The 55,750-nt window shown below is 73.3% G+C and carries 49 protein-coding genes and 1 pseudogene (2 of these 50 only partly in view); 20 read left to right on the top strand and 30 right to left on the bottom strand.

The window, feature by feature from the left end:
- On the bottom strand, positions 1–324 hold the beginning of the coding sequence (locus AC07F3_RS19850; RefSeq protein ID WP_479115769.1) for a cytochrome P450. The gene continues 909 nt to the left of window position 1, outside the view; 324 of the gene's 1,233 nt are visible here — the first part of the coding sequence; the start codon lies at positions 322–324; its stop codon lies beyond the left edge, outside the window.
- Positions 325–523: 199 nt separating this feature from the next.
- Here AC07F3_RS19850 and AC07F3_RS19845 point away from each other — a divergent pair, with 199 nt between their 5' ends.
- Positions 524–1,531 carry a cytochrome c oxidase assembly protein gene (locus AC07F3_RS19845; protein WP_479115767.1) on the top strand — a complete coding sequence of 336 codons (1,008 nt, stop codon included), beginning with the start codon at positions 524–526 and terminating at the stop codon, positions 1,529–1,531.
- Positions 1,532–1,535: 4 nt separating this feature from the next.
- On the opposite strand, the gene AC07F3_RS19840 is transcribed toward AC07F3_RS19845, so the two are convergent.
- Positions 1,536–1,931: a hypothetical protein gene (locus AC07F3_RS19840; RefSeq protein ID WP_479115765.1), complete on the bottom strand. Its 396-nt coding sequence runs from the start codon at positions 1,929–1,931 to the stop codon at positions 1,536–1,538.
- Between the two features lie 82 nt (positions 1,932–2,013).
- The gene (locus AC07F3_RS19835) at positions 2,014–2,784 is read right to left on the bottom strand and encodes a DUF2127 domain-containing protein (RefSeq protein WP_479115763.1); all 771 of its coding nucleotides are present in this window, start codon (positions 2,782–2,784) and stop codon (positions 2,014–2,016) included.
- Positions 2,785–2,928: 144 nt separating this feature from the next.
- Between AC07F3_RS19835 and AC07F3_RS19830 the strand changes: the two genes are divergently transcribed.
- On the top strand, positions 2,929–3,558 hold the full coding sequence (locus tag AC07F3_RS19830; RefSeq protein WP_479115761.1) for a DUF1275 family protein: 630 nt from the start codon (positions 2,929–2,931) through the stop codon (positions 3,556–3,558).
- Between the two features lie 239 nt (positions 3,559–3,797).
- Positions 3,798–5,231, top strand: coding sequence for a PP2C family protein-serine/threonine phosphatase (locus AC07F3_RS19825; protein ID WP_479115759.1), 1,434 nt, complete (start codon positions 3,798–3,800; stop codon positions 5,229–5,231).
- Between the two features lie 68 nt (positions 5,232–5,299).
- Here AC07F3_RS19825 and AC07F3_RS19820 read toward each other — a convergent pair whose 3' ends face one another.
- A complete protein-coding gene (locus AC07F3_RS19820; RefSeq protein ID WP_479115757.1) occupies positions 5,300–6,793 on the bottom strand; it encodes a DNA-binding protein NsdB in 1,494 nt (497 codons plus the stop codon).
- Between the two features lie 232 nt (positions 6,794–7,025).
- Here AC07F3_RS19820 and AC07F3_RS19815 point away from each other — a divergent pair, with 232 nt between their 5' ends.
- Entirely contained in the window at positions 7,026–8,156 is a 1,131-nt protein-coding gene (locus AC07F3_RS19815; protein ID WP_479115755.1) for an aminoglycoside phosphotransferase family protein, read from the top strand.
- A gap of 72 nt (positions 8,157–8,228) precedes the next feature.
- Here the strand turns inward: AC07F3_RS19815 and AC07F3_RS19810 are convergent, their stop codons facing one another.
- The 4 genes from AC07F3_RS19810 to AC07F3_RS19795 all read right to left on the bottom strand — a co-directional run bounded on the left by AC07F3_RS19810 (position 8,229) and on the right by AC07F3_RS19795 (position 13,448).
- Positions 8,229–9,557 carry an N-acetylmuramoyl-L-alanine amidase gene (locus AC07F3_RS19810; RefSeq protein WP_479115753.1) on the bottom strand — a complete coding sequence of 443 codons (1,329 nt, stop codon included), beginning with the start codon at positions 9,555–9,557 and terminating at the stop codon, positions 8,229–8,231.
- A 290-nt stretch (positions 9,558–9,847) separates the two neighbouring features.
- Positions 9,848–10,348: a hypothetical protein gene (locus AC07F3_RS19805; protein ID WP_114034819.1), complete on the bottom strand. Its 501-nt coding sequence runs from the start codon at positions 10,346–10,348 to the stop codon at positions 9,848–9,850.
- A gap of 211 nt (positions 10,349–10,559) precedes the next feature.
- The gene (locus tag AC07F3_RS19800; protein ID WP_479115751.1) at positions 10,560–11,762 is read right to left on the bottom strand and encodes a LuxR C-terminal-related transcriptional regulator; all 1,203 of its coding nucleotides are present in this window, start codon (positions 11,760–11,762) and stop codon (positions 10,560–10,562) included.
- 102 nt (positions 11,763–11,864) lie between these two features.
- Complete coding sequence (locus AC07F3_RS19795) at positions 11,865–13,448, bottom strand: ATP-binding protein (RefSeq protein WP_479115749.1); 1,584 nt, start codon at positions 13,446–13,448, stop codon at positions 11,865–11,867.
- A 319-nt stretch (positions 13,449–13,767) separates the two neighbouring features.
- On the opposite strand from AC07F3_RS19795, the gene AC07F3_RS19790 reads away from it, so the two are divergent.
- The gene (locus AC07F3_RS19790; RefSeq protein WP_479115747.1) at positions 13,768–14,829 is read left to right on the top strand and encodes an isoafricanol synthase; all 1,062 of its coding nucleotides are present in this window, start codon (positions 13,768–13,770) and stop codon (positions 14,827–14,829) included.
- 168 nt (positions 14,830–14,997) lie between these two features.
- Here the strand turns inward: AC07F3_RS19790 and AC07F3_RS19785 are convergent, their stop codons facing one another.
- The 5 genes from AC07F3_RS19785 to AC07F3_RS19765 all read right to left on the bottom strand — a co-directional run bounded on the left by AC07F3_RS19785 (position 14,998) and on the right by AC07F3_RS19765 (position 19,654).
- On the bottom strand, positions 14,998–15,261 hold the full coding sequence (locus tag AC07F3_RS19785; RefSeq protein ID WP_479115745.1) for a DUF397 domain-containing protein: 264 nt from the start codon (positions 15,259–15,261) through the stop codon (positions 14,998–15,000).
- A gap of 107 nt (positions 15,262–15,368) precedes the next feature.
- Positions 15,369–16,535, bottom strand: coding sequence for a thiolase domain-containing protein (locus tag AC07F3_RS19780; protein ID WP_479115743.1), 1,167 nt, complete (start codon positions 16,533–16,535; stop codon positions 15,369–15,371).
- Positions 16,532–17,593, bottom strand: coding sequence for a thiolase domain-containing protein (locus AC07F3_RS19775; RefSeq protein WP_479115741.1), 1,062 nt, complete (start codon positions 17,591–17,593; stop codon positions 16,532–16,534). The genes AC07F3_RS19780 and AC07F3_RS19775 overlap by 4 nt, the downstream gene beginning before the upstream one ends.
- A complete protein-coding gene (locus AC07F3_RS19770; RefSeq protein ID WP_479115739.1) occupies positions 17,593–18,552 on the bottom strand; it encodes a Zn-ribbon domain-containing OB-fold protein in 960 nt (319 codons plus the stop codon). Before AC07F3_RS19770 ends, AC07F3_RS19775 begins: the two co-directional genes overlap by 1 nt.
- A gap of 301 nt (positions 18,553–18,853) precedes the next feature.
- Positions 18,854–19,654, bottom strand: coding sequence for a crotonase/enoyl-CoA hydratase family protein (locus AC07F3_RS19765; RefSeq protein ID WP_479115737.1), 801 nt, complete (start codon positions 19,652–19,654; stop codon positions 18,854–18,856).
- Positions 19,655–19,820: 166 nt separating this feature from the next.
- Between AC07F3_RS19765 and AC07F3_RS19760 the strand changes: the two genes are divergently transcribed.
- Entirely contained in the window at positions 19,821–21,443 is a 1,623-nt protein-coding gene (locus tag AC07F3_RS19760; protein ID WP_479115867.1) for an acyl-CoA synthetase, read from the top strand.
- A gap of 17 nt (positions 21,444–21,460) precedes the next feature.
- Here AC07F3_RS19760 and AC07F3_RS19755 read toward each other — a convergent pair whose 3' ends face one another.
- Positions 21,461–22,984 carry an alpha/beta fold hydrolase gene (locus AC07F3_RS19755; protein ID WP_479115735.1) on the bottom strand — a complete coding sequence of 508 codons (1,524 nt, stop codon included), beginning with the start codon at positions 22,982–22,984 and terminating at the stop codon, positions 21,461–21,463.
- A 223-nt stretch (positions 22,985–23,207) separates the two neighbouring features.
- Between AC07F3_RS19755 and paaK the strand changes: the two genes are divergently transcribed.
- The gene (paaK, locus tag AC07F3_RS19750) at positions 23,208–24,497 is read left to right on the top strand and encodes a phenylacetate--CoA ligase PaaK (RefSeq protein ID WP_479115733.1); all 1,290 of its coding nucleotides are present in this window, start codon (positions 23,208–23,210) and stop codon (positions 24,495–24,497) included.
- Positions 24,498–24,542: 45 nt separating this feature from the next.
- Here paaK and AC07F3_RS19745 read toward each other — a convergent pair whose 3' ends face one another.
- The 4 genes from AC07F3_RS19745 to AC07F3_RS19730 all read right to left on the bottom strand — a co-directional run bounded on the left by AC07F3_RS19745 (position 24,543) and on the right by AC07F3_RS19730 (position 29,701).
- Positions 24,543–26,033: an acyl-CoA synthetase gene (locus AC07F3_RS19745; RefSeq protein ID WP_479115731.1), complete on the bottom strand. Its 1,491-nt coding sequence runs from the start codon at positions 26,031–26,033 to the stop codon at positions 24,543–24,545.
- A gap of 68 nt (positions 26,034–26,101) precedes the next feature.
- Positions 26,102–26,971, bottom strand: coding sequence for an RNA polymerase sigma-70 factor (locus AC07F3_RS19740; protein ID WP_479115729.1), 870 nt, complete (start codon positions 26,969–26,971; stop codon positions 26,102–26,104).
- A gap of 73 nt (positions 26,972–27,044) precedes the next feature.
- Positions 27,045–28,595 (bottom strand): acyl-CoA synthetase, encoded by a 1,551-nt coding sequence (locus AC07F3_RS19735; RefSeq protein ID WP_479115727.1) that lies wholly within the window; start codon positions 28,593–28,595, stop codon positions 27,045–27,047.
- Positions 28,592–29,701 (bottom strand): nitronate monooxygenase, encoded by a 1,110-nt coding sequence (locus tag AC07F3_RS19730; RefSeq protein ID WP_479115725.1) that lies wholly within the window; start codon positions 29,699–29,701, stop codon positions 28,592–28,594. Before AC07F3_RS19730 ends, AC07F3_RS19735 begins: the two co-directional genes overlap by 4 nt.
- Before the next feature lie 197 nt (positions 29,702–29,898).
- Here AC07F3_RS19730 and AC07F3_RS19725 point away from each other — a divergent pair, with 197 nt between their 5' ends.
- Positions 29,899–31,662 (top strand): serine hydrolase domain-containing protein, encoded by a 1,764-nt coding sequence (locus tag AC07F3_RS19725; RefSeq protein ID WP_479115723.1) that lies wholly within the window; start codon positions 29,899–29,901, stop codon positions 31,660–31,662.
- Between the two features lie 22 nt (positions 31,663–31,684).
- Here the strand turns inward: AC07F3_RS19725 and AC07F3_RS19720 are convergent, their stop codons facing one another.
- The 4 genes from AC07F3_RS19720 to AC07F3_RS19705 all read right to left on the bottom strand — a co-directional run bounded on the left by AC07F3_RS19720 (position 31,685) and on the right by AC07F3_RS19705 (position 37,723).
- On the bottom strand, positions 31,685–33,250 hold the full coding sequence (locus AC07F3_RS19720; protein WP_479115721.1) for a phytoene desaturase family protein: 1,566 nt from the start codon (positions 33,248–33,250) through the stop codon (positions 31,685–31,687).
- A gap of 45 nt (positions 33,251–33,295) precedes the next feature.
- Positions 33,296–35,539: a serine/threonine-protein kinase gene (locus AC07F3_RS19715; protein WP_479115719.1), complete on the bottom strand. Its 2,244-nt coding sequence runs from the start codon at positions 35,537–35,539 to the stop codon at positions 33,296–33,298.
- 18 nt (positions 35,540–35,557) lie between these two features.
- Positions 35,558–36,448 (bottom strand): oxygenase MpaB family protein, encoded by an 891-nt coding sequence (locus AC07F3_RS19710; RefSeq protein ID WP_479115717.1) that lies wholly within the window; start codon positions 36,446–36,448, stop codon positions 35,558–35,560.
- Between the two features lie 84 nt (positions 36,449–36,532).
- Entirely contained in the window at positions 36,533–37,723 is a 1,191-nt protein-coding gene (locus tag AC07F3_RS19705) for an acyl-CoA dehydrogenase family protein (protein ID WP_479115715.1), read from the bottom strand.
- Between the two features lie 313 nt (positions 37,724–38,036).
- On the opposite strand from AC07F3_RS19705, the gene AC07F3_RS19700 reads away from it, so the two are divergent.
- Complete coding sequence (locus AC07F3_RS19700) at positions 38,037–38,456, top strand: CBS domain-containing protein (RefSeq protein WP_479115713.1); 420 nt, start codon at positions 38,037–38,039, stop codon at positions 38,454–38,456.
- 123 nt (positions 38,457–38,579) lie between these two features.
- The gene (locus AC07F3_RS19695; RefSeq protein WP_479115711.1) at positions 38,580–38,780 is read left to right on the top strand and encodes a hypothetical protein; all 201 of its coding nucleotides are present in this window, start codon (positions 38,580–38,582) and stop codon (positions 38,778–38,780) included.
- An 84-nt stretch (positions 38,781–38,864) separates the two neighbouring features.
- Here the strand turns inward: AC07F3_RS19695 and rho are convergent, their stop codons facing one another.
- Both rho and AC07F3_RS19685 read right to left on the bottom strand, forming a co-directional pair.
- Positions 38,865–40,031 (bottom strand): transcription termination factor Rho, encoded by a 1,167-nt coding sequence (gene rho / locus AC07F3_RS19690; RefSeq protein WP_479115866.1) that lies wholly within the window; start codon positions 40,029–40,031, stop codon positions 38,865–38,867.
- Between the two features lie 372 nt (positions 40,032–40,403).
- Entirely contained in the window at positions 40,404–41,777 is a 1,374-nt protein-coding gene (locus AC07F3_RS19685) for a DUF2252 domain-containing protein (protein WP_479115709.1), read from the bottom strand.
- A gap of 319 nt (positions 41,778–42,096) precedes the next feature.
- On the opposite strand from AC07F3_RS19685, the gene AC07F3_RS19680 reads away from it, so the two are divergent.
- Positions 42,097–43,056 carry a D-2-hydroxyacid dehydrogenase family protein gene (locus tag AC07F3_RS19680; protein WP_479115707.1) on the top strand — a complete coding sequence of 320 codons (960 nt, stop codon included), beginning with the start codon at positions 42,097–42,099 and terminating at the stop codon, positions 43,054–43,056.
- 10 nt (positions 43,057–43,066) lie between these two features.
- Here AC07F3_RS19680 and AC07F3_RS19675 read toward each other — a convergent pair whose 3' ends face one another.
- The 5 genes and pseudogenes from AC07F3_RS19675 to AC07F3_RS19655 all read right to left on the bottom strand — a co-directional run bounded on the left by AC07F3_RS19675 (position 43,067) and on the right by AC07F3_RS19655 (position 47,341).
- Positions 43,067–43,918 carry a carboxymuconolactone decarboxylase family protein gene (locus AC07F3_RS19675; protein ID WP_479115705.1) on the bottom strand — a complete coding sequence of 284 codons (852 nt, stop codon included), beginning with the start codon at positions 43,916–43,918 and terminating at the stop codon, positions 43,067–43,069.
- A 29-nt stretch (positions 43,919–43,947) separates the two neighbouring features.
- Positions 43,948–44,085, bottom strand: a pseudogene (locus AC07F3_RS19670) (helix-turn-helix domain-containing protein); the annotation flags it as partial.
- A gap of 15 nt (positions 44,086–44,100) precedes the next feature.
- Positions 44,101–45,660, bottom strand: coding sequence for a phosphatase PAP2 family protein (locus tag AC07F3_RS19665; RefSeq protein WP_479115865.1), 1,560 nt, complete (start codon positions 45,658–45,660; stop codon positions 44,101–44,103).
- A 51-nt stretch (positions 45,661–45,711) separates the two neighbouring features.
- Positions 45,712–46,089: a DUF488 domain-containing protein gene (locus AC07F3_RS19660; RefSeq protein ID WP_479115704.1), complete on the bottom strand. Its 378-nt coding sequence runs from the start codon at positions 46,087–46,089 to the stop codon at positions 45,712–45,714.
- 127 nt (positions 46,090–46,216) lie between these two features.
- A complete protein-coding gene (locus tag AC07F3_RS19655; protein ID WP_479115702.1) occupies positions 46,217–47,341 on the bottom strand; it encodes an ABC-2 transporter permease in 1,125 nt (374 codons plus the stop codon).
- A gap of 479 nt (positions 47,342–47,820) precedes the next feature.
- Between AC07F3_RS19655 and AC07F3_RS19650 the strand changes: the two genes are divergently transcribed.
- The 7 genes from AC07F3_RS19650 (at position 47,821) to AC07F3_RS19620 (ending at position 52,329) form a co-directional block, all read left to right on the top strand.
- On the top strand, positions 47,821–48,336 hold the full coding sequence (locus tag AC07F3_RS19650) for a DUF5709 domain-containing protein (RefSeq protein WP_479115700.1): 516 nt from the start codon (positions 47,821–47,823) through the stop codon (positions 48,334–48,336).
- A gap of 19 nt (positions 48,337–48,355) precedes the next feature.
- The gene (locus tag AC07F3_RS19645) at positions 48,356–48,604 is read left to right on the top strand and encodes a type B 50S ribosomal protein L31 (RefSeq protein ID WP_261711650.1); all 249 of its coding nucleotides are present in this window, start codon (positions 48,356–48,358) and stop codon (positions 48,602–48,604) included.
- Entirely contained in the window at positions 48,601–48,975 is a 375-nt protein-coding gene (locus tag AC07F3_RS19640) for a hypothetical protein (RefSeq protein WP_479115698.1), read from the top strand. Before AC07F3_RS19645 ends, AC07F3_RS19640 begins: the two co-directional genes overlap by 4 nt.
- Before the next feature lie 359 nt (positions 48,976–49,334).
- A complete protein-coding gene (locus AC07F3_RS19635; protein ID WP_479115697.1) occupies positions 49,335–50,225 on the top strand; it encodes a glycerophosphodiester phosphodiesterase in 891 nt (296 codons plus the stop codon).
- Between the two features lie 82 nt (positions 50,226–50,307).
- Positions 50,308–51,300, top strand: a complete 993-nt coding sequence (dhaK, locus tag AC07F3_RS19630) for a dihydroxyacetone kinase subunit DhaK (RefSeq protein WP_479115864.1) — start codon at positions 50,308–50,310, stop codon at positions 51,298–51,300.
- A gap of 22 nt (positions 51,301–51,322) precedes the next feature.
- Positions 51,323–51,919: a dihydroxyacetone kinase subunit DhaL gene (dhaL, locus tag AC07F3_RS19625; RefSeq protein ID WP_479115863.1), complete on the top strand. Its 597-nt coding sequence runs from the start codon at positions 51,323–51,325 to the stop codon at positions 51,917–51,919.
- Positions 51,916–52,329 (top strand): PTS-dependent dihydroxyacetone kinase phosphotransferase subunit DhaM, encoded by a 414-nt coding sequence (locus AC07F3_RS19620; protein WP_479115695.1) that lies wholly within the window; start codon positions 51,916–51,918, stop codon positions 52,327–52,329. The genes dhaL and AC07F3_RS19620 overlap by 4 nt, the downstream gene beginning before the upstream one ends.
- 8 nt (positions 52,330–52,337) lie before the next feature.
- On the opposite strand, the gene AC07F3_RS19615 is transcribed toward AC07F3_RS19620, so the two are convergent.
- A complete protein-coding gene (locus AC07F3_RS19615) occupies positions 52,338–54,527 on the bottom strand; it encodes a DEAD/DEAH box helicase (RefSeq protein ID WP_479115693.1) in 2,190 nt (729 codons plus the stop codon).
- A gap of 136 nt (positions 54,528–54,663) precedes the next feature.
- On the opposite strand from AC07F3_RS19615, the gene AC07F3_RS19610 reads away from it, so the two are divergent.
- Together AC07F3_RS19610 and AC07F3_RS19605 are read left to right on the top strand one after the other, a co-directional pair.
- Positions 54,664–55,455 carry a PIG-L deacetylase family protein gene (locus AC07F3_RS19610; protein ID WP_479115691.1) on the top strand — a complete coding sequence of 264 codons (792 nt, stop codon included), beginning with the start codon at positions 54,664–54,666 and terminating at the stop codon, positions 55,453–55,455.
- 100 nt (positions 55,456–55,555) lie between these two features.
- Positions 55,556–55,750 carry the 5' end (the start) of an NADPH-dependent 2,4-dienoyl-CoA reductase gene (locus AC07F3_RS19605; RefSeq protein ID WP_479115689.1) on the top strand. 1,827 nt of this gene lie beyond the right edge of the window, so the window shows 195 of its 2,022 coding nt (coding positions 1–195); it begins with the start codon at positions 55,556–55,558; the stop codon falls past the right edge of the window.

Below are 55,750 nucleotides of genomic sequence, written 5' to 3'. Positions count from 1 at the left end.
GTGCTCCGGATCGTCGGTGCCGAGCAGCGCCGCGCGGCGCCGGGTGATCCCGGCGAAGCGGGCCGTCGGTGAGGGGAACGCCTCGTTCAGACGGTCGCTGGAGAGGCGCGGGTCGGCGAGCAGGGCGCGTGCCTCGGCGAGCCCGGTGACCATCCATACGATCCGGCCGTCGTAGAGCCGGACGCGGGCGAGCGGGCGCTCGTCGCGCAGCGGCTGATATGCGGTGGGCGGCTGGTAGGGGCAGCTGCGGTCCTGCGGGAAGGAGACGCTGCCGGTGTCGGTGGCGGTGTGGTCCGTGTTGACGCTGGTGTTCGTGCCTGTCATGTAGACCTCGCAAGCGAAGGGTTCCGTCTTGCCGATCTCCACTACATGCCTCGGGCACCTATGACGTCTACGCGTTCTTCGGCCGATTCCCCACGTTCGGCCCAGCCGCCCGGGGGCCCGGTGCGAGCCTGCGGGCGCGGCGGGGCTAGCGTGTGGGCGGCCCGTCGTACGTCACGGGCCGGTGAGGAGAGCGACCCCGATGTCCACCATGACGCTGAGCGAGGCCGCGGCGGCGAACCTGCCGGAGCTGACCACGGGGCGGCTGCTGTCGGTGTGGGAGCCGGACGCGGCCGCGCTGCTCCTGATCGTCGCCCTGGGCGGCCTGTACGGCTGGGGGGTGCTGCGGCTGCGCCGCCGCGGCGAGTCCTGGCCGCTGCCGCGCGTCGCCGCCTTCGCCGTCCTCGGGCTCGGCAGCCTGGCCGTCGCCACGATGTCCGCGCTCGCCGTGTACGACACCGCGCTGTTCTGGCCTGCCGCCGTGCAGAACGTCCTGCTCGACCTCATCGCCCCGCTCGGCCTCGCGCTCGGCGATCCCCTGCGCCTCGGGGTGCTCGCGCTGCCCGAGCGCGGAGCCCGGCGGCTGAAGAGCGCGATGAGCGGGCGCCTGGTCCGCTTCCTCACCTTCCCGCTGGTCAGCACCGGCCTGGTGCTGGCGTCGGAGCTGTGCATCTACTTCACGCCGTACTTCGAGTCGGCGCTGCGCCACGGCGCGCTGCACGAGCTGATGTACCTCCAGCTGCTGCTCGCCGGGAGCCTGTTCGTGCTGCCGGTGCTCACCCGCGAGGAGGCGCTGCCCGCCTGGTGCACCCACCCGGTGCGGGCCGCGCTCGTCTTCCTGGACGGTCTGATCGACGCGGTGCCCGGCATCGTCGTGATGACCCACAGCACCCTGATCGCGGGCGCCTGGTACCTCCACCACGCGCCCGCGTGGGCGCCCGACGTCCACCGCGACCAGCAGCTCGGCGGCGGCGCGATGATCACCATCGCCGAGCTGGTGTCGCTGCCGTTCCTGCTCGCGATCCTGGTGCAGTGGTCACGGGCCGACCGGGCCCAGCGGGTGGTGCTCGACCGCCGCCTGGACGCCGAACTGGCTCCGGCCGCCCCCGTCGAGGGGCGGCCGGAGGACACCGGACTCGTACGGCCCTGGTGGGAGACCGACGGCGGAACGGTGGGGCAGCGGATGCGTCAGCAGCGTCCCGGCGGCTGAGCGGTCAGTGCCGGTCGCGGCGCCTGCGCAGCCGGCTCACGATGAACCAGATCACGAAGACGACGAACGCGATGAAGAGGAGCACCAGGACCAGCAGGAAGATCCCGAGCTTCTTGAAGAAGCCGCCCTTCTTCTTGGCCTTCTTCGAGGCGAGGACGGTGGACTTGTCGGCGACGGTGTGACGCCCCGTCTGCGCGGCCGCCCGCACCGGCGCCGCCACGTCCCGTGCGGTGGTGCCCTGTTGGGCCGCGGCGACCGCGACCGTGGCGCGCGGCGCGGCCTCGGCGGTCACCGGCCCCGCCACCAGCGTGGCGCCAAGGATCAGGGCGAGGAGCACGGCCGCGCGGCGCAGCGGGCCGGGACCGGTCTTCGACGCGGTCGTGGAGTGCTGTTCGTTCATGGTGGTATCCCCCAGGGAAATCCGGTGCGGCGGGCCTGCCGCACGCCGTGTGTATCTGTACCCGCAGGGCGGGTCGTATTCCTCAGCGGTGCGCCGTGACGCCCGCCGTCGTCTCCACCTCGATGAGCGAGGCGCTCTGCCGCTCCGCCTCGAAGGCCGCGTGCCCGCCCCGCAGGCCGAACAGGCGCTTGGCGAGCAGGATGTAGAGGACCGCGAGGATGTTGATGGTCAGCGTGACGATCTTCACCCAGCTGATCTTCTCGGTGAGTTCGTAGATCTCCAGCGGCAGGAACATCGCCGTGGCGACGACGGTGAGGTACTCGGCCCAGCGCTTGGCCCGCCACAGCCCGACGCCCTCGACGATCTCGATCAGCGCGTACACGAGCAGCGCCACCGCGACGATCACCAGGGTGGAGTGCTTGTAGTCGAAGGTCTTCTGGATGGAGCCGACGACCGGTGAATGGTCGAGGTCGTAGTGGAAGTGCCGGAAGACCGGCCGGAGCACGTCGAGGTACTCGTCGAAGAACCGGCGCACGGCGTCCTGGCTGTTGCTGAACTTCCACACCGCGAGCGCCACCAGGACGATGAACACGCCGCGCACGGCCCGCTCGACGGCCAGGAAGCGCAGGATGAACAGGTCGCGCAGCACCTTCCCGCGCGGGACCAGCGGCGCCTCCTCGGCCGGGCCACCACCGTGCGGTGCGCCCAGGGCGAAGTCCCCGCAGCGCAGACAGCGCCAGGCCTCGCCGAGACCGGTGTCGGCCCGCAACCGGTCACGCAGCACGGCCTCCTGCGGCGCGTACGTCACATGGCCGCGGCGCGCACAGGTGCGCCGGTCCCAGTCGATCTTCATGCTCTTCCTCCCGTGAGGCCCACGACACGCGCGGACCGGTGTGCTCCACAGGGACCGTAGTGGACCCTTGTCGTGGACGTGCCAGGGGGTCGGGTCCGGGGCGCCCTGACGCGTCCGCCCTTCTAAGGAGACGAGAATGCGCTGATGAGTTCCGCGATCACGACAACTTCCACCGCCCGGTCCGAGGAGAGGTTCCTCCTGGTGCTGTCCGCGGCATCGGGCGCCACGGACGCGTTCGCCTTCCTCTGTCTCGGGAAAGTCTTCGCGGGCGTGATGACCGGCAACCTCGTCCTGGTCGGCGCATCGGTGGGCGCCGGGGACCGCGACGTGGTGCCCCGCGCCCTGACCGCGCTCCTCGGGTACGCGCTCGGCGTGGCCGGGGCGGCCGTCACCGGCTCCCGCGTCTCGCCCCGCCCGCTGCTCGCGGCCGAGACCCTGCTGCTCGCCCTGGTGGCGGCCGGCTGGGCGCTGGGGCCCGGCCGTTCGCTGGGGCCGCAACTGGCCTTGCTGTTCGCGGCCGCGCTCGCGATGGGGGTGCAGGCACGGGCGTGGGGCACCCCGACCACCTACTTCACCGGCACGTTCACGGGGCTCGCGGGGCGGCTCGCGCGGCGCGAGCCCGGGCAGCGGGACCCCTGGGTCGCGGGGCGCCTCGCGGCCGTCGTGGCCGGGGCCGCCGCCACCTCCCTGGTCGCCTGGCGCTGGTCCCCCGGCGCGGGCCTGGTCGGGGCCGTGCTGTGCGCGGCGGCGCCGGCGTTCCGGCCGCGCCGTTAGGGCTCCGGCGGCCATGCCCGAAGAGCTCTGCCGCGGGTCGCCCGAGTGGCCCGGGACGGCATATGCCGCAGGGCGGCACCCCCACCCGACCGGCGAAATCGCTCGCCTTTGACATATGCCAGAAGCACCACCGTATCGAGTGTTGCCAAATCCCTTACGGGGCGTCGCTCCCTGTGCAACAGTCGTTACCGGTCCACTTCGCCAGACCAGGCCCCACCGCGGTCGCATCGGAGAACGTCATGCCGTCCCATCTGTTCGCGGACCGTCCCGCTCCACAACCGCCCGAGCGGGGCACGGTCGACGCACTGATCACGCAGACCCGCCGGCTGCGCGGGGGCGTGGACGCGGTGCGCCGCGACGCGCTCGTGGACGACGACGACGCGCAGGGCCGCTGGCAGCGCGCCCTGTGCGACCTGGCGGTGCACCAACTCGACGACCTGGGCTCGCACTTGGACCAGCTGCGCGACGGCCTGAGTCCGGAGGAACAGGACGCCGCGGCGCTCGCCTCCGGCAGCGCGTTCGGCGACGAGCCGGGTCCCGGCTCGCTGCTCAGCCGGGTCGGCAGCGCCGAATGGAACCTGCTCACCGACGCGGTGAGCTGGTCCGACGAGCTGTTCCAGATCTTCGGCCGCTCCCCCGAGAGCGGCGGCATGTCGCTCGACGAGCTGCCCACCATGGTGTTCGACGACGACCAGGCGCTGCTCACCGCGATGGTGACGGGCTGTCTGGTGGACGGCCGGCCGATCGACGGGGAGTTCCGGATCGTACGGACCGATGGCCGGATCCGTACGCTCCACATGATGGGCGAGCCGGTGCTCGACGCCGACGGCTGCACCGCTTCGATGTGGGCCGTCCTGCGCGACGTGAGCGAGCTGCGGCGCAGTCAGCGTGCCGTGCGGGAGAGCCGCGACAGCCTGCAGCGCCAGCGCCACATCGCGCAGACCGAGCACCGGCTCGCGGTCGAGCTGCAGGAAGCCGTGCTGCCACCGTGGCGCGGCTCCCTGCGACTCCCGCACGGCGGCCCCGGCGCACTCGACATCGCGGCGCACTATCTGCCGTCCTCCTCCAGCGCTCTCATCGGCGGTGGCTGGTACGACGCGCTGGCCCTGCCCGACGGAGCCTCTTTACTGACCGTCGGCGACCTGACGGGGCACGGGGTGACGGCGACCGGCGCGATGGCGATGCTGCTCGGCGCTCTGCGTGGCATGGCCGTCGCGGGCATCGGACCGGGGCCCCTGATGGGCCACCTCAACCAGCTTCTGGAGACGACCGTGCAGCCCGCCCTGGGCAGCGCGGTCTGTTGTCGTTACGAGCCCGCCGGGCGCAGGCTCACCTGGTCCCAGGCGGGCCACCCCGCCCCGCTGCTGTTCCGCGACGGGACGGGGCGGGCGCTCGGCCGACCGGACGGGGTGCTGCTCGGCGCCACCCACGGAGCCTCCTACGGGCAGGCCGAAGTCACCCTCCGCGAGGGCGACCTGCTCGTGCTGGGCACCGACGGGCTGACCCGGCAGGGGACGTCGGACGAGGCGGGCCGGCGCCGTCTGCTCGGACTCGCCCCGCTCTTCGACGGCGGCCGCACAGCCCAGGACTGCGTGCGGATGATCGTCGAGGAGTTCGGCGAGCACGAGCGCGAGGACGACGCCCGTGTGCTGGTGGCCCGCATCGGGTCCTGACGCACCGGCGGAGAAGGAACGGCCCGAGGGGGCCCGGGGGTTGTACGCGTCCGGCGTACAACCCCCTTCTAGATGTCCGCGATCCGGCTCCCCTTCGACGGCGCCTGCGGCAGCGCCAGCTGGATCTCCTCCCGCAGATCCTGGATCTTGGCGTAGCCCGCGTACTGGCCCGTGAGCCGGTACATCTCGCGCAGCCGGTCCCAGGTGCGGTGCGAGGAGGTCTCCCCCATCGACACCAGCGCCAGGCGGGCGTAACGGTCCGCCTGTTCCGGGTCGTCGGCGATGAAGCAGGCCGACGCGAGCGAGATGTAGTCGAAGATCTTCGAGCGCTGACGGCCGCCCACCCGCAACTCCAGCGCCTGTTTGGCGTGGTGCTGCGCGATGGTGGCCGCGGACGGATCGTGCTCGGCCAGCGTGCGGAAGGCCAGCGCCTCCATGCCGTGCAGATCCGCCTCGTCGAACATCTGCATCCAACTCGGCGGCGGCACATCGCCCTTGTCGGAGACGAACAGGTCCTCCGCCTCGCCCAGAGTGCGGCGCATCGCCTGGCCGCGCCCCATGGACGCCTGCGCCCACGCCTCGATGGTGTGCAGCATCGCGCGGGTGCGGGGCAGGGTCTCCTCTCCCGAACCGGACTTGGCGAGCTTCATGAGGTCGAGGGCCTCCCCGGGACGGCCCAGGTGGACCATCTGGCGGGCGGCCCGGGACAGGGCCTCGCCGGCGCGCGGGCGGTCGCCGCCCTCGCGGGCCGCGTGGGCGGCGATGACGAAGTACTTCTGGGCGGTCGGCTCCAGGCCGATGTCGTGCGACATCCAGCCCGCGAGGACGGCCAGGTTGGCGGCGACGCCCCACAGGCGTCGCTGGAGATGGTCGGGGTGGCGGTAGGCGAGCATGCCGCCCACCTCGTTGAGCTGGCCCACCACCGCTTTGCGCTGGAGCCCGCCTCCGCGGGAGGCGTCCCAGGCACGGAACACTTCGACCGAACGCTCCAGGGCGTCGATCTCCTGAGACCCGATGGGGGCGGCCTCGTACCGGTCGAACCCGGCGGGGTCGGCGTGCAGGGGGTCGTTGATGCGGGGGGCGTCGGCCGAGAGTACGGGGTCGGTGTGCAGCCAGTCGTGCATGGCGCTGCTGAGTACGGAGCCGGTGGCGAGCGCGGCGCCCGCGCCCACCAGACCGCGTCGGTTGAGCATGAGGTCCATTCCCGTGAATTCGGTGAGGACCGCTGCCGTCCGTTCGGGCGCCCACGGAAGGCCGTCCGGATTCTTGGTGTTCCTGACGTCGTTCCGCTTTCCAGCGCGCCCGTGCCGGTCGAACCCGAGGTCCTCGATGGTCACGACACGGCCGAGCCGCTCGGTGAACAGCGCCGCCAGCACCCGGGGCACCGGATCGCGCGGGGTCTCCCCCATGTCGATCCAACGCCGCACCCGCGAGGTGTCGGTGGCCAGTTGAGGGTGGCCCATGGCCGCCGCCTGCCGGTTCACCAGTCGCGCGAGTTCGCCCTTGGACCAGCCGGCGAGGCCGAACAGGTCGTTCAGGCGGGTGTTGGGTTGTCCGCTCACGTCAAGCCCCCAGGTTCTCGGCTGAGTTGACAGTAATCCCCTTGTCAGATGCGGCGCGAGTATTCGCCACGGTTCGCCAGGGCACGCCAGATGGTGTGCCACCCGCGGCCGGGTGTCAGGTAAGAGAGCGCCACCCCGACCCGGGGGCCGGACCACATTCCCCAGGGTGCGGCTCGGCCACCGGGGCGGGTAGCGCACGCAACTTGTCGGCACACGAAGGGATCTGTCACCCATGTACACAGCATCGTCCTCCGTGTCCGCGCCGCCCCGGCCGCACCGTCCTCTGGGGGCGGGTGGCGGACCGTACCTCGACCCCACCCACGCCGGGTCGGCGTACGGCGCGGGCCGGATGCCGCGTCGGCCCGGGGCGGGCACGCAGCCGCTCAGCGGGAGAATCGACCTGTCCGGCCCCCAGGGCGCCCAGCTGCGCATCGCGATCGCCTCGGTGCAGCGCATCTGTCCGGAGTTCAACCCGGTGCAGGTGATGCGGCACAGCGGACGCTCCGTGCTGATCGTCGGCACGACAGGGCGCACGACCGCCGTCGCCAAGTGTTTACTGGACCACTCGCCCGCGTGGGCCGAGCGGTTCCGGCACGAAATAGCTGCCTACCGCGCCTTCGTGCGGCACCGCCCACCGGTGCGGGTGCCGCGGCTGATCGCCGCCGATCCGGACAACTGCACGCTGGTGATCGAGCGGATGCCGGGCAGGGCAGCGGCCCTGCAGCGGCATCCGGTCGAGGCTCCGCCGCGTGCCGACGTCAGGGCCGCCCTCGGCGCGATCGGGCGCATCAACGCCTGGCGGCCGCCCGCCGAGATGTTCGGCAGGCCCCTGGACTACGCGCCGCGCATCACCCGGTACCACGAGCTCGGCCTGTTCACCGACCGGGATCTGAGCGACCTTCAGAAGCTGGTGCACGGTCTGGCCCTGTCGGGCCGGGTCGACTGGCAGTTCTCGCACGGTGACGCGCTGCTCTCCAACATCCTGCTGTCGCCGGCCGGTCCGGTGCTGGTCGACTGGGAGCACGCGGGCTGGTACCTGCCCGGCTACGACCTGGCGACCCTGTGGGCGGTCCTCGGTGAGGCGCCCATGGAGCGGCGGCGGATCAGTCAGGCCGCGCAGGCGGCGGGCCCCGCCGCGCGGGACGCCTTCCTGGTGAACCTGATGCTCGTGCTGACCCGGGAGATCCGGACGTACGAGACGGCGGTGCAGCGCACCATGCGGGACACCGCGCCGGTGAGCCCGGCGCAGACCCCGCCGGGTGTGCTGTCCGCCGGGGAGCAGCAGCGGCTGCTCCTTCGCAGGCTGCACGACGACTGCGCCCTGGCGCGGCGGGCGGTGCGGGCGGCGGTCGGCACGCGCTGACCGCCGGGCAGAGGGGGAAGCGTGCTGCGCGTCCGGTGCCGACACACCGGGCGCGCAGCGCGCTGTCGTGCGTCAGCGCACGCGGACGACGTCGACGTCGGAGGCCTTGACGAAGGCGATCCGGTGGCCGATCTGCACCGTCACGAAGCGGGTGCTGCCGGGGAAGAACGTGTGGTCGTAGGGGTACGAGGAGTCGATGGTGGGGGCGTAGTAGTAGCCCGCGGGTGTCGGTTCGCCGCCGGGGTAGGACTGTCCGGCCTTGATGGTGTAGGCGAGCGGGGTGCTCACGCGCGGCGAGGTGAAGCCCGCCGGGTAGTCGCCCGCCACCGGGTACGCGGTTCCGTAGACCGGCACGTCGGTCAGGCCCTGCTTGGGGCGTACGACGTAGCCGGCGGTCGGGGTGGTCGTGCGGGTGTGCTCGGGGCTCTGGAACCAGGCCTTCTGTCCGTACCACCAGATCGCGGTCCAGCCGGGCCTGCGGTCCGCGACCACGGCCTGCTGGGTGGCGCTGATCTTGCTGCCCCAGTCGCCCGCGCAGTTGGTGCCGGGCCGGCCGGGCGGGTGGAGTCCGGGGTCGGCGAACAGCGGGGCGCCGGTGGACGGTTCGGTGTACAGCGGTACCGCGCTGGAGGGCTGGACGGGCAGGTCGATGTTCTTCTCGCAGTCGCGGACGGCCTGGAGGTTCTTCTTGAACACCGGGTTGACGGTGACCAGTTGGCCGCCGGGGCGCCCGGTGGGCTCGGTGGGTCTGCCGAGCAGGGTCATGAAGTGGTTCCAGTCCCAGTACGGTCCCGGGTCCCAGTGCATGGCGGGGGTACCGCCCGGGCTGGTGGGCGGCACGTTGTCGTGGCCGAGGATGTGCTGGCGGTCGAGCGGGATGTCGTACTTGGCCGCGAGGTAGCGCACCAGGGCGGCGGTCGAGCGGTACATCTCGGGGGTGTACCAGGTGGCGCCCTCGGTGGCGTAGCCCTCCTGCTCGATGCCGATGGACTCCGTGTTCATGTACCAGTTCCCGGCCTGCCAGGCGACGTCCTTGGTCTTCACCATCTGGGTGACGTGTCCGTCGCCGGAGCGCACGACGTAGTGGGCCGAGGCGGCCCGCTTCGGGTCCTGGAAGATCTTGAGGGTGGTGGCGAAGGTTTCCTCGGTGTCGTGCAGCACGATGTACTTGATCTTGTTGGTGTGCGGCCGGTCGGAGAGGTCGTAGTTGCCGTACGCCTCCTTGTTGGCCGGGTCGCCGGTCTGCTGGTAGGCCGCCGGTACCCAGTCGCACTTCAGGACGCGGGGGCATTCGGCGCCGCCCTGGGCCGCGCTCGCCGGGGAGGCGGGGGCCAGGGCGAGGCCCAGGGCGCCGGCCGTCGCCGCCGCGAGCGCGAGTCCGATCCTCTGTGTGGACGTCATGGACAACCCTTCCTGCCGGGAGGTGCGCGGGCTCTCTCGCAGAGCGGCGCGTGGATGCGCGCGGTCCGCGCGGGACACTGTGTGACCCGCGATGACGGCTCGTCAAGTACCTCTCGGCCACCCCGACTTGTACCAGTGGCCCAGACCTCTGGCAGGGCATCTGACCTGCCGATGGCACGGGGTGGTCAACACCCGTAGCGGTGGGCCGGGTTCACGGCCGCGGGCATGCGACAGCCCGGCACCTCGGACGGGAGGTGCCGGGCTGTCGGGCGATGCGCCGGGCGGGTCGCTCAGCTCTGCTGGAAGAGCTCAGCGGGCAGCGGCTTCAGGAGGGCGTACAGGTCGTCGGTGATCGGCCGGTCCCAGCTGGCGATCGTGACGAGGACGTTGTCGCTGCGGTCGAACTGCACGCAGGAGATGCGGCTTTCGGAGAGCTTGAGACGCCGCACGATGAGGAGGTTGTCGCCCTGCATCACCGGCATGTCCTCGCTGCCCACGACCTCGATGGGCTCGTCGTTCTCCAGCGCCACGAGCAGCTGGGCGACCTCGAAGGGGACCTGCCCCTCGGCCATCTCGCGGGCCGGGGAGCCCTCCGGCAGGTTGCCGATGATCATTGCGGGGCCGCGGCCGCCGAACAGGTCGTAGCGCAGGAAGACACCCTGGCAGCTGCCGTCGGGGGCGGGCAGCAGACCGGCGCCCAGGTTGCCGGGCCAGTCACCCGGGTCCATGGCCAGGACATCGAAGTCCGGGCCCGCGGGAGTGGCGGCGCTGCGGCGGCGGAGGAAGGACATGCCGTCAATGGTACGTGCCGCGAGCGGTCCGGCGGAGCCGGGCCCGGGGGCCTGGGCGGGTCGGATCCGCTGCCCGGCCGGGCCGGCCTGGACGGGCCGCCCCGGCCGTGGCACGAGGCGGCGCGAGGGCCCTTCCAGCAGCCCCGCACGGGGCGCGGCCCCGGCTCCCCTGCCGACGGGTGGCTGGGGGGCCGGGGCCGTCCCGGGGTGGTCAGCGGCCCGGCACTCCTCGGGTGCCGGAGCCCCGGGTCTGGAAGGGCAGCAGCCCGGCCAGGCCGCTGCGGTCCGTGCCGAGCTTGCGGAAGGCGCCGGACAGGAGGAGCTCCACCGTGCGTTCCTTCGTGCCGAGCTCCTCCGCGATCCGCCGGTTCTCCCAGCCCTGCGCCGCCCGCTCGGCCACCGCCTTCTCCTGGGAGGTGAGCGAGTCCGAGTCGACGGCGCGCAGCTGGAGCGGGCGCAGACCGGAGGCGGCGAGCTCCTCGCGGGCCCGGGCCGCCAGCGCGTCCGCGCCGCAGAGCGCGGCACTCTCCAGGCCACGCATCAAGAGGTCGGCGGCGTCCTGCGGCAGCCCGGCACGGCTGAGCATCGCGCCGTGGTCGACCAGGGCCTGGGCCAGCTCGTAGGCGGCCGGGGACTTCTCCAGCTGGCGGACGGCCTCGGCCATCAGGGCCAGGCTGTCGGCTCCGGAGGTCACCTTGGCCGCCGCGTGCAGGGCGCGGCCGATGGCGCCCGGGGTGCCGAAGCGGCGGGCGATCTCGACGGCTTCCTGCGCGACCTCGGCGGCCTCGCCGGGATCGGTGTGGGCGATCGTCTGGGCGAGCAGCGGCCGCCAGGGGCACCACATGGGGTTGCGCATGCCGCGCGGTTCGAGCCTGCGGCCGACCGCCCGCAGCCGTTCCTCGGCGTCGGTGCGCAGCCCGCGGGCGATCAGCAGCTCGCTGTAGACGGTCTCGGAGTCGGGATAGACCACGGCGTTGGGCACGACCTGGCCGTAGTTGTAGGTGTCGGAGAGTTCCTGGGCCTCCTGGACGCGGCCGCGGGCGATCAGGATCTCGATGAGGATGCCGAGCGCGAACCACTGGGCGGGGATCTGCTGACCGACCCGGTCGGCGATCCGCAGCCCGCTGTGCACCAGGTCCTCTGCCTCGGCGAGCCGGCCGCGGTGGAACTTGATGTAGCCGAGCAGCGTCAGGCCGAAGGACAGGTGGGCGCCGCGCCAGCCCTTGCGTTCGCAGTCGGCGATGCCCTGGTTGAACAGCTCGTCGGCGCGGCCGGGCTGGTCGCAGTACATGAAGGTGAGCGCGACCAGGACCGGGACCTCGAAGCCCCAGTTGTCGTCGGTCCAGGGCAGCCCGCCCTCCAGGGCCTGCTCGGCGTAGCCCAAGGCGATCTCGGCGGGTTCGCCGCGCACCATCGCGTCCCAGGCGCGCAGGCCCAGGATGTAGCGCTCGGCCTTGCCGCGCCCGGTGAGGTGCTCGGCGAGCCGGGCCAGACTGCGCGAGCGGGTCGGCGAGTCCTACTCGTCGGCGCGGAAGGCGTTCCACTGGAACGTCTCGGCCTGCATGCGCAGCCGGGTGCGGGCGCTGGTGGAGTGCTTGGCCTCGGCGGCCACGAGGGCCGCGGCCTCGCCCATGCGGTCGGTGTGGGCCAGTGCCTGGGCAAGCCGGTAGGTGACGGCTTCGCGCAGTTCCGGGGCGAGTTCGGGCTCTTCGAGGGCCGCCTTGAGGTGGTTGACGGTGGTGGCGGGCTCGTTCAGGAGCGCCGAGCAGCCCAGCTCGAAGAGGACCTCGGCGCGGTCCTCCAGGGCGGGAGGTTCGCGCAGGGCGCGGGCCAGACAGCGCCGGGCCGCGTCCGGTGCGCCCGCGCGCAGGTAGTCGCGGGCCGCGGCACGCAGCTGGCGCACCGCCCACCGGTCGTTCTCGGGGTGCATCTCCAGGATGTGCCGGGCCGCGGAGGTCGCGCCGAGACCGGCCTCGGTGACGGCGAAGGCCGCCTGCCCGTGCATCGCGACGCGCATGGCCGCCGGGATGGCCCGGTAGACCGCGGTGCCCACGAGCGGGTGGAAGAAGTCGAGCCTGCCGGGTCCGTCCTGTGCGGGCGCGAGGATGCGCGCCTCGCGCAGCCGGTCCACCGCGTCGGCCATCTCCTCCGCGCCGAGCCCGGCGACCCCGGCCGCCATCTCGCGGTCGGCGTCGGTGCCGAGCACGGCGACGGCCCAGGTGAGCCGCACCGCGGAGGGGCCGAGCCGCTCAAGCCGCTCGATGAGCCCGCTGCCGCGTACGGCGGAGGCCAGTTCGCGCAGCTCGGTGGCGTTGACGTACTGCGGTTTCATGCCGCGGTCGCGGATCCTCGCGACGAGTTCCACGGCTTCGTACGGGTTGCCCGCGGTCAGTGCCCAGCACTCGCGCGCGAACAGTTCGTCGCCTCCCTCGCCGAGCGCGTCGCGCACCAGGTCGCTGACGGCGGCCGGGGTGAACGGCGAGAGGTCGAGCGGGCGCGAGCCGTGCCGCATGGCGAGCCGGCGGAACTCGGCCGCGTGCCGGGGCAGTTCCTCGGGCCGGTAGGCCACGACGATCAGGAGCGGCAGGTCGGAGGCGCGCAGCGCGAACGAGCTCAGCCAGGACAGCGTCTCCTCGTCCGCCCAGTGGGCGTCGTCCACCACGAGCACGACGGGCGCGTACTGGACGGCGAAGCGGGTGACGAGCCAGTCGAGGCCGTCACGGACGCCCTGCGGGTCGGGCGCGACCCCGCTCTTTCCCGCGACCAGTCCGACCGCGGGCGCGACGATGTCGTACCAACTCCCCAGTATGTTGCGGTGCTCGGCCTCGGTGGCCGCGGCCAGCACCGGCTGCACGAGCTGCCGTACGACGTGGAAGGCCACGCCCTCCTCCTGCTCGCTGCCGCGGGCGGCGAGCAGGGTGCAGCCGCGTGCCGCGGCCTTGCGGCGCACTTCGGCCACCAATGTGGTCTTGCCCAGGCCTGCCGATCCGGCGATGGCGAGCAGGCCGCCGTTGGGCGCGCTCCCCTCGCCCGCGCGGCCGCACAGGTCGTTCAACATGCTGTCGAACAGCAGCAGTTCCTCGTCACGCTCAAAGAGCATCCGGCGCGGCGCTCCGCCCCGGCCCCTCGTCTCCGCCACAGCGGTCCCCTTCTGGCAGTAGCACCGAGCCTACGCCCCGGACACGTACCGTGACATGAATAACCGACTTCCGTCTCCTCCTTGACCCTTTAAGTTGGCTGGATCCATGGACGGTTGGGATCGGAATGTCAACGAGGGGCGCCAGACGTCACCTTGCACGCCCCCTGTGCGCTGTCGGGCTCCGGCAGCGTACGACTTCTCCCCGGCCGCAGGCCCGTTGATGATTAAAAGAAGTACGGCACGTCATGGAACATCGAGGAGATCGAGGAGGCGGTGCCGCATGGTCAGCACTGGCAGAAGCAGGTCGGCCAGGACGCGGACCGGTCTCGTCGACATACCCTTCCCCGCCCGGCGCCACCCCCGGCACGAGCTGGCCCGGCGCCACACGCTGGACTGGCTGTACGAGTTCGGCATGCTGGCCGGCGAGCAGGCCACGGCCGAGTACGACGCGATGGGCCTGGAACGCCTGATGGCGTACTTCTATCCGGACGCCTCGGACGCGCATCTGGCGCTGGCGACCGATCTCAACGCCTGGTTCTTCGTCTTCGACGACCAGTTCGACGGCCCGCTGGGCAAGCGGCCGGACGTCGTGCTGCGCCAGATCGACACGGTGCTGCGCACCATGGGGGACGAGCCGCCGGTTCCGGGCGAGGCCTCGAACCGGCTGGCCGAAAGCTTCCACGATCTGTGGCAACGGGTGACCGCGGGCACTCCGCTGCTGTGGCAGGACCGCTTCCGCGCACACTGGCGCGAGTATCTGACGGCGTATCACTGGGAGGCGCTGAACCGGACGCGCAACGGCACCCTGTCGCTTCCCGGCTTCCTGCGCGGGCGGCGGGACTCCATCGGGGTGCAGCCCTGTCTGGACCTGGTGGAGCGCTGCGGCGGCTACACGCTGCCGAGAGAGCTGCACGAGGGGGAGCCGCTGGCGGAGATGCGGGAGATCACGGCCGATGTGGTGATCTTCGTCAACGACATGGTGTCCGTGGACAAGGAGTTGGCCGCGGGCGACGTCAACAACAGCGTCATCATCCTGCTGCGGCAGGAGATGTGCACCGTGGACCAGGCGGTGCGGCGGGTGGCCGGGGTGGCCAACGCCCGGCTCGCCCGCTTCCAGGAGCTGACCGCCGAGCTCGACGCCCGGCTCGACGAGACGGCGCTGCCCGAGCAGGCGCGGGCCCAGGTGGACGACTACGTCGAGGGCATGCGCGCCCTGATGAGCGGCAACCTGGCCTGGTCCCTGGAGACCGCCCGGTACGGCGAGGCGGGCATCGCCGCCGTCAGCGAGGGCCGCCAGCGGCCCTGGGCCCAGCTGTTCCCCGAGCAGGCCGCCGAGGGGTGAGAGGGGGCGGGGGCTCAACTCGTGTGTGGGGCAAGGCCGCCCAGGACATCGGCGGCCGCTTCGGCGCGCCCGCGCGAGGCGGTCGGCCCGCGCTCCGGCGCCCGGGCGGGCGCGGGGCCGGGACGTCGTGCGGCTCCGTCGCGGGCGCGACCGGCCTCGGCGCAGGGCTCAGGTGAGGTCGAACTCGCCGTCCCGCGCGTTGAGCACGAAGGCGCGCCACTCGGCGGGGCTGAAGATCAGCGACGGGCTGCCGGGGCTGCCGCTGTTGCGCATGGCGATGAAGCCTTCGACGAAGGCGATCTGGACGTCTCCCGCCCCCTGACTGCTCGACTGCCACTCGGCCTCGCTGAGGTCGAGCTCCGGCTTGTCCCAGCCGGAACGGGTTGGCCCCGCAAGGCTCCGCAAGGTGTGCTGGGTGGTGGTGTCGGCCACGTCCGTGCTCCTCCCCGGTACTGTCGTCCGGGGCCAGACTAGCCATCGCGCGCTGTGACGGACAGGCCACGGAAGGAGTACCGGGGCCGGTCCGCCGCGTACCGGCCTCAGCGGGTGGGTGGTTCGGCGCCGACGAGCCACATCGAGAAGAACTGGGAACCGCCGCCGTAGGCGTGGCCGAGCGCCTTGCGGGCGCCTTCCACCTGGTGTTCACCGGCCAGGCCGCGCACCTGGAGGGCCGCCTCCGCGAAGCGGATCATGCCGGAGGCGCCGATGGGGTTGGTGGACAGGACGCCGCCCGACGGGTTCACGGGGAGGTCGCCGTCGAGTTCGGTGACACCGGCCTCGGTGAGCTTCCAGCCCTCGCCCTCGGCGGCGAAGCCCAGGTTCTCCAGCCACATCGGCTCGTACCAGGAGAACGGCACGTACATCTCGACGGCGTCGATCTCGCGGCGGGGGTCGGCGACGCCGGCCTGCCGGTACACGTCGGCCGCGCAGTCCTTGCCCGCCTGGGGCGAGACGAAGTCCTTGCCCGCGAACAGCGTGGGCTCGCTGCGCATGGCGCCGCCGTGCACCCAGGCCGCCGGGCGGGGCGAACGGGCCGCGCCCGCGCGGTCGGTGAGGATCATCGCGCAGGCCCCGTCGGAGGAGGGACAGGTCTCGGAGTAGCGGATCGGATCCCACAGCATCGGCGAGGCCTGGACCTTCTCCAGGGTGATGTCGTGCTCGTGGAGATGGGCGTACGGGTTCTTCAGCGCGTTGCGCCGGTCCTTGTACGCGACCAGGGAGCCCACCGTGTCGGGGGCGCCGGTGCGCCGCATGTAGGCCCGTACGTGCGGGGCGAAGAACCCGCCCGCCCCGGCGAGCAGCGGCTGGGTGAACGGCACCGGAAGGGACAGGCCCCACATGGCGTTGGACTCGGACTGCTTCTCGAAGGCGAGGGTCAGCACGGTGCGGTGCACCCGGGCGGCCACCAGGTTGGAGGCCACGAGCGCGGTCGAGCCGCCGACGGAGCCGGCCGTGTGCACCCGGAGCATGGGCTTGCCGACCGCGCCGAGCGCGTCGGCGAGGTAGAGCTCCGGCATCATCACGCCCTCGAAGAAGTCGGGCGCCTTGCCGATGACGACGGCGTCGATGTCGGGCCAGCTCAACCCGGCGTCGTCCAGGGCGCGTTGGGCCGCCTCGCGGACGAGTCCCGCGATCGAGACGTCGTGCCGGGCGGCCACGTGCTTGGTCTGGCCGACGCCGACCACGGCCACGGGTTCCTTGCTCATGACTCCCCCTCCAGGACGGCGACCAGGTTCTGCTGAAGGCACGGGCCGGACGTGGCGTGCGCGAGGGCCCGGTCGGACTCGCCGCGGTGGATGCGGGCGGCGGCCTCGCCGAGCCGGATGAGCCCGGCGGCCATCACGGGGTTGGCGGCCAGCGCGCCGCCGGACGGGTTGACGGTGACGTCGTCGCCGAGCCGGAGCGCCTTGCGCAGGACGATCTCCTGCGAGGTGAAGGGCGCGTGCAACTCGGCCGTGTCGACGGGCCGTTCGAAGGCGCCGGCCCGTTCGGCGGCGAGGCGGGCGGAGGGCGAGTCGGTGAGGTCGCGCACGCCGAGGCCGTGCGCCTCGATGCGGTGGTCCATGCCGCGGATCCACGCGGGTCGCGCGCACAGTTCGCGTGCCCGGTCTCCGGCGGCGAGGATCACCGCGGCGGCGCCGTCCCCGATCGGAGGGCAGTCCCCGGTACGCAACGGCCGCACCAGATAGGCGCCCTGCGGACGCGAACCCCGCACCTGGGCATGGGAGTTGGCGCTCGCGGCGTCCCGGCTGCGGCCCGCGATCGCGGCGAGCGCGGCCTCGTCGCCGTCCCCGGCGTCGATGACGGCCTGCGCCTGGAGGGCGGCCAGCGCCACCGAGTCGGGCCACAGCGGCGCCACGTAGTAGGGGTCGAGCTGCCGGGTCAGCACGTCGCGCACCTCGCCGGGCGAGGACTTGCCGTACCCGTAGACGAGCGCGGTGTCCGCCTCGCCGGTGAGGATCTTCACCCAGGCCTCGTAGAGCGCCCAGGCTCCGTCCATCTCCACATGGGACTCGGAGATCGGCGGCCAGGCGCCGACCCCGTCGAGCGCCATGGTGAACGAGAAGGCGCGGCCCGCGAGGTAGTCGCTGGAGCCGGAGCAGGTGAAGCCGATGTCGCTGGTCTTGAGGCCGGTGGCGTCGAGCACGTGGTGCAGCACGGGCATGAGCAGCTCGACCTCGGACAGCTCGTCGGTGCGGCGCCGGTGGTCGCTCTGCGCGAAGGCGACGATCGCCACGTCCCGGGCGGGTCCGGTGGGCGCCATCAGATCAGCTCCTTGTACGTCTCGTAGTCGGCGTCGGGTTCGCCGGTGGGCCGGTAGTGGTCGGGGTAGCGGCCGCCCTCGCTCCACACCGGTTCGACCCGCAGTCCCATCCGGACCTGGTCGTAGGGGATGCCGCCGATCCGGCCGTGCAGGGCGAGACCCGCGCCGTCCAGGGCGATGTGCGCGTAGACGTAGGGCACCTCGATGTCGAGGTTGCGCGCCTTGATGTTGACGATGCAGAACGTGGTGACGGTCCCGGCCGGTCCGACCTCGACGCGCTCCTCGGTGGCGACGCCGCAGGTGGGGCAGGCGCCGCGCGGCGGCACGTACACCTTCCGGCAGGCGGGGCAGCGCTCGCCCACCGTCCGGCGGGCCGACAGCGCGTTGATGTAGGCGGACTGGGCGCGGCCGGGGCTGTAGGTGTAGTCGAGCCGGGCGGGCGCGACGATGCCGGTGACGGCGTCCTCGAAGGTGCCGCTGTGGGCGGTGGGTCGCCGGTCCGGCGCTCCGTCGTACGGTTCGAAGCAGGCGATGTCGGTGATCGCTCCCGTACGCTCCCCGGCCCACCGGATCCGGACCCGCATCCCGGTGCGCACGGCGTCGGGTCCGGGCGCGTCCAGGGCGTGCAGGAGCGCGGTGTCGGCCCCGTCCAGCTTGACGAGCACCCAGGCGAAGGGCCGGTCGAGGGGCTGACCGCGGCGCGGGGCGGGGTTCCAGGCCCAGGTGGTGACGGTGCCGGTGGGCGCGACCTCGACGAGGTCGCGGATCTCCTCGGCCGTGACGGGGTCGTACTCGACGGGCGGCACGAGCACCCGCCCGTCCCCGCCCCGCACCCCGAGCACGACCTGTTCCCGCAGCCCGCTGAGAAAGGCACTCTGGACGGGCCCGAGGGACCGGGTGAAGGGAAACTCGACGACGAGGGGCGCCCGCAGCACCTCGGGGACGGCAGAGCCAGTCATGGGCGAACTCCTTAAGTTCCTGAACAATCCCGGGCCACCTACAGCCCGTCCGGCATTGCGAGGACGAGCGAACACCACCACCCCCAGCCCGTCCGGCGTTCGAGGACGAGCGCCGACCAAGCACGTACAGGGCCCGGGCCAAAGCCCCGGACCACACCACCACCCCCAGCCCGTCCGGCGTTTGAGGACGAGCGCCGTCAAGGCGCGAACGGGGTCCGGGGCAGAGCCCCGGGACCACCCACCGGGCAGCAGCCGGTGGATTCCCCCGGAGGGTCTCGGGAAGGGGCGGGGTGGGGAAGACTCAGGCCCGCCGAAAGACGGCGGCCCGCTTCTCGGCAAACGCCCTCGCCCCCTCCTTCGCGTCAGCCGTGGCGAAGATCGGCCACCCCCGCTCCAGCTCCGCCTTGAGCCCGTCGTCCTCGCTCAGGGAGGCCGTGTCGTACACGGACGCCTTGACCGCCTCCACGGCCAGCGGCCCGCACGCGTTGATCTGCTCGGCGATCTCCAGCGCCTTGTCCAGCGCCGTCCCGTCCGGCACCACGTGCCCGATGAGCCCGATCCGAGCCGCCTCCCGCGCCCCGTAGGGCCGCCCCGTCAGAAGCATCTCCAGCGCGTGCGTCCGCGGGATCTGCCGCTGGAGGCGGACGGTCGAGCCGCCGATGGGGAACAGGCCGCGCTTCACCTCGAAGAGCCCGAAGGTGGCGCCCTCCCCCGCGACCCGGATGTCCGTGCCCTGGAGGATCTCGGTGCCGCCCGCGACGCAGTACCCCTCGACCGCGGCGATCACGGGTTTGCGGGGGCGGTGGTGCCGCAGCATCGCCTTCCAGTGCAGGTCGGGGTCGGCCTTGAGCCGGTCCCGGTACTGGTCTCCCTCCATCCCGCCCCCGGACAGCGCCTTCAGGTCCATGCCCGCGCAGAAGTCGCCGCCCGCCCCGGTGATCACGACCGACCGGATCGAGTCGTCCGCGTCGGCCTCCAGCCAGCCGTCGTACAGGCCCACCAGCAGCGGCAGCGAGAGCGCGTTCTTCGCCTCCGGCCGGTTCAGGGTGAGCACCAGTGTGGCGTCCTCGCGCCGCACGGCGAGGTGTTCCGTACCGCCCATTGCCGTCCTCCCGTCTCAAGACCTAGAACAGGTTGCAGTAGCGGCGGTGGCAGTTCAATAGTTTTCTGACAGGCAGTCAGATTTCTTCCGCGGCACCCCTTCCCAGTTGTGCACGGCTTTGCTCTGATGACCCCCGAGTCCGTCGGGGCCGGTGTCAGGAGGAATGGTGGAGTACAACCTTGCCGACCTGTTCGAGTCCGTCGTCGACGTGGTCCCGGACCGCGAGGCGCTCGTGTACGTCGACCATCCCGGAACGGGCGCCGAACGCAGGCTGACCTACCGGCAGCTGGACGAGGCGGCGAACCGGCTCGCGCACCATCTCATCGACGCGGGCCTCAAGCCCGGCGAGCACCTGGGACTGCACCTCTACAACGGCGTCGAGTACCTCCAGACGGTGCTGGCCGCCCTCAAGGCCCGCCTCGTCCCGGTCAACGTCAACTACCGCTACGTCGAAGAGGAGTTGGTCTACCTCTACCGGGACGCCGATCTCGCGGCGCTGGTCTTCGACGCCGAGTTCACCGAGCGGGTGGCGGGCGCCCTTCCACGGACGGAGAAGCTGCGGCACCTGGTCCGGGTCGGCCCGGTCCTGGACGGCGCCCCGGCCCTGCCCGCCACGGCGTTCACCGAGGCAGAGGCGGCGGGCTCGCCCGAGCGGGGCTTCGCGCCGCGCTCGGCCGACGACCTGTTCATCATCTACACCGGCGGCACCACCGGCATGCCCAAGGGTGTGATGTGGCGTCAGGAAGACCTGTTCTTCGCGGGGTTGTTCGGCGGCGACCCGGCGGGCGAGCCGGTGAAGCGGCCCGAGGAACTGGCCGAGCGGGTCGCCAAGGGCGGCGCGGGCCTGACCTTCTTCCCCGCTCCCCCGCTGATGCACGGCACCTCGACGCTGACCTCGTTCGTCGCCTTCGACTACGGCCAGCGGGTGGTCATCCACCGCAAGTACGTGCCCGAGGAGGTGCTCCGCACGATCGAGAAGGAGAAGGTCACCAGCGTGTCCCTGGTGGGCGACGCGATGCTCAGGCCGCTCGTCGACGCCCTGCGCGGCCCGCTCAGGGGCACCGACCTGTCCTCCCTGTTCACCCTCTCCTCGTCGGGCGCGATCATGTCGGAGACGGTGCGGGCCCAGTTCCAGGCCCTCGCCCCGAACGTGCTGATCCTCAACAACTTCGGCTCGTCCGAGTCCGGCTCCAACGGGAAGGCGACGGACGACTCGGGTCCGGAGAACGGCTTCCGCCTGGAGGTCAACGAGCGTACGCAGGTGGTGGATCCGGTGACGCACGAGCCGGTCGCGGTGGGCGAGGCGGGGCGCCTCGCCCAGCGCGGGCACGTACCGCTCGGCTACTACAACGACCCGGCGAAGACGGCGGAGACCTTCTTCCAGAAGGGCCCGGAGCGGTGGGTGCTGCTCGGCGACATGGCGACCGTCGACGAGGACGGCATCGTCACCGTCCTGGGACGCGGCTCACAGTGCATCAACACGGGCGGCGAGAAGGTCTACCCGGAGGAGGTCGAGCAGGCTCTCAAGTCGCATCCCGACGTGTACGACGCGCTGGTGGCCGGGGTGCCCGACGCCAAGTGGGGCAGCCATGTCGCGGCGGTGGTGCAGCTGCGCGACGGCGCGGTCCGGCCCACCCTGGACGACATCCAGACGCACTGCCGCACCCGGCTCGCGGGCTACAAGGTGCCGCGCCAGCTGGTGATCGCCCCCAGCATCCAGCGCTCGCCCAGCGGCAAGGCCGACTACCGCTGGGCACGGACGGTGGCGGCGGACGCCGACGCCCGCTGAGACGCGGGCCTCGGCCGTCACCCGATGCCGAACTCCCGCAGCGCGCGCAGGAATTGACCGGCCCTCTCGGTGTGGACGAGGTGACCCGCCTCGATGGTCACGAGGCGGGCGCCCGGTATGCGCGAGGCCATCCAGGCCAGCTTCTTCTGGTCGATGTGGCTCTCCGGACCGCCCGCGACCACCAGGGTCGCCGCCGCGATGGCGGCGAACCGGCCGCGCCAGGCCGGGTCGGGCTCGTTCAGCTGCGCGTCGATCGCCGTCACCACGGACCAGTCGAACCCGAGCTCGCCGTCCGGGCGCTCCGCCGGGCCGCGCGGCGGGTCCAGCGGAAAGAGCGGCGGCGCCTCCTCCAGGACGAGCCGGCCGATCAGTCCGGGCACCTCCTCGGCGAGCAACGCGGCGGCGGCCCCGCCCATCGAGTGAGCGACCACATCGGCCCCGCCGAGGCCCAGTTGGGTCATGAAGCCGTGCAGGTCGTCGCGGAACGCCTCGAAGGAGTACTCGCCCGGCCAGTCGCTCAGACCGTGGCCGCGCAGGTCGACGGCGTACACCCGTCGGGTGCCCGCGAGCTCCTCGGCGATCTCGGCCCAGTCCCGGCTGTCACCGCCCCGGCCGTGCACGAGAACGACGGGCGGTGCGGACTCGGCGCCCCGGACCCGGTAGGCGAGCCGCACCCCGCCGACGGTGACCGTGTGGACGTCAGGGTCGAGGAACGCGGTGGTGGTGCGGACGAAGGCGCCCGGGTCGTCGAGCCAGGGGTAGTGCCCGGCGCCGGGCTGGACGGCGACCTCGGCATGAGGGAAGAGCGCGGCCAACTCGCCGGCGCGGGTGGGCGTCGGGCCCCCGTCGTACGCACCGGCGAGGACCAGGACCGGCGCGGTCAGCTTGGCGAGCGCGGCGGTGGTCGCCTCCGGCTCGAAGGCGCCCTCCGCGTAGTACTCGCGCGCCGCGTCCCGGTTGGTCTGGGCCGCGGTCGAGGCCTCGTGCCGCTGGGCCGCCGCGTCCCACCGGCCGTACCCGAAGGGCCTGATGGCGGACCAGACCTCCTCGGTCTCGCGGCCCGCCCACACCTGCTCGAAGGCGGCGCGGCCCTCCTCGTACCAAGGCTCACCCGCGCGCAGGGCGACCGCCGCCCGCCAGTCGTCCTCTCCCGCCGCGATGCCCACGGCGCGGGTGCCGGGGGTGACCAGGGTGAGCGAGCCGACGCGCTCCGGGTGCCGGGCCGCGTACAGCATCGCCAAATTCCCGCTCGCCGAGTGGCCGAGCAGGTCGATCCGGTCGAGGCCGAGGTGCGCGCGGAGCGCCTCGACGTCGGCCACCTGGCGGTCGCAGCGGTAGGTCGCCGGATCGTCGGGCACCGCCGAGTCACCCGTGCCGCGCAGATCGAGCAGGACCAGCCGGCGATGGGCGGTGAGTCCGCCGAGGTCCCCCAGGTATGCGGAGGCGCGCATCGCCCCGCCCGGCAGGCAGATCAGCGGTGGCCCCTCCCCGCGCAGGTGGTAGGCGAGCTCGGTTCCGTCGTACGTCGTGAACATCGGCATGCGGCCGATCCTCACAGCCGCCCGCCAAACGGGGCAATGCCTTTCACTCACAGCGCGATCATGAACGGCGGGGTACGGCCGTCGAGGGGCGGGGCCGAGTCGTCCACAGGCCTTGACGTGCGCCCGGAGTGGCTGAATTACTGAGGCGAGACAGATCGACCGAATGATCGGTCGTCCGATTTCGCCGCCCTTTCGAGGGCGGAGCGAGGACGGGAGCGCACCCATGGCAGCTGAGCTGGACGCGGCCGAGCGGCTGAGCCGCCCGGAGCTCGAAGCCCTGCAGCTCGACCGGCTGCGCGCCTCGCTGCGCCACGCGTACGACCGCGTCGGCTTCTACCGCGAGGCCTTCGACAAGGCCGGGGTCCGCCCGGAGGACTGCCGCTCGCTCGCCGACCTGGCCCGCTTCCCGTTCACCGCCAAGTCCGACCTGCGCGACCACTACCCGTTCGGGATGTTCGCGGTCCCCGAGTCCGACATCCGCCGCATCCACGCCTCCAGCGGCACGACGGGCCGCCCGACCGTCGTCGGCTACACCCAGCGGGACCTGGACACCTGGGCGGACGTGGTGGCCCGGTCGATCCGGGCGGCGGGCGGCAGACCCGGCCACAAGGTCCATGTGGCGTACGGATACGGCCTGTTCACCGGCGGCCTCGGCGCGCATTACGGAGCCGAGCGGCTCGGCTGTACGGTGATTCCCGCCTCCGGTGGCATGACGACCCGTCAGGTCCAGCTCATCCAGGACTTCCGCCCCGAGATCATCATGGTGACCCCGTCCTACATGCTGACGCTGCTCGACGAGTTCGAGCGCCAGGGCGTCGACCCCCGGACGACCTCGCTCAAGGTGGGCATCTTCGGGGCCGAGCCGTGGACCGAGGAGATGCGCCGCGAGATCGAGGAGCGGTTCGCGATCGACGCGGTCGACATCTACGGGCTCTCCGAGGTGATGGGCCCGGGCGTCGCGCAGGAGTGCGTGGAGACCAAGGACGGGCTGCACATCTGGGAGGACCACTTCTATCCGGAGATCGTGGACCCGCTCACCGGCGAGGTGCTGCCCGACGGCGAGCGGGGCGAGCTCGTCTTCACCTCGCTCACCAAGGAGGCCATGCCGGTGGTCCGTTACCGGACGCGGGACCTGACGCGGCTGCTGCCCGGCACGGCCCGGGTCTTCCGCCGGATGGAGAAGGTGACCGGCCGCAGTGACGACCTGGTGATCCTGCGCGGTGTGAACCTGTTCCCCACCCAGATCGAGGAGATCGTGCTGCGGACACCGGGCCTCGCCCCGCACTTCCAGCTGCGGCTGGCCCGGCAGGGACGGCTCGACGCGCTGACGGTGCGGGTGGAGGCCCGGGCGGACACGGCGCCGGAGCGGCGCGAGGAGGCGGCGCGCTCGATCGTCGCGGCGGTCAAGGACGGGATCGGCGTCTCTGTGGACGTGGAGGTCGTCGACCCGGAGACCATCGAGCGCTCGGTGGGCAAGTTCAAGCGGATCGTCGACCTGCGCCCGGGGCGTTGAGCACCCGGCGGTGCGGGCGGCACGATCGGGATCGCACGGCGGGGCTCAGGCGAAGCGGTCGCGCAGCTCACGCTTGAGGATCTTGCCGCTAGCGTTGCGCGGGAGTTCGTCGACGAACACGACCCGCTTGGGGGCCTTGAAGTGGGCCAGCCGCTCCCGCGCGTGCTCGATCAGGTCGGGTCCGGTCACCTCGCCGCGCCGCACGACGAACGCCGTGACCGCCTCGATCCAGCGTGCGTCGGGCAGGCCCACGACGGCGGCCTCGGCGACCGCCGGGTGCGTGTACAGCGCGTCCTCGACCTGACGCGAGGCGATCAGCACGCCCCCGGAGTTGATGACGTCCTTCACCCGGTCGACGACGGTGAAGTAGCCCTGCGCGTCTCGCACCGCGAGGTCACCCGAGTGGAACCAGCCGTCACGGAAGGCCTCCTCTGTCTCGGCGGGCTTATCCCAGTAGCCCTCGCACAACTGCGGTGAGCGGTAGACCACTTCGCCCGCCGTGCCGTCGGGCACCTCCTTGCCGCTCTCGTCGACGACCTTCGCCTCGACGAAGAGCACCGGCCGCCCGCACGAGTCCATCCGCCCCTCGTGTTCGTCCGGGCCGAGCACCGTGGCGAGCGGGCCGATCTCGCTCTGCCCGAAGCAGTTGTAGAAGGCGAGCCGGGGCAGCCGCTCGCGCAGCCGCTCCAGGACCGGCACCGGCATGATCGAGGCGCCGTAGTAGGCCTTGCGTAGTCCGCCGAGATCCCGCGTGGCGAACCCGGGGTGGCCCGCGAGGGCGATCCACACGGTGGGCGGCGCGAACAGCGAGTCGGCGCGGCCCGCCTCCACCAGGTCGAAGATCCGGTCCGCGTCGGGCGCGTCCAGGATGGTGTTCTCCGCGCCCACCGCAAGGTACGGCAGCAGGAACACATGCGTCTGCGCCGAGTGGTAGAGCGGCAGCGCGTGCACGGGCCGGTCCGACGCGGCGAGGTCGAGCGCCGTGATCGCCGAGACGTACTCGTGGACCAGGGCGCGGTGCGTCATCATCGCGCCCTTGGGCAGCGCGGTGGTGCCCGAGGTGTAGAGCAGCTGGACCACGTCGCCCTGCTCGCCCCGGGGCTCGTACGGCAGGGGGGTGGTCAGGGCCGCGAGGAGCGAGTCGGCGGCGTCGCGCAGCGAGTGGCGCGCGAAGCCCTCCGGGACCCGGTCGGCGAGGGCGGGGTCGGCGAGCACGAGGGCGGCACCGGACTGTTCGAGGATGTAGGCCAGGTCCCCGCCGGTGAGGTGCTGGTTGACCGGCACGTGGACGAGCCCGGCGCGGGCGCAGGCGAGGAAGGCGATGAGGTAGGCGTCCGAGTTGTGGCCGTAGGTGGCGACCCGGTCGCCCCTGGACAGGCCCCGCGCGGTGAGGAAGGCGGCCGCTGTGGAGACCGCCGCGTCCAGTTCGGCATAGCTCCACGCGCGGTCCGCGTAGCGCAGGGCGGTGCGGTCGGGGGTGCGGCGGGCGCTGCGGCGCACGATGCCGTCGACGGTGCTGCTGCGTACGTCGTCCATGGCTGGATCCTGGGCGGCCCGCCGGGCGGGGTCAAGGCGTGCGCGCCCCGGCCGTCCGGCACGTCGCCTCAGGGCGTGCCGGAGGCGTCGAGGTGCGTGAGCTTGTCGGGGTTGCGGATCGTGTAGATCGTTTCGATCAGACCGTCGCGGAAGCGGACGAGACCGATCTGCCGTTGACCGTCGGCGATGATGGAAAGGGCCGGGCCGCCGTTGACGTCCAGGATCTCGAAGGCCTGGAGTTCGTAGCGGCTCAGCAGGCCGGTGATGAAGGCCAGTACCTTCTTGCGGCCCGTGACCGGGCGCAGCGCGGCCCTGACCTTGCCGCCGCCGTCGCTCCAGGCCACGACGTCCTCGGCGAGCAGTTCGGCGAGCGCGCTCAGGTCGCCGCCCTGGGCCGCTTCGAGGAAACGGGCGAGCAGTTTGGCGTGTTCGTCGTCGGAGAGCGGGAAGCGGTCGCGGCCCGCAGCCAGGTGCCGGCCCGCCCTGCTGTACATCTGGCGGCAGTTGGCCACGCTCGTGCCGACGATGTCCGCGATCTCCTCGTACGGCAGCTGGAAGGCCTCGCGCAGCACGAACACGGCGCGCTCGGGGGGCGAGAGCCGCTCCATGAGGTGGACGGTGGCGTAGGCGACGGTGTCGCGGAGCTCGGCCGTGTCCAGCGGGCCGAGCGCGTCGGTGGCCACGGGCTCGGGCAGCCACGGTCCGACGTACGCCTCGCGCGTCACCCGGGCCGAGCGGAGCTGGTCGATGGCGAGCCGGGAGACGACGGTGATCAGGAAGCCGCGCGGGTCCCTGATCCGGGCGCGGTCGACCCGGCTCCAGCGCAGATAGGCGTCCTGGACGACGTCCTCGGCGTCCCACAGGGAGCCGAGCAGCCGATAGGCGAGCCCGAGCAGCACCTGCCGGTGGCCCTCGAACTCCTCGGCGTGCTCCGTCATGACGTCTACCTCCCGGCCCCGGCGGCTGCCGCGCCATTCAACTCGACGGCGGGCCCGGGCGCCAGCGGACCGCTCACACCCCGCGGTCGCGGCCCTCCCAGTACGGTTCGCGCAGCCGCCGCTTGTAGAGCTTGCCGTTCGGGTCGCGCGGCATCGCGGCGATGAAGTCGAGCGTCTTGGGGCACTTGTACCCGGCCAACTGCCGTGCGCAGTGGGCGAGTATCTCCGCCGCCAGGGCGTCGCCCGCCTCGTGCCCGTCGGCCACCTCGACGACGGCCTTCACCTCCTCGCCCCAGTCGGCGTGCGGAATGCCGAAGGCCGCGGCGTCGGCGACGGCCGGGTGGGCCAGCAGCGCGGCCTCGATCTCGGCCGGGTAGATGTTGACGCCGCCCGAGATGATCATGTCGATCTTGCGGTCGCGCAGGAAGAGGTAGCCGTCCTCGTCCAGGTAGCCGAGGTCGCCGACGGTGAAGAAGTCGCCGATGCGGTTCTTCCTCGTCTTGCCCTCGTCCTTGTGGTAGCTGAAGCCGCCGGTCGACATCTTCATGTAGACCGTGCCCAACTCGCCTGCGGGCAGCCGCACTTGGTCGTCGTCGAAGACGGCGAGCTCGCTGATGGGCCAGGCCTTGCCGACCGTGCCCGGCTTCTTCAGCCAGTCCTCGGCGGTGGCGAACGCCCCGCCGCCCTCGCTGGCCGCGTAGTACTCCTCGACGCAGCTCCCCCACCAGTCGATCATGGCGCGTTTGACGTGGTCGGGGCAGGGCGCGGCGCCGTGGATGGCGTGCCGCATGGACGACACGTCGTACCGCCGCTTGACCTCGTCGGGCAGCGAGAGCAGGCGGTGGAACTGGGTCGGCACCATGTGCGTGTGGGTGCAGGCGTGTGCGTCGATGAGGCGCAGCATCTCCTGTGGCGTCCACTTGTCCATGAGGACGACGCGGTGGCCGATGTGCAGGGAGGCGCCCGCGAACTGGAGGACGGCCGTGTGGTAGAGCGGCGAGCACACCAGGTGGACGTTGTCGTCGAGCGGCTTGATGCCGAAGATGGCGAGGAAGCCCCCGAGGTAGGTCTCCTCCGGCGGCTTTCCGGGCAGCGGGCGCCGGATGCCGCGCGGGCGTCCGGTGGTGCCGGAGGTGTAGTTCATGACCCAGCCGAGCGTGCGGTCGGCGGGCACCGCGTCGGGCCGGCCGTCCAGGAGTTGGGCGTACGGCCGGAATCCGGCGAGCGTGCCGACGGCGTAGCGCTGGGAGGCGGGCAGCTTCGCCTCGTCGGCGGCGGCGGTGGCCGCCTCGGCGAACCGCTCGTGCGCGATGAGGACCTTGGCGCCGGAGTCGGAGACGATCCAGGCGATCTCCGGGCCGACCAGGTGGTGGTTGACGGGCACCAGGTAGAACCCGGCCTGTGAGGCGGCGAGGTAGGCCGTGAAGAACTCGACGCCGTTGGGCAGCACCACCGCGAAGGCGTCGCCGCGCTCCAGGCCCGCGGCCCGCAGTCCGTGGACGAGCTGGTTGACGGCGGCGTGCAGCCGGCCCGCGGTCCACTCCTCGCCGTCCGGGGCGACGAGGACGGTGCGGTCGGGATCGGCGGCGGCCTGGGCCCAGAATCCGTTGGGCGGCTGGTTCATCGGGGGTCCCTCCCGGCGATGCGGTTGATGCGGTCGACGGCGCGCTCGAAGCCGCGCGTGAGGTCGTCGAAGGTGTCTTGGACACTGCGTTCGGCGGTCATCCGCCCGACGATCTGGCCGACCGGGGTGCCGAGCAGCGGCTCGACCTCGTACTTCTGGATGCGCGAGACGGCCTCGGCGACCAGGAGTCCCTGCAACGGCATGGGCAGGGTGCCGGGGCCGGCCGGGTCGTCCCAGGCGTCGGTCCACTCGGTGCGCAGTTGGCGGGCGGGCTTGCCGGTGAGCGCGCGGGAGCGGACGGTGTCGCTGGAACCGGCGGCGAGCAGCTTGCGGGTGAGCGCGCGGGAGTGGAGTTCGGCCTCGGTGGTGGTGAGCCAGAGCGAGCCGAGCCACACGCCCTGGGCGCCGAGCGCGAGCCCGGCGGCGATCTGCTCGCCGCTGCCGATGCCGCCCGCCGCGAGCACCGGCAACGGGCCGACGGCGTCGACGACTTCGGGGACGAGCACCATGGTGGCGATCTCGCCGGTGTGGCCGCCGGCCTCGTACCCCTGGGCGACGACGATGTCGATGCCCGCCTCCGCGTGGTGGCGGGCGTGCCGGGCGCTGCCCGCGAGCGCGGCGACGAGCACGCCGTTGTCGTGGGCGCGCCGCACGACGTCGGCGGGCGGCGAACCGAGCGCGTTGGCGAGCAACTTGATCGGGTAGTCGAAGGCGACGTCGAGCTGGTTGCGGGCGACCTGCTCCATCCAGCCCGTGATGCGCCAGCCCGACGCCTCGCCTTCGGCGAGCTCGGGCACCTGGTGCTTGGCCAGGGTGTCCCGTACGAACTGCCGGTGGCCCTCGGGGATCATGGCCTCGATCTCGGCCTCCCCGACTCCTTCCACCTTCTTGGCGGGCATCACCACGTCGAGGCCGTAGGGCAGGCCGTCGGTGTGCTCCTGCATCCAGTCGAGGTCGCGTGCGAGGTCGTCGGGGGCCGTGTAGCGGACCGCGCCGAGCACACCGAAGCCGCCGGCCCGGGTGATGGCCGCGGCCACCGCCGGGAACGGCGTGAAGCCGAAGACGGCGTGCTCGACTCCCAGTCTCTTGCTCAGCTCCGTCTGCATGGGGCGCAGGATGCCGCAGCCGGGGCGACGAGGGAAGAGATTTTCTGATGCCGCGTCAGATTCTTTGCCGGGCGCCGCCACCCCCGCCGCTTCATTGACACGGGCCGCCCCAGGGCAGAAAGTTTCCGGTGTTCGACGTGATCACGAAAGATACTTTCAGCGCGCCGGGAAGGTGCACCGGGAGGAGGCGCGTGCCGGTGGCCGACGATGTCGGGGGCGTCAGCAGACGACGGCTGGCCGGTGCGGCCGTGGTGCTGGGAGGGGCGCTGATGGTGGGATCGCTGCCGGGCCGGGCGAGGGCCTCGGACCGCGCAAGGACGCTGCGACGCGGGTCGGCCGAGCAGGCCGGGTTGCTGCCCGCGCACCTGGACCGGCTCGTCGAGAACGCCAAGGCGTTCCTCGGCCCCTCCCCCGGACACCCCTGGTACGCGGGAGCCGTCCTGCTCGCGGGGCGCGGCGGCACGGTGGCGCTGCACCACGCCCTCGGCAGCGCGGTCCGCTACGCGGCGTACGACGAGAAGAGCGACACCGCGGTCGAGCTCCCGCCCGAACGAAGGATCGCGACGTCCCGGGACACGGTCTACGACCTCGCCTCGCTCTCCAAGCTGTTCACCTCGCTGCTCGCCGTCCAGCAGATCGAGCGGGGCACGCTGGGCCTGGACCACCCGGTCACCTCCTACCTGCCCGAGTTCGGCGCGGCGGGCAAACAGCACGTCACCGTGCGGCAGTTGCTCACCCACACCTCGGGGTTCCGCTCCTGGCTCCCGCTCTACGGGGCGCCGACCCGCGAGGACCGGCTCCGGCTCATCTGGAACGAGGCGCCCACGAGCCCGCCCGGCAGCGCCTACCTCTACTCCGACCTGAACCTGATCTCCCTGCAACTGGTCCTGGAGAAGATCACGGGGCGCCCGCTCGACGCGCTGCTCCACGACGGGATCACCGCGCCGCTCGGGATGCGCCGCACGCGCTACAACCCGCCCGCCTCCTGGCGCCCGGAGATCGCCGCCACCGAGGACGCCCGCGAGCCGTGGTCGGGGCTCGACCGGGGTCTGGTGTGGGGCGAGGTCCACGACGAGAACGCATTCTGCATGGGCGGCGTCGCGGGCCACGCCGGGGTCTTCTCCTGCGCCTGGGACCTCGCGGTCCTCGCCCGGGCGCTGCTCAACGGCGGGAGCTACGGGCGGGCGCGCATCCTGAGCCCCGCCTCCGTGGAGCTCCTGTTCACCGACTTCAACGCGGCCTTCCCCGGCCATGAGCACGGGCTCGGCTTCGAGCTCTACCAGCACTGGTACATGGGCGCGATGGCGACGCCGCGCAGCGCCGGGCACACCGGCTTCACCGGCACCAGCATCGTGCTCGACCCCAGCACCGACACCTTCCTGGTCCTGCTCTCCAACTCCGTTCATCCGGTACGCACTTGGCGCTCCGGTTCCGCGCCGCGCGTGGCCGCGGGCGACGCCCTCGCGCGGGCCGTCGCGGTACGCCCCGCCCACGGGGGCACGGCCTGGTTCGGGAGCATGGCGCGCGGGGAGAGCCGCACGCTCACCCTGCCCGAGCTGTCCCCGGCCGCCGGCGGGGCCCGCCTGGAGTGCGCGCTGTGGTGGGACACCGAGCCGGGCGCGGGCGTCCTCGCCCTGGAGGCCTCGGTGGACGCGGGCGCGACCTGGCGGCCCGTGCCGTTCACGACCGCGTGCGCCGGGCAGGGGGCGGTGGAGCACCCCGCCGGTTCGGTGTCGGGGTGGTCCGGGCGGGTCTGGCACCGGGCGGCCGCGGACCTGTCGGCCTGGCGCGGCCGCCCGGTGCGGTTGCGCTGGCGGTACACGACCGGCCCGCTGTACGTGGGCCGGGGCGTGTACGTCGACGCTCTGCGCGTCCGGGACCGCCGGGTCCTGTTCGACGAGGCGCGACCGCAGGACGCCGCCCGGGTCGAGGCGTCCGGCTGGACGCGCTCGGCCGACTGAGCCGGCCGACGGACCCGCGGGTTCAGCGGCCGAGCACCGCCATCGCCGCGTTGTGGCCCGGGATCCCGCTGACGCCCCCGCCGCGCACGGCGCCCGCCCCGCACAGCAGCACGTTCGCGAGCCCCGTCTCCACACCCCAGCGGCCCGTCGAACCGTCGCCGTAGGGGAAGGCGAGGGCGCGGTGGAAGATGTTCCCGCCGGGCAGCCGCAGGTCGCGTTCCAGGTCGAGGGGGGTCTTGGCCTCGATGCAGGGGCGGCCTTCCGCGTCCAGGGCGAGACAGTCGGCGATCGGCTCGTCCAGATGGGCGTCGAGCTCGGCAAGGGTCGCGGCGAGCAGGTGCTCGCGCGCCTTGTCGTGGTCGTCGGCGAAGAGGCGGGCCGGGGTGTGCAGGCCGAACAGGGTGAGGGTCTGGTACCCCCGGGCCGCGAGCTCCGGACCCAGGATCGACGGGTCGGTGAGCGAGTGGCAGTAGATCTCCGACGGCGAGGCGGCGGGCAGCTCCCCGCGGGCCGCCTCGGCGTACGCCGTCGCCAACTGACCGTACCCCTCGGCGATGTGGAAGGTCCCGGCGAAGGCCTCGCGCGGGTCGACCGCGCCGTCCCGCAGCCGGGGCAGCCGCTTGAGCAGCATGTTGACCTTCAGCTGGGCGCCTTCGGCGGGCTCGGGCGGGCGGTCGCCGACGAGTTCGGCCAGGGTCTGCGGCGAGGCGTTCACCAGGACGTGGCGGGCGGCGACCGTGCCGGACGCCTCAGCCGTGACGTAGGAGACCTCGGCCTCGGTGCCGTCGGCGCGGATCGCGGTCACCTCGTGTCCGGTGGCGATCTCCGCCCCGGCGGCCCGCGCGGCCCCGGCGAGCGCGTCGGTGAGGGCACCCATCCCGCCGACCGGGACGTCCCAGTCGCCGGTGCCCTGGCCGATCACGTGGTAGAGGAAGCAGCGGTTCTGGGCGAGCGAGGGGTCGTGGGCGTCGGCGAACGTGCCGATCAGGGCGTCGGTCAGGACGACGCCCCGCACGAGGTCGTCGCGGAAGCGGTCCTCGACGGCGACGCCGATGGGCTCCTCGAAGAGCATCCGCCAGGCCTCGTCGTCCCCGATCCGCTCGCGCAGCCCGGCCTCGGTGGGCAGGGGCTCGGTGAGGGTGGGGAAGACCCGTTCGGCGACCCTGCGCGTGGTGTCGTAGAAGGCCTCCCAGGCGGCGAACTCCCCGTCTGATCCGGTCAGTTGGCGAAACGATGCCGCGGTCCGGTCCCGGCCGCCGCCGACCAGGAGGCCGCCGGGGCGGCCGTCGCGCACGGTCGGCGTGTACGAGGACACCGTCCGCTTGCGGACCGCGAAGTCGAGCCCCAGGTCGTCGACGATCTTCCGCGGCAGCAGGGAGACCAGATAGGAGTAGCGCGAGAGCCGGGCGTCCACGCCCGCGAAGGGCCGGGTGGAGACGGCCGCGCCGCCGGTGCGGCCGAGCCGCTCCAGGACCAGGACGGACTTCCCGGCGCGGGCGAGGTAGGCGGCGGCGACCAGGCCGTTGTGGCCGCCTCCGACGATGACGGCGTCGTACAGGTCACGGGCGAACGCGCTGCGTGCGGGCATGCCCCTTGGTAACACGGGATGATCGGCCGCGGAACCCGTCCCGGGTCACGGGTGGCCGGCGCCGCCCCGGCGCAGGGCCGCCACCTTCCGGTACAGCGCGACCGCCTCCGCTCCCCGGCCCAGCTGTTCCAGGCAGAGCGCCTCGTCGTTGCGGCTGGCCAGCGCGGCGGGGTGGTCGGCGCCCAGGACTCGCTCGCGCGCCTCGGCCACGGCGCGGTAGACGTCCAGCGCCTCGGCCCAGCGGCCCAGCCACCCCATGGCCACGGCGATCTCGCGGCGGCTGATCAGGGTGTCGGGATGGTCGGGCCCAAGGACCCGCTCGCGCAGGGCGCACACCTCGCGCGCCTCCCTCAGCGCCTCCTCCCAGCGGGCGAGCCGGCCGAGGTTGACGCCGAGGCCGTGCCGGGCGCGCAGCGTCTCGGGGTCCTCGGGGCCGCTGACCCGCAGCCGGTCCTCGATCAGGTCGCGGTACAGCTCAAGCGCCTCGGGGCTGCGGCCGAGCCGACCGAGGCTGATGCCGATCTCGTAGCGGGCCGCCAGGGTGTCGGGGTGGTCGGGGCCGAGCGCCGCCGCCCGCCCCCGCGCCACCTCGCGATAGGCGGCGAGCGCCTCCACCCAGCGCCCCAACAGACCGAGCGCGTACGCCACTTCGTACTGGGTGACCAGGGTGTCGGGGTGCCCGGGGCCGAGCACCCTGGCGCGTGCGGCGGCCACGTCGCGGGCCATCGCGTAGGAGTCCTCCAGGCGGCCGAGTCTGCTGAGGTTGAAGGCGAGGTTGTGGCGGCAGCGCAGGGTGTCCGGGTCGTCGGGGCCCTGGGCGCGCTCACGCGCGGCGAGCACCGTGACGTACACCTGGTGGGCCTCGAAGTGGCGGCCCAGCTGCCCCAGGACGTACGCGGTCTCCTGGCGGGCGTCGAGGGTCTCGGGATGCTCGGGGCCCAGCGCGCGGGATCTGCCGTCGGCGACCTTGCCGAACTCGCGCAGCGCGTCGGCCGGGCGGCCGGTGCGGCTCAGCGTGAAGCCCACCTCGTAGCGGCTGGCGAGGGTGTCGGGGTGGTCGGGCCCCAGGAGGTGGGCGCGCTCGGCGGCGACCGCGCGGTGCACCTCGCCCGCCTCCGCCCAGCGGCCGAGCCGGCCGAGGCTGAGCCCCGCGTTGTGGCGGCTGTTCAGGGCGGCCAGGACGTCCGGCGGCGGGGTCGGCCGCTCCGGCTCCCGCGGCGCCCGGACGGCCGGGGGGCGGCGCGGGTCGGCGGGCGGGGTGGTCCATTCGCCGGTGAGGCCCGCGGCGGGGTCGGGCGGCGTGGACCAGGAGCGGGTGCCGGTCGCCTTGTGGCCCGTGGTCATGCCCTTCGTCCAGGACGGGAGCCGGGGCCCGTGGCGGGCGGCCGGCCGCACCGGGTCGCCCCCCGGCGCGGCGGCGTCGGGGATCCGCGGCAGCGCGGCCCGGCCGGCCGCGAGGCGCTCGGCCAACTCCGTCGCGCTGTCGGGGCGTTGGCCGGGCTCCTTGGCCAGCAGGTCGAGCACGGCCCGCTCCAGGAACGCGGGGAGTTCGGGGCGGTGCTCGCGCGGCGGCCGGGGCGGGGTGTCGCGGTGGCCGACGAGCACCGCCCAGGCGTCCTCCAGGTCGAACGGGGGCGCCCCGGTGGCGAGTTCGTACAGCACGCAGCCCAGTGAGTAGAGGTCACTGCGGTGGTCGAGCTCGGCGCCGCCGATCTGCTCCGGCGACATGTAGTGCGGGGTGCCCATGGCGATGCCGGTGCCGGTGAGGCGGGCGGTGAAGCCGATGTCCGCGCCGAGCCGTGCGATGCCGAAGTCGCAGATCTTCACCGTGCCGTCGTCGAGCCGCATGATGTTGGCGGGCTTCAGGTCCCGGTGCACGATGCCCTGGCGGTGGGTGTAGGCGAGGGCGGCCGTGACCTGTTCGGCGATGTCCATGACGTCCGGCACCGGCAGCGGACGCTGCTTGTTGTCGTGGAGGAGCTGGCTGAGGTTGCGCCCTTCGAGCAGCTCCATGACGAGGTAGAGCCCGCCCTCGTACTCGCCGAAGTCGTGCACGACGGTGACGCCGCGGTGCTGGAGCGCGGCGGCGACCCGGCCCTCGCGCCGGAAGCGTTCGCGGAGCACCCGGGTGAAGGACTCCTCGTGGCCGGGCGCCGGCGGCTTGAGCAGCTTGACCGCCACCCGCCGCCCCAGCGACTCGTCGCGGGCCCGCCACACCTCGCCCATGCCGCCGCGCCCGATGAGGTCGAGCAGCGCGTAGCGGCCGTGGATCAGCCTGGTGTCCGCCATCTGGTGCCGTCGCCCCCGTCACTGACCATGCGCCCTCCCCGGCCCGTCCAGTATGGCCGCCTGTCCGCGGAGTGTGTACGGTGCCGGGCGGGACCCGGGGCCCAGCCGGGCGACCGCCCGGAGGATGTGACGGGGCGGCAGCTGCCAGCGCACCGACGCGGGTATGCAGCGCAACGCCGTTCCGGTGAACACCAGTTGACGATTGACCTTGCGTTCGGCGGGGCCGGGGCGGCCGTAGAGGGCGTGGGCGTACGGGGGCAGTGAGGCGTAGGCCAGCTTGGCCACGCGCCGCCACACGAGCTCGCGCGCCGGGACCAGGAGGGGGTGGGTGGGGGGCCGCCGCAGGAAGTCGTCGACCGCCCGCGCGTCGGCGGTGGCCGCGAGGTCCGGCCGTACGGAGTCGAAGTAGGCGGCGAGCTCCGCTGCCGTGCCCGGCACGCCGGCCGGGTCGAGGCCCACCAGGCGTGCGTCCACGCGGTGTTCGCCGACATAGCGGTCGGCCTGGGCGTCACTGAGGCGGAACCCCGAGCGCCGCACCACGGTGAGGTAGCTGTCGATCTCCGCGCAGTGCACCCACAGGAGCAGCTCGGGGTCGTCGATCCCGAACCGCTCCCCCGTCGCCGGGTCGTCGGCCTTCAGCAGGGCGTGGATGCGGCGCACCCGCGCGCCCGCCTGCTCGGCCGCCTCCTTCGTGCCGTAGGAGAGCGTCCCCACGAAGTTGGCGGTGCGCATCAGCCGCCCCCAGGCGTCCTTGCGGAAGTCGGAGTTCTGCATGACCCCGCGCACGGCCCGTGGATGCAGCGCCTGGAGATAGAGCGCCCGGACCCCCGCGATCCACATCATGGGGTCGCTGTGCAGCTGCCACGTGACCGATTCGGGCCCGAAGTATCCGGGATCGGCGCCAGCCATCCGCCACCTCCAGTGAGCGCGCCCGCCGTCGCACCTACGCCATCCGAGGTTAGTTGGTACGCGGCGGCCGGGGTACCGGTCCCGTCACCGCCGCACGCGCGGCATCCCCAGGCCGATCCACGCGATGATCTCGCGCTGGATCTCGTTGTTGCCGCCGCCGAAGGTGAAGATCACCGCGGAGCGGTAGCCGCGTTCCAGTTCGCCGTGCAGGACCGTGCCGGCCGACCCCTCCTTCATCGGGCCGGCGGCCGCCACGACCTCCATGAGCCAGGCGTAGGCGTCCCTGCGCGCCTCGGAGCCGTACACCTTGACCGCGGAGGCGTCCTGCGGGGTGAGAGTGCCTTCCTGGACGGCGTTCACCATCTGCCAGTTGAGGAGCTTCATCGCGTCGAGGCGGGTGTGGGTGCGGGCGAGGTTCCTGCGGACCCAGCCCAGGTCGATGACGCGGCGGCCGTCGGCGAGCTTGGTGTCGGCGGCCCAGCGCTGGACGTCGTGGAGTGCGCGGATCGCCATCGTGCCGTGGGCGGCGAGCGTGACCCGCTCGTGGTTGAGCTGGTTGGTGATCAGCCGCCAGCCCTTGTTCTCCTCGCCGACCCGGCGGGTGGCGGGGACCTTGATGTTCTCGTAGTAGCTGGCCGTGGTGTCGTGCGAGGCGAGGGTGTTGATGAGGGTGCAGCTGTAGCCGGGGTCGGAGGTCGGCACGAGGAGCATGGTGATGCCCTTGTGCGCGGGCGCGTCGGGGTCGGTGCGCACGGCGAGCCAGACCCAGTCGGCGGTGTCGCCGTTGGTCGTCCAGATCTTCTGCCCGTTCACCGTGTAGGTGCCACTGGCCTCGTCGCCCTCGCGCACCGCACGGGTCTTCAGGGCCGCCAGGTCGGTCCCCGCGTCGGGTTCGCTGTAGCCGATGGCGAAGTCGATCTCGCCGGAGAGGATCCTCGGCAGGAAGTACGCCTTCTGTTCGGCCGTGCCGAACTGCATGATCGTCGGGCCGACGGTGTTCAGGGCCATCAGCGGCAGAGGGACCCCGGCCTGGGCGGCCTCGTCGAAGAAGATGAACTGCTCCATGGGGCTCAGGCCGCGCCCGCCGTACTCCTCGGGCCACCCCACGCCCAGCCAGCCGTCGCCGCCGAGGCGCCGCACGGTGTCCCGGTAGAACCGCTTCTGGGCGGCCGGGTCGGCGTACCGCGCGTAGACGTTGTCCGGCACGAGCTCGGCGAAGTAGGTCCGCAGCTCGGTGCGCAACTGCTGCTGCTCAGGCGTGTATTCGAGGTGCACGGCCCCTCCAGGACGGTCGCGGTACGGCGGCGCACACAGTAGAACGTGTTCCAAGAATCTGGAAGGGGAGCGCGGTCGCCGGGCCCACGCGGCCGACCGGCGGCGACGTCCGTGCGGCGCCGTGCGACACCCCGAGCGGGACGGACGCCTGGCGCGCCCGCTCCCGTACGGGCCGTCATCGGGCGGACACGGGGCGCGGATGATCACCCGATCGACCGCGAGCGGTGGCCCGGGGCGGTGCCCGGAGCGAGCATGGCCGAGGCGTCTGTGCCGCATCCGTCCACCCCTCGCGCACCCCGACCGGAGGCCTCCCGTGATCACTGCCCGCGACCTGATGACGGCGGACGTCCGCTGCGTCCCGGCGTCCGAGACCCTGGACCGGGCCGCCCAGTTGATGCGCGACCACGGGATCGGCGCGCTGCCGGTCAAGGGCGCCGACGGACAGCTCACCGGCGTCGTCACCGACCGCGACATCGTGGTGAAGGCCCTCGCCGCGGGGAAGGACGCGTCGCGGGTGACCGCGGGCGAGCTCGCCGACGGCGTCGTGCACACCGTCGACGCGGGCGCCGAGGCCGCCCTGGCGGTCAAGGCGATGAGCGAGGCGCGGATCCGCCGGATCGTGGTGGTCGAGGACGGCACACCGGTCGGCATGATCACCGAGGCCGACCTGGCGCGCAAGCTCACCGCCGAGGCCTTCTCGTCGTACGCGGGCCGGGTGTACGCGGCCCCTTGATGCGGCCCGCCGACAAGCCGGGCGGGGCCTCGCAGAGAGGTGCGGACGGGGCGTGTGGGCCGGATGCGGTACGGGTAGGCGGGGGCGAGAATGGTGCATTACCGGACGAACGTAGGAGGCGGTATGAACGACCGGCCCGATTCCAGCCCGCAGCCCGACCCCGTGACCCCCGACGCCCTGCTGCACACGGGATCCGGGGGCGAGGTCACCGCCGAGGACCTCGTGCTCGCGTCCGGGCGGGACATCACCCCGCAGAACCTGGCCTGGGCCGAGCGCAAGCTGGCCACGGAGGGTCCCGCCGCCCTCGACAAGCTGCTCCCCTGAGGGATTCCTGGGCGTGACGGCCCAGCGGGGCGCGCCGCCGGGCCGCGGCGCGCCCCGTCCGGCCCGGCCGTCGCGTCCGGTCCGTCAGGCGGTGAGCCGGACCTGCCGCAGGAAGGCCGCGTTGTCCGGCGTCTGGCGGATCTTCTCCAGGAGGGCCTCAAGGGCGCCGTGCGCGTCCTGATGGTGCAGCGCCCGGCGCAGCCCGCGCACCGCGCTCAACTCCCCCGGGCTCAGCAGGAGTTCCTCGCGCCGGGTGCCGGAGGGGGCGACGTCGACGGCCGGGAAGAGCCGCTTGTCGGCGAGGGCCCGGGCCAGCCGCAGCTCCATGTTGCCGGTGCTCTTGAGCTCCTCGAAGAAGTAGTCGTCGGCGCGCGAGCCGGTCTCCACCAGAGCGGTCGCCAGGACCGTCAGGGAACCGGCCTCCTCGGTGAGGCGTGCGGCGCCGAACAGCCGCTTGGGGCCGTGCAGGGCGGCGGCGTCCACCCCGCCGCTGAGGGTGCGTCCCCCCGGCCCGGCCGCGTTGTTGTGGGCGCGGCACAGGCGGGTGAGCGAGTCCAGGAGCACGACGACGTCCCTGCCCTGCTCGACCAGGCGCTTGGCGCGCTCGATGGCGAGGTCGGCGAGCGCGATGTGCTCCTTCGCGGGCCGGTCGAAGGTGGAGGCGAGCACCTCGCCCTGGACCGAGCGCCGCATGTCGGTGACCTCCTCGGGCCGTTCGTCGACGAGCAGCACCATGAGATGGCACTCGGGGTGGTTGTGGGCGACGGCCGCGGCCAACTCCTTGAGCACCGCGGTCTTTCCGGCCTTGGGCGGAGCCACGATGAGCCCGCGCTGGCCCTTGCCGACGGGTGCGACCAGGTCGATGACGCGCGTCGTGAGCCGGTCGGCCCGGGTCTCCAGGCGCAGCCGCTCGCGCGGGTGCAGCGGGGTGAGGTCGGCGAAGTGCGGCCGACGGCCCAGCGCCTGGACGGGGGCGCCGTTGACGCGTACGACGCGTTCGGGCGTGGCCCCCTCGCATTCGATGAAGTCGCCCTTGCGCAGGGCGAGTTGTTTGATCAGAGCGGGCGGCACCTTCACGTCGCCCGGGGCGGGGGCGCAACCGGCGGTCCGCAGCCTGCCCTGGCCTGCGGTGAGGTCGAGGACCCCGGCGAGCGGGGCCTCGGTGGAGTGGTCGTGGTGGTCGTGGTGGATGGTCCGGGGGTGTTCGAGCGTGCTCAGCACAGGAGGGTCCCTTCGCGCGACGGGGCGCAGGAGAAGTCCGGGCCGTACGACGGCCGGGAGGGGAACAGCGGGCGCCGCGCTGGAGGCGGCACCGGGAGGGAACGAGCACGGACGCCGCGAAGAAGGGGGCGTACAGACGTGCTGAGGGCAGAGTAGCACTCCTGCTGGCCGACAGGGGGTTGGGCGGCGTCCGGAGCCGGTTCGGCTGCGCCCCAACCCCCGGCTCCCCTGCCCGCCCTTCGGCTTGCGGGCCGTGGTCGCTTCTCGCGCAGTTCCCCGCGCCCCTGACAGCACCGGCGCTGGCCAGCATGGGCGACCTCGGGAGCGAACCTGCTCAACTGCCCCTGAAAGAGGGCGACATGACCGTCGAGGAGACAGAGGCCCACCCCGCTGGACCTGGTGTCAGAACCCGGTCGCGGCCTCGATCGTGCCGTCGGCCACGGCCGCCGACAGGGCCGCGTGGTCGGCGGCGTTCTGGTCGGCGTAGCGCACGGCGAAGGTGGCGACGGCCCGCTCGAAGGCGTCCGAGCCCCCGAGGTAGGCGGCGATGGCGATGCGGTCGCCGGACCGGGCGTGGGCGCGGGCGAGCGCGGTGCCGCACAGACCGGCGTAGGCCGCCAGGACCGGCGGGGTCATGCGGCCGAGGTCGACGGCGCCCTTCCGATCGCGCAGCCGGCGCCAGTAGAAGTGCCGCCCCTGCGGCCCGGTCATCCAGCCGAGGAAGATGTCACCGCCGGCCTGGAGCAGGCGCTGGCCCGCGACCACCCGGTGCCCGTGGTGGGCCGGGGCCGCCCCGGGCAGGTGGGGTTCCAGCACCGACCGCTGTGCCTCCTTGATCTGGAGGAAGAGCTGATCGGCCGCGTCCCGGCCCTCCAGGAGCACGAGGCGGCAGCGCGGGCCGATGCCGCCCACCCCGGCGGCCTTGCGGGCCGCGTCCACGAACCGGTAGCGGTCGAGGAGCACGCGCCGCTCCTCGGCCAGCGAGGAACGGTAGTCGCTGAAGATCTTCCGCAGCGCCACCAGGTCGCGGCCTTCGACCGGGTCGAGCAGCGGCGATTCCTCGACGACGCGGCGCCGCCCGTCGCGGATCTCGGTGAGCTTGGCCAGGGGCGGCAGGTCGGTGCGGCCGTGCGGCCCGGCCGCACCCGGCCCGGCCGCACCCGGCCCGGCCGCCTTGCGGTCGGCCGTGCGGCGTACGAGACGCACGATGTCCCGGGTATCGATGTGCTCGTACCAGACGTCGAGCTCGCCGCGGCCGGCGAGCCTGCGCATGCCGCGGCGGTACGCCTCCGCCGCGGCCAGCGCGGGGACGCGGACGTCGTCGGCCCGGTGCCCGTTCTCGCGCGCGGCCACGGCGACGCTGGCGGCGAGCCGCTTGACGTCCCACTCGAAGGGGCCGGGGCAGGTCTCGTCGAAGTCGTCGACGTCGAACAGGAGGGACCGCTCGGGCGAGGTGAACACGCCGAAGTTCAACAGGTGGGCGTCGCCGCAGAGTTGGACGGTCAGCCCGGTGTTCTCCTGGGCCGCGAGGTCGGCCGCCATCACCGCGGACGATCCGCACAGGAAGCGCAGCGCGCTCTCGGCCATCCGTCCGTAGCGGATCGGGGCCAGTTCGGGCACCCACGTGCGGGCCTGCTCACCGAGGACGGTCAGCGGGTCGGGCCGGTCGGCGCCGGGGATCCACCGGCCGTGCGCGGAGCGCGAGAGCCGTTTGCGGGCGGCGCGGCCGTGGCGCGCCCGCTCGTCGGGGCTCGTCGCGGGGCTCGGGCTCGTCATGGGCACACCTTCCGGCATGCGGTCCGGGGCGGGCGGGTCGCGGAGCTGGTGGCGGTCTCTCCCGTTCTGCGGTTCTCGCCGTTCCACGGCGGTCGGGGTCGTGGGTCCGCGGTCGGGTCGTCGGCGGACGGAGCGCCGGGGAACGCGGTCCCGCGCCCACATCCGAGCGTATCCAGGGTGGCCCGTCACGGCACCCGCTGCGTCGGCCACCGTCCCTCGGCCGGACCCCGCCCGCCTGGCGGGCGGAAGAGCGAGTGATCATGTCGGTACCGGCACCCGCCGGGGCCAGGCCGTGCGATGAGACCGGGAGAGAACCGACATGCCCCTGCGCTGTGCCCTGCTCGACGACTTCCAGAGCGCCGCCACCTCGGTCGCCGACTGGTCCCCGCTCGACGGCGAGGTCGAGGTCGTCTCCTTCGCCGAGCACGTCGCGACCGAGGCCGAACTGGCCGCCAGGCTGGCCGAGTTCGACATCGTCGTCACCCTGCGCGAGCGGGTCGCCTTCCCCGCCTCCCTGTTCGCCGCGCTCCCCCGGCTGAAGCTCCTGATCGCGTCCGGCATGCGCAATTCCGTCATCGACTTCGAGGCCGCGGCGGCTCACGGTGTGACGGTGTGCGGCACCGAGAGCCGGTCCACTCCGCCGGTCGAGCTGACCTGGGCGCTGCTGCTGGGTCTGGCGCGCGGCCTGGTCGAGGAGAGCGCCGCGCTGCGCGCCGGTGGCCCCTGGCAGAGCACCCTGGGTGCGGACCTGCACGGGCGGCGGCTCGGCCTGCTCGGACTCGGCCGGATCGGGAGCAAGGTCGCCCGGGTCGGCCTCGCCTTCGGCATGGACGTGGTGGCGTGGAGCCAGAACCTCACGGCGGAGCGGGCCGAGGAGGTCGGCGTCCGGCTCGCCGCCTCGAAGGAGGAGCTCCTGCGCACGAGCGACTTCGTCTCCGTGCACCTGGCGCTGGGCGAGCGCACCCGGGGCCTGCTGGGCGCGCCGGAACTGGCCCTGATGAAGCCGACCGCCCACCTGGTCAACACCTCCCGCGCGGCGATCGTCGACGAGGAGGCCCTCCTGGACGCGCTGCGCGAGGGCCGGATCGCCGGGGCCGGGGTGGACGTCTTCACCGTGGAGCCGCTGCCCGCCGGTCACCCGATGCGGACGGCGCCGCGACTGCTCGCGACGCCACATCTCGGCTATGTCTCGCGCGCCAACTACGAGGCCTACTACGGCCAGGCGGTCGAGAACATCCAGGCGTTCCTGGCCGGGTGCCCGGTACGCCGGCTCGGATAGCGCGGCGCGGTCACTTCTCGCCGCGCTCCGCGAAGACCTCGCGGGCGGCGGCGATGCCGTTGAGCGCGGCGGGGAACCCGGCGTAGCCCGCCATCTGCGTGATGACCTCGACGACCTCCTCGCGGGTGCCGCCCACGTTGAGCAGGCCGTGGATGTGCACGCGCAGCTGGGGCGCCGCCGTGCCGAGCGCGGTGCACATGGCGACGCTGGCCAGTTCGCGGGACTTCAGGTCGAGCGCGGGGCGCGAGTAGACGTCCCCGAAGGCGAAGTCGATGATGTAGCGCGCCAGATCGGGCGCGATGTCCCGCAGGGAGGCGACGACCTGGTCACCGGCGTGCCCGTCGACCTCGGCCAGCTTGGCGAGTCCGCGCTCGTGGCGGTCGCCGGGCGCGGGCGCGGTGTCGACCGGGGTGGCGGCGACGTCGGGGCGGCGCTCGAAGACCTCGCGGGCGGCCGTGATCCCGTTGAGCGCGGCGGGGAAGCCCGCGTACACGGCGGTGTGGATGAGGATCTCGACGACCTCGGCGGGGCTGACCCCGACGTTGAGCGCGCCGTCGATGTGGAAGCGCAGCTGGGGAGCGGCGTTGCCCATCGCGGCGAGCGCGCCGACGGTGGCGATCTGCCGCTGGCGCAGGGTCAGTCCGGGCCGGGACAGCACGTCGCCGTACCCGAAGGCCACGGTCATGCGGCCCAGGTCCGGCGCGATGTCGGCCAGGCTGTCCAGGACGGCCGGGCGCTCCTGGCCGCCGACGGTCCGCAGCAGGGCGAGGCCGCGCTCGTAGCGCTCGTCGGTGACACCGGCGCCGTCGGCGGCGGCGTGCTGGGCGTTGGCTGCGTCGTTCGTGTGCTCCGCGTTGTTCATGGCCATGACGCTACGAGTTGGAGCGTGCTCTAACGCAAGCGGCTGTGCGCACCGGGCGTGTGGCCGAAGGCCCGGCGGAGCACGTCGATGAAGGCGCTGGCCGAGGACCAGCCGCAGCGGTGGGCCACGGTGGTCACCGGAGTCTCACCAAGTATCCGGCGCCGCGCGGGACTTGAGCGGATTCAGGGGGCCGTGCGGGCCCGGCTCGCGGTGGCGCCCGCGGCGATGGCGGCCGTCGCGGTGCGGGCCCGCTGGGCGAGTTCGTCCTGCGGTGCGGCCGGGCTGTAGACGACCAGCTCCCGGTCCGCCTTGTCCAGGCGCAGGCCGTCGGGCGCGGCCGCGGTCTCGCCGTCGTACGCGAGGGTGTTCACCGCGTCGAGGCCGGTGAGCCGCAGCGACCGTACGCGTTCGGCGCGGTAGACGTGCGAGCGGCGCAGCGCCCCGGCCAGCGCGGAGACGACCAGGCGGGTGCGGGCCAGGGGCAGCTCCGCGTCGACGGTGCGCACGTCCAGGAGGCCCTCGTCGAGCCGGGGCCGGTGCGAGGGGGCGAGCCCGTCGGGCTGGTAGTGGCCGTTGCCCGCGAACAGCAGCCACAGGCGCCGGGGCCGCCCGTCCATGACGAGACGCAGCGGTGCGCCGGTGCGCAGCACCCGCACGAGGGCGATGGCCCCGGCCGGCCACTTGCCGATCCGATCCTCCATGCGCTCGCGCATCCGTACCAGGTCCGGGTAGAGGCCGATGCTGAAGGTGTTGAGGAAGGCCGCGACGTCCCGCCCCGCGTCGTCACGGACGCGGGCCAGGTCGACGCGGATCGCCTCGCCGCGTTCCAGGGCGTGGACGGTGTCCTCGAAGGCGGGGACGCCCGCGTCGAGGGCGAAGTGGTTGAGGGTGCCGCCGGGGAACACCGCGAGGGCGAGCCCGGCCCGGGCGGCGCGTTCGCAGGCCGCGTTCACCGTGCCGTCGCCGCCGCACACGCCGAGTACGCCGCCGAGCTGGCCCGCCCGGGCGACCGCCTCGTCGAGCAGCGCGCCCAGGTCCTCGCCGGGCCCGAGTTCGACGATCTCGGCCTCGGGCAGCAGCAGCCGCAGGTGGTCCTGGGCGGGCAGCCGGCCCGGAACCCCCTTGCCGGAGCCCCCGTTGACGACCACGACGAGCCCCTGGCCGCGCTTGAGGGCGGGCGCGGCGGCGCGGGTGTGCAGCGGGTGCAGGGGGTGGGGCCGGGGCGGCCACCAGTAGCAGGTGACGGCGGCCGCGGCCGCGCCGAGCGCGCAGCCGGCCAGCACGTCACCGGGGTAGTGGACGCCGACGTAGACGCGGGAGAACGCCACGGCGGCGGCGACCGGGGCGATGAGCGCCCCGTACCGGGTGGACTCCAGGGCCACGCCCGTCGCGAAGGCCGCGGCCGACGCCGAGTGCCCGGAGGGGAACGAGGTGGTGTGCGGCGCCTTCGTGAGGCGCCGCACCAGCGGGACGGCGTCGATGACCGGCCGGGTGCGCCGGGTCGCGTACTTGGCCGCCGTGTTGGCGGTGAGGGAGGCCAGCGCCAAGGCGCCGATCCCGCGCCGGGCGGCCCGGCGGGCGGTGGGGCCGCCCGCGACGGAGAGCGTCGCCGCCGCGGCGAACCAGAGCCCGCCGTGGTCGGCGGCGCGGCTGAGGGCGGGCAGCACCTGCTCGGCGCCGGCCAGCCGTGCGGTCGCCACTCGCTCGAACCAGCGGCGGTCGAGTCGTGCCATCCGGGACATGGGTGCCATGCACCCTGCCTAGCCCGGCCGGCGCGGGTGCGCCCGCCGGGTTCACCCGGACGGGCGGCCCCGCTCCACGACGGAGACCAGCGTCGGCACATGGCTGTGCTCGATGTCCTTGACGGCCGTGACCAGGGTGACGGTGCCGTCCTCGACGAGGTCCCACAGCCGCTCCAGGGCCCGGGTCTGGTCGGGTCCGGCCAGTTCGGCCTCGTACCGCTTGGTGAAGTCGGCGTAGCGCCCGCGGTCCTCGTGGTACCAGCGGCGCAGTTCGGTCGAGGGGGTGAGCTCCTTGGGCCATGCGTCGACGGCCGCGCGCTCCTTGGACAGGCCCCTGGGCCACAGGCGGTCGACGAGGACGCGTACGCCGTCGGCCTTCTCGGGCGGGTCGTAGACGCGGCGCACCCGCATCGTGCGCTTTCCCGGCATGGTTGCCTCCCTGGGGTCGCCCGGCCGCACGGTCACCGGCCCCACCCTGCCAACAGGCCGTGCGTTCCGCGACCGACGACGGGGGCGGCCCCGTCGATCGGGGCCGCCCTGGTGCACCGGCGCGGTGTCAGACGCCGACGGCCTCCTCGATCTCCTCTTCCTCCTCCTCGGCCGCTTCGGCGAGGGCGGCGTCGGCCGGCGCGGCCGTGGCGGGCGCCGCCTCGACGGGGGCGGCGGCCGGGGCCCGGCGGTGTTCGACGAGACCGGCGACGGCCAGCACGGCGAGGCCGAGGACCAGCCACGCGGCGAGCACCCAGACGTTGCGGGCGAGGTCGTGGCCGCCGAAGTAGACCAGGTCGCGGATGCCCTCGACGAGGCCCGCGCCGTTCCAGAAGGCGTGCAGGCCGCCGAAGAAGCCGTTCTGGAGCTCGGGGCGGAACAGGCCGCCGGAGCTCGTGAAGTTGAGCATCACGAAGAGCACCATCACGGCGAGCGTGGTCCAGCGCTTGAGGAAGGTGTGGAGCCCGACGCCGAGGAAGAGGATGCCCGCCGAGTACAGCCAGGACATCGCCCACACCCCCCACAGGCCGTGGTCGACGAGGTGGAACAGCGGTCCCGCGAAGGCCGCGCCGATCACCGAGACCGCGAGGGACACCCCGGCCACCAGCACCGCCCGCAGCTTCAGCGAGAGCCCGGCGCCGGCCGCGCCGAGGGCGGCGACGGAGGCGTACGAGCCGATGCTCACGGCGATGAGCAGGAAGAAGATGCCCGATCCGGTCGGGTCGCCGGAGACGGGCGGCACGACGTCGGTGATCTTCAGGGGGACGCCCTGGGCCCCGGCCACCGGGGTGAAGACCTTCTCGACGGCGGTGGCGCTCATGTCGGAGCCCGCCGAGGCGACGATGAGCTCGGGGGCCTTCGCGCTGAGGACGTAGGCGCCCGTGATGTCGCGGTGCTTGAGCTGGTCGACGGCGGTGGCGCGGTCGGCGACCGTGCGCACGTCGAGCCTGTCGCCCGCCGTGTCCTTCACGGTCTGCGCGAACACCTTGGCCTCCGGGCCCGCCCCGACGACCGCGACCGGCAGGTGGTGCGGCTCGGGGGTGGCGAAGGCCCCCAGGTAGGCGAGTCCCATGCCGAGGCACATCAGCAGCGGGGTGATCAGGTGCGTGAGGACGTGCCGCAGCGCGGGGTTCGACGGCGCCTTGCGCACGTCGAGGGGCGCGACGCGGGCGGCCTTGTGGCCTCCGGACATGACAGACCCTTCTGACCGGGCCGCGGCCGACGCGGCCACGACACCGATGGTTGGCTTTTACAACTTCTATGAGTTGTACTCTACAAGCATTTCTCGGAGGGCGCCACCGCGGTGGCGGGCGGCACCCCGCCGGGGTCGGATGGAGCCACGGGATCATCCGGACGCACGGTGGTGAGCCGAACCGGCGGCCCACGCCGCCGTCATGGCGACCGTGGTCGCCTCCATCGGGCTGCGCCTGACCGGGCACCAGAACGCTCTCCCGGGTCTGGCTCCTCGAACGCGAAGCCCGCCTCAGGAAGGCGGCCGGGCAGCGCGCTGGGCGGCGGCGCTCAGGCGTGACGGGGCCCTTGGCGGCCCGGTGGTCACCCGGGTGGCTCGCGTGCGGTGGTGGCCGGGTGGCTCGCGAGCCGAGACTGGTGGCGGCTGCCGGATCGGACCGCGCGGCGTGCAAGCCACTGGTCGCAACCCAGGAGGTAGCCGTGGTCGACAGTGAGGCGTGGGGAGACGATGTCTACCAGCCCGACGGCTCCGAGGTGCAGGACGACGAGGGCATCCTGAGCACCGAGGACACCCTCGACGACGGTCCGGCGGAGCCCCTCGACGCCGGGTACTCGCCGCCGGAGCGGCCGTGGGCCGTGGAGCGCCCCGGGGTGACCGCCGCCGAACGCCTGCACGGCGAGAGCCTGGAGCGGCGCCTGGCCGACGAGGTCCCCGAGGTGGCCGTGGCCGACGGCGACGGCATGGGCGACACCTGGGACACCGACGGCGAGCCGCGCGACAACGAGGTCGGCGGCGCCCGCGCCGGGCGTCTGGTGGCCCCCGACGAGGGCGCGCACCCGGACGACGAGACCCGGATGCTCGCCACGGATGTGGGCATCGACGGGGCCGCGTCGTCGGCGGAGGAGGCGGCCGTGCACATCGTCGACGAGGACGACCTCGACCGCCTCGACGGCTTCCAGGACCCCGCCCCCACCGAGCCGGACGAAACCCGCTGATCCCCACCCCGGAGTCCTCATGCAGCGTGACAAGCAGCCCCCGTACCAGCCCGTCGTCTTCCGTGACCGGGCGGCCGGGTTCGCCTTCCTGACCCGGTCGACCGCGACCAGCGAGGAGACCATCGACTGGGACGACGGGAACACCTACCCGGTGATCGACGTGGAGATCTCCGCGGAGAGCCATCCCTTCTACACCGGCAAGGCCCGCACCGTGGACACCGAGGGGCGGATCGCCCGCTTCGAGCGGCGCTACGAGGGCAAGGAATGACCCCGAAACGGCTTCTGCCCGTCTCGCTGATGCTGGTGAGCGCGCTCACCGTGCCGACGGCCGCCGCGGCCGCCCACCACCGGAGCGCCGGGCCGACGCTCCATGTGCGCACCACCAGGTGGCAGTCGGGCAGCACGTACTACGTCGACGGCGTCGCCTGGACCCCGCGCTCCGTCGTGCGCACCTACGTGGAGGGCTGGCACACGGCGCCGCGCACCCGCCAGTGGAGCCACGACACGGCCGACGCGCGCGGCAACGTCTCCTTCCAGTACTACGTCCCGTACGACCCGGACGAACACGGTCCGCTCCGCCTGCGCATGGTGGACGCCGCGACGGGCCGCCGGGACGAGAGGACGATCCCGCTCCCGTAGCGGACCGCGGCACCTGCCGCAGCCCCCGCCGCCGCGCTCCCGGTTGTCGTCAACCTCCTTGGCCGACAGCCCAGTTGGCGGCCGCACGGCCGGACCGGAACGGGGGCTCCAGCTCGCCGACGCGCGCATCGTCCGAGCGGGCACCAGGGGCCGGGAGTGCGGCCTTGCGCGGCCGCCTCCCCTCCCCTCGGCGGGCGCCCGCTCATGTGCTCGCCCTTGGGCCTCCTGGCCGAACGCGGGCCACCCGCAGCGGCGAACCCGCCCGGCATCTTGGCCGCCGCCTGCCCGCAACGCCGCAGCCGGCCGCGGCGGGCTGGCACCCTCGGCGCACGTTGATCCGTGCCGTCGTGAGGAATGCCATGCGCCACCGCACCGCTGTGTCCACCGTCGTCAGCGCGCTCTGCGGGGTCCTCGCGCTCGCCCTGCCCGCCCCTGCCTCGGCGGCCGGACCGGCCGGGCCCGTCATCGTGTTCGGCCACCGGGGCGCCTCGGCCTACGCCCCGGAGAACACCCTCAGCTCCGTCCGGCGGGCCGCCGACCTCGGCGTCCGATGGGTGGAGAACGACGTCCAGCGCACCCGCGACGGCGCGCTCGTGGTCGTCCACGACACCACGCTGGCGCGCACCACCGACGCCAAGCGGCGCTACCCCAAGCGGGCTCCCTGGGCGGTCGGTTCGTTCACCCTCGCCGAGATCAAGAAGCTGGACGCGGGCAGCTGGTTCAACCCGCGCTTCCGGGGCGAACGCATCCCCACCCTGCGGGAGTACCTGGGCCTGCTCGACCACACCGGCCAGGGGCTCCTGCTCGAACTGAAGCAGCCCGAGCTGTATCCCGGCGTCGAGCGCCAGACCCTGGACACGCTGGGCCGGTCCGGCTGGCTCGACCCCGCCCACCTCGCCCGGCGCCTGGTCGTGCAGAGCTTCAGCGCCCCCGCGCTGCGTACCACGCACCGCCTGCGCCCCTCGGTGCACACCGGCTTCCTCGGCAACCCGCCCGTCTCCCAGCTCAAGCGGTACGCCGCCTTCAGCGACGAGATCAACGCCGAGCAGCACACGGTGACTTCGGCGTACGTCAAGGCCGTGCACGCGCTCAAGGGCCCGCACCGGGCGGGCCTGCGGCTCAACACCTGGACCGTCGACAGCGCGAGCGCCGCCACCCGGCTGGTGGGCCTCGGCGTGGACGGCATCATCACCAACCGGCCGGACGTGATCGAGAAGGCGCTGCGCCCCCGCGCGTCACAGTCCGCATGACCGCACGCCGACCGCCCGGGCCACGGGGCGTCGCGTGATACTGGGGCCGTCACACTCCGCACGCCTCGCCCTGGAGGTCATGGTGAACATGCTCATCAACGTGCCCGAGACCGTCGTAGCGGACGCGCTGCGCGGCATCGCCGCCGCGCATCCCTCGCTCACGGTCGACGTCGACAACCGGGTGGTCGTCCGGCGTGACGCTCCGGTGGCCGGGACGGTGGGCCTCGTATCGGGCGGTGGCTCGGGGCACGAGCCGTTGCACGCGGGGTTCGTCGGGCCCGGGATGCTGTCGGCGGCCTGCCCCGGTGAGGTGTTCACCTCGCCGGTGCCGGACCAGATGGTGCGGGCGGCGGCGGCCGTGGACGGCGGCGCCGGAGTGCTGTTCGTCGTCAAGAACTACACCGGGGACGTGCTCAACTTCGACATGGCGGCGGAGCTCGCCGAGGACGAGGGCGTGCGGATCGCCAAGGTCCTGGTCGACGACGACGTCGCGGTGACCGACAGCCTCTACACCGCGGGGCGGCGCGGCACCGGCGCGACGCTGTTCGTCGAGAAGATCGCGGGCGCGGCCGCAGCGGAGGGCGCGCCGCTGGAGCGGGTGGAGGCGATCGCCCGCCAGGTGAACGAGGCCTCGCGCAGCTTCGGGGTGGCCCTGACGGCCTGCGCGACGCCCGCCAAGGGCAGCCCGACCTTCGAACTTCCTGCGGGCGAGCTGGAGTTGGGGGTGGGCATCCATGGCGAACCGGGCCGCGAACGGCGGGCCATGATGACCGCCCGGGAGATCGCCGACTACGCAGTGCACGTGGTCCTGGAGGACCTGCGGCCCACCAGCCCCGTCCTGCTCCTGGTCAACGGGATGGGGGCCACTCCCCTGCTCGAACTGTACGGATTCAACGCCGAGGTGCACCGGGTGCTCGCCGAGCGGGGTGTTCCGGTGGCCCGTACGCTCGTGGGGAACTATGTGACCTCGCTGGACATGGCGGGCTGTTCGGTGACGCTGTGTCAGGTCGACGAGGAGCTGCTGCGGTTGTGGGACGCCCCGGTCGACACGCCCGCGCTGCGGTGGGGTCGCTGAACCGATGCCTGAGGGAGAGCTCGTGCTCGACGCCGCGTTCATGTGTCGCTGGATGTCCGCCACCGCCGCCGCGGTGGACCGGGAGGCGGCTCGGCTGACCGATCTCGATTCCGCGATCGGCGACGCCGACCACGGAGCCAATCTGCAGCGCGGCTTCACCGCCGTGACCGCCGTCCTGGACGAGGAGGCCCCGGACACCCCGGGGGCCGTACTCGCCCTCGCCGGGCGGCAGTTGATCTCCACGGTCGGGGGCGCTTCGGGGCCGCTGTACGGGACGCTGCTGCGGCGTACGGGCAAGGCGCTCGGAGACGCGGACGAGGTCAGCCGGGAGCAGCTGGCCGAGGCGCTGGGCGCCGGGGTCGCGGCCGTGGCCCAGCTGGGCGGGGCGGCGGCCGGGGACAAGACGATGCTGGACGCGCTGCTGCCCGCGGTCGAGGCGCTCGGCGAGTCCTTCGGGGCGGCGGCCGAGGCGGCCGGGGCCGGGGCGCTCGCGACCGTGCCGCTGCGCGCCCGCAAGGGGCGGGCCAGCTATCTCGGCGAGCGGTCCGAGGGCCACCAGGATCCGGGGGCGACGTCGTCGGCGCTGCTGATCGGGGCGCTTGCGGAGGCGGCCGCGTGAGCGGCGCGGGGCCGCTGGTCGGGGTGGTGCTCGTCTCGCACAGCGCGGCGGTCGCGGCCGCCGTCGCCGAGCTGGCCGAGGGTCTTGCGGGCGGTGGCGCCACCGCCCCCGTCGCACCGGCGGGCGGGCTGCCCGGCGGGGGCCTGGGCACCAGCGAGGAACGCATCGTGCGGGCGGCCGAATCGGTGGACCGGGGCGCGGGCGTGGCCGTCCTGGTGGACCTGGGCAGCGCCGTCCTCACCGTCAAGGCCCTGCTGGCCGAAGGCGACGAACTCCCGCCGGGCACACGGCTGTTGGACGCCCCGTTCGTGGAGGGCGCGGTGGCGGCGGTCGTCAGCGCGTCGGCGGGCGCGGACCTGGACGCGGTGGAGGCGGCGGCGTCGGAGGCGTACGGCTACCGGAAGGTGTGAGCGGCGGGCTACCGCGCGAGGGGAGGGGCGGGCGGGACCGTCCTCGGCACTCCGAGGCGTTCCTGCTCCTCCTCGACGATGCGGCGGGCGATCTCGGTGTCCGAGACGTCGACCGCGTCCGGGGTGGCCTCCGCGACCGCGCTGCGCCGGGCATACGCGTCGAACAGGCGCGTCTTGTTCTCCAGCATCCGCACCATGCGCTCGTCCACGCCGCCGGTGGCGAGCAGCCGGTGCACCCGCACCGGCCTGACCTGGCCCATGCGGTGGGCCCGGGCGACCGCCTGGTGCTCGATGGTCGGCTTGATCTGGGGCTCGCAGATCACGACGACGGACGCCGCCTGCATGTTGAGGCCGACGCCCGCCGCCTGGATCTGGGCGAGCAGCACGGCGGGACCGGACACGGCCGCGAAGTCGTCGACGAGCTGCTGCCGCCGCCCGGCCGGAACGGCGCCCGTGAGCGGGCCGAACAGCGGGATGCGCTCGGCCGGCAGGGCGGCGAGCGCGTCGCCCGCCACCGCGAGCACGTCCTTGAAGTTGGAGAAGACGACCGTCTTCTGCCCGTTCTCGCCCGCCTCGTGGACGATCTCCAGGAGCCGTCCGAGCTTGGCCGACCCGGCGGGAGCCAGGTAGGCGGCCCGGCGCATCGCCATGAAGTTGCCGGCCCGCACGGCCTCGCGGTAGGCCTCTTCGTCGGATGCGCTCAACTGCTCCCATTCGTCGGTCTGTTGGAGGCTGGGGAGTTCCGTCAGGACGTCTTCCTGGTTGCGCCGCAGATAGACCGGGGCGACGGCCCTGCGGAAGGCGACCGAGCCGGCCAGGGCGTCCCGCTCCGCCAGGGAGTCGGCGAGCCCACGGTCCAGCATCGCCACCAGGTTGCCGAACTCGGCGACCCGGTTCTCCATCGGGGTGCCGGTCATGAAGAGGGCACGCTCGCAGCGCTCCGCCCAGAGCGCGACCGCCTGTGACCGCTTGGCGCGCGGGTTCTTCACGAAGTGCGCTTCGTCCACCACGAGGATCCCCACCTCCCCGCCGCCCGGCGCCGGGAAGCCGCGCAGCGCGTCGAAGGTGGTCACCCCCACCCCGCCCCGGCCCTTCCAGTCGGCGAACGCCTCGTGCCGGTCGGGGCCGTGCAGCAGGGTGGCGCGCAGGGCGCTGCGGGCCTCGATCTCCCGCGTCCAGTTCACCAGGACGCTCGCGGGACACACGACCATGAAGTGGCTCTGGCCCTCGGCGGCCAGGTGCGCCAGCACGGATATCGCCTGGATGGTCTTGCCCAGGCCCATCTCGTCGCCGAGGACCACCTTGCGCTGGGCGAGCGCGAACCGAGCCCCGAACGCCTGGTAGCCGCGCAGGGAGACCTTGCGGTGCGTGTCGTCGAGGTGCTGGGCGCGGACCCGTTCGGCGATCTCGTCGGGCAGGAAGCCCTCGGCCGCGGCCGCGTCGGGGACCCGGCCGGAGATCTCGGCGAGCAGGCTGTAGTACTCGGCGGAGCGGAGCTCGAAGTCGACCCAGGCGGCGACGTCGCGCGCAGGCCCGCGCAGCAGGTCCACCGAGGCCTGCGCGAGCAGCCCGGGCACGCCCGCCTGCTCGGCCTCGTCCGCCAGCGACCGGATCTCGGCGACGGCCGCCAGCGCGCGGGCCCTCTTGTCCTGGCCGGCCAGGAGCATCCGCAGCCGTCCGGCGGCGGGCCGGGCGTCAAAGAGCAGCGGGCCGAGCCGTGTGGACAGCCCGGTCGCTGCGTCGACCGCGCGGCGGGCGTCCGGACCGGCCTCGACCAGGACGTGCAGCGCCTGGACGAGGGCGGTGGTGGCGGGCTCGGGCCGGTCCACGTCGATGTGGACGGCGACGGTGTCGTGCGCGGCCTCGGACAGGCGTCCGGCGGCGGCGAGGATCTGGGTGACGGTGTGCTGGCCGACCCCGGGGATCTGCCGCAGCCGGTAGGGCCCCGCCCGCAGCACCTCACCCACCGTCGCCAGCCCGCTCTTCTCGACGCTCCCCAGGCGCAGCCGCCCCTCGGTGACCTCGTGCAGCCTGGCCACGGGAATGGCCTGGAGTTCCCGCTCGACCTCCGCGTCATGGATCGGCTTGAGGGCCGCGCGCACCGCCTCGACGGCCCTGCTGTGGTCGTCGGTCACCGAACGCGCCGCCGCGTCCAGCGCCGTTCCCCGCGCGACCACATCCCGCTCGATCCGCCCCACGCGCCCCGCCCCTCTCTCTACGTCCCGGCATCCTCCCACTGCCCGGCGGCACCACGGTTCCCGAGGGTTGTGGCCGGGGGGTCGCGGCCTTCTCGTCCGGCTGTCGCGCCCGCCCGGGCGGAGCCATCATGAGGGCATGAGTGCCTTCAACGATGTCGGTGGGAGCGGCGGGCCCTCGCTCTCCCCGCTGCCGGAGGACTGGGGACGGGCTCTGGCGGTGGTGGCGCACCCGGACGACATCGAGTACGGCACGGCGTCGGCGGTCGCCCGCTGGACCGCGCAGGGCAAGCAGGTGGCCTATCTGCTGGCGACGCGCGGGGAGGCGGGGATCGACGGCGTGCCGCCGGACCGGGCGGCGCCGCTGCGCGAGGCCGAGGAGCGGGCCGGGGCGCGCGAGGTCGGGGTCACGGACGTGGAGTTCCTCGGGCATCGCGACGGGGTCGTCGAGTACGGGCTCGCCCTGCGGCGCGACATCGCGCGGGCCGTCCGCCGGTTCCGGCCGGAGGTGATCGTGTCGGGGGCCTACACGGTGCGGATGACCGGCGGGCTCGTCAATCAGGCCGACCACCGCGCGGTCGGGCTCGCGGCGCTGGACGCGGCGCGCGACGCCGGGAACCGCTGGATCTTCCCCGAGCTGACCGAGGAGGGGCTCGAGCCGTGGACCGGGGTGCGGTTCGTGGCGTTCGCCGGGGCCGAGCGGCCCACGCACGGGGTCGAGGTGACCGGCACCCCGCTGGAGCGCGGCATCGCGTCCCTGGCGGCGCACGCCGAGTACACCAAGGGACTCGGCGCCGACGCGGACGTCTTCGCCCCGCGGCCCTTCCTGACCTGGCTCGCGCGGGCGGCGGGCCCGGCCATCGGGGTGGAGGCCGCCGTGCTCTTCGACGTCCACCAGCTCGCCCCCGAGGGTCCGCCGCCCTGGGTGTGAGAGCGGGATCACGCCCCCTCAGCGTTATGCAACTTGTTGCATAAGCGGGGTCCGCTGGTCTACAACTGGAGGCGACGACACCCCACCCGGAGGCGCTCCCATGACCGCGTACCCCCATCTGCTGAGCCCCCTCGACCTCGGGTTCACCACGCTGCCCAACCGGGTGCTGATGGGCTCGATGCACATCGGGCTGGAAGAGGCCGAGAACGGCTTCGAGCGGATGGCCGCGTTCTACGCCGAGCGGGCCCGCGGCGGCGTCGGCCTCATGGTCACCGGCGGCATCGCGCCCAACGAC

This window comes from Streptomyces sp. NPDC045846 (genome assembly GCF_056431605.1).
Note: the sequence above shows the minus strand (reverse complement) of the source record. Positions and strands in the feature narration are given on the sequence as shown.

Excerpts from the sequence above, each read along its gene's own strand:
- AC07F3_RS19720 (WP_479115721.1), bottom strand. The coding sequence starts at position 33,250 with ATGCCCGCACGCAGCGCGTTCGCCCGTGACCTGTACGACGCCGTCATC.
- AC07F3_RS19800 (WP_479115751.1), bottom strand. The coding sequence starts at position 11,762 with ATGGTGCGCGGCGAACCCGCCGAGATCGCCTTGGGCTACGCCGAGCAG.
- AC07F3_RS19665 (WP_479115865.1), bottom strand. The coding sequence starts at position 45,660 with ATGTCCCGGATGGCACGACTCGACCGCCGCTGGTTCGAGCGAGTGGCG.
- AC07F3_RS19645 (WP_261711650.1), top strand. The coding sequence starts at position 48,356 with ATGCAGCGTGACAAGCAGCCCCCGTACCAGCCCGTCGTCTTCCGTGAC.
- AC07F3_RS19735 (WP_479115727.1), bottom strand. The coding sequence starts at position 28,595 with ATGAACCAGCCGCCCAACGGATTCTGGGCCCAGGCCGCCGCCGATCCC.
- AC07F3_RS19610 (WP_479115691.1), top strand. The coding sequence starts at position 54,664 with ATGAGTGCCTTCAACGATGTCGGTGGGAGCGGCGGGCCCTCGCTCTCC.
- AC07F3_RS19730 (WP_479115725.1), bottom strand. The coding sequence starts at position 29,701 with ATGCAGACGGAGCTGAGCAAGAGACTGGGAGTCGAGCACGCCGTCTTC.
- AC07F3_RS19845 (WP_479115767.1), top strand. The coding sequence starts at position 524 with ATGTCCACCATGACGCTGAGCGAGGCCGCGGCGGCGAACCTGCCGGAG.
- AC07F3_RS19745 (WP_479115731.1), bottom strand. The coding sequence starts at position 26,033 with ATGGACGACGTACGCAGCAGCACCGTCGACGGCATCGTGCGCCGCAGC.
- AC07F3_RS19660 (WP_479115704.1), bottom strand. The coding sequence starts at position 46,089 with ATGCCGGGAAAGCGCACGATGCGGGTGCGCCGCGTCTACGACCCGCCC.
- AC07F3_RS19755 (WP_479115735.1), bottom strand. The coding sequence starts at position 22,984 with ATGCCGATGTTCACGACGTACGACGGAACCGAGCTCGCCTACCACCTG.
- AC07F3_RS19840 (WP_479115765.1), bottom strand. The coding sequence starts at position 1,931 with ATGAACGAACAGCACTCCACGACCGCGTCGAAGACCGGTCCCGGCCCG.
- AC07F3_RS19675 (WP_479115705.1), bottom strand. The coding sequence starts at position 43,918 with ATGAACAACGCGGAGCACACGAACGACGCAGCCAACGCCCAGCACGCC.
- AC07F3_RS19685 (WP_479115709.1), bottom strand. The coding sequence starts at position 41,777 with ATGACGAGCCCGAGCCCCGCGACGAGCCCCGACGAGCGGGCGCGCCAC.
- AC07F3_RS19765 (WP_479115737.1), bottom strand. The coding sequence starts at position 19,654 with ATGGGCGGTACGGAACACCTCGCCGTGCGGCGCGAGGACGCCACACTG.
- AC07F3_RS19635 (WP_479115697.1), top strand. The coding sequence starts at position 49,335 with ATGCGCCACCGCACCGCTGTGTCCACCGTCGTCAGCGCGCTCTGCGGG.
- AC07F3_RS19775 (WP_479115741.1), bottom strand. The coding sequence starts at position 17,593 with ATGGCGCCCACCGGACCCGCCCGGGACGTGGCGATCGTCGCCTTCGCG.
- AC07F3_RS19790 (WP_479115747.1), top strand. The coding sequence starts at position 13,768 with ATGGTCAGCACTGGCAGAAGCAGGTCGGCCAGGACGCGGACCGGTCTC.
- AC07F3_RS19740 (WP_479115729.1), bottom strand. The coding sequence starts at position 26,971 with ATGACGGAGCACGCCGAGGAGTTCGAGGGCCACCGGCAGGTGCTGCTC.
- AC07F3_RS19825 (WP_479115759.1), top strand. The coding sequence starts at position 3,798 with ATGCCGTCCCATCTGTTCGCGGACCGTCCCGCTCCACAACCGCCCGAG.
- AC07F3_RS19835 (WP_479115763.1), bottom strand. The coding sequence starts at position 2,784 with ATGAAGATCGACTGGGACCGGCGCACCTGTGCGCGCCGCGGCCATGTG.
- AC07F3_RS19805 (WP_114034819.1), bottom strand. The coding sequence starts at position 10,348 with ATGTCCTTCCTCCGCCGCCGCAGCGCCGCCACTCCCGCGGGCCCGGAC.
- AC07F3_RS19815 (WP_479115755.1), top strand. The coding sequence starts at position 7,026 with ATGTACACAGCATCGTCCTCCGTGTCCGCGCCGCCCCGGCCGCACCGT.
- AC07F3_RS19795 (WP_479115749.1), bottom strand. The coding sequence starts at position 13,448 with ATGCTCTTTGAGCGTGACGAGGAACTGCTGCTGTTCGACAGCATGTTG.
- paaK (WP_479115733.1), top strand. The coding sequence starts at position 23,208 with ATGGCAGCTGAGCTGGACGCGGCCGAGCGGCTGAGCCGCCCGGAGCTC.
- AC07F3_RS19770 (WP_479115739.1), bottom strand. The coding sequence starts at position 18,552 with ATGACTGGCTCTGCCGTCCCCGAGGTGCTGCGGGCGCCCCTCGTCGTC.
- AC07F3_RS19640 (WP_479115698.1), top strand. The coding sequence starts at position 48,601 with ATGACCCCGAAACGGCTTCTGCCCGTCTCGCTGATGCTGGTGAGCGCG.
- AC07F3_RS19655 (WP_479115702.1), bottom strand. The coding sequence starts at position 47,341 with ATGTCCGGAGGCCACAAGGCCGCCCGCGTCGCGCCCCTCGACGTGCGC.
- AC07F3_RS19695 (WP_479115711.1), top strand. The coding sequence starts at position 38,580 with ATGAACGACCGGCCCGATTCCAGCCCGCAGCCCGACCCCGTGACCCCC.
- AC07F3_RS19810 (WP_479115753.1), bottom strand. The coding sequence starts at position 9,557 with ATGACGTCCACACAGAGGATCGGACTCGCGCTCGCGGCGGCGACGGCC.
- AC07F3_RS19680 (WP_479115707.1), top strand. The coding sequence starts at position 42,097 with ATGCCCCTGCGCTGTGCCCTGCTCGACGACTTCCAGAGCGCCGCCACC.
- AC07F3_RS19830 (WP_479115761.1), top strand. The coding sequence starts at position 2,929 with ATGAGTTCCGCGATCACGACAACTTCCACCGCCCGGTCCGAGGAGAGG.
- AC07F3_RS19780 (WP_479115743.1), bottom strand. The coding sequence starts at position 16,535 with ATGAGCAAGGAACCCGTGGCCGTGGTCGGCGTCGGCCAGACCAAGCAC.
- AC07F3_RS19710 (WP_479115717.1), bottom strand. The coding sequence starts at position 36,448 with ATGGCTGGCGCCGATCCCGGATACTTCGGGCCCGAATCGGTCACGTGG.
- AC07F3_RS19715 (WP_479115719.1), bottom strand. The coding sequence starts at position 35,539 with ATGGCGGACACCAGGCTGATCCACGGCCGCTACGCGCTGCTCGACCTC.